Annotated in this window: 53 protein-coding genes (2 of these 53 only partly in view); 33 read left to right on the forward strand and 20 right to left on the reverse strand. The window is 72.6% G+C overall.

The window, feature by feature from the left end; all coding sequences use genetic code 11:
• Positions 1–712, reverse strand: the 5' portion of a protein-coding gene (locus ABZ565_RS10525; RefSeq protein WP_361023196.1) for a hypothetical protein. Its footprint begins 8 nt before the window's first position; only the first 712 of its 720 coding nucleotides appear in the window; the start codon lies at positions 710–712; the stop codon falls past the left edge of the window.
• Positions 713–899: 187 nt separating this feature from the next.
• On the opposite strand from ABZ565_RS10525, the gene ABZ565_RS10530 reads away from it, so the two are divergent.
• Positions 900–2,405, forward strand: coding sequence for a collagen-binding domain-containing protein (locus ABZ565_RS10530; protein WP_361023199.1), 1,506 nt, complete (start codon positions 900–902; stop codon positions 2,403–2,405).
• Between the two features lie 13 nt (positions 2,406–2,418).
• On the opposite strand, the gene ABZ565_RS10535 is transcribed toward ABZ565_RS10530, so the two are convergent.
• Positions 2,419–2,910 (reverse strand): hypothetical protein, encoded by a 492-nt coding sequence (locus tag ABZ565_RS10535; RefSeq protein ID WP_361023202.1) that lies wholly within the window; start codon positions 2,908–2,910, stop codon positions 2,419–2,421.
• Between the two features lie 65 nt (positions 2,911–2,975).
• Here ABZ565_RS10535 and pip point away from each other — a divergent pair, with 65 nt between their 5' ends.
• Together pip and ABZ565_RS10545 are read left to right on the forward strand one after the other, a co-directional pair.
• Positions 2,976–3,944, forward strand: a complete 969-nt coding sequence (gene pip, locus ABZ565_RS10540; RefSeq protein ID WP_361023205.1) for a prolyl aminopeptidase — start codon at positions 2,976–2,978, stop codon at positions 3,942–3,944.
• Positions 3,945–3,990: 46 nt separating this feature from the next.
• Complete coding sequence (locus ABZ565_RS10545; RefSeq protein WP_361023208.1) at positions 3,991–4,986, forward strand: aldo/keto reductase; 996 nt, start codon at positions 3,991–3,993, stop codon at positions 4,984–4,986.
• Between the two features lie 194 nt (positions 4,987–5,180).
• Here ABZ565_RS10545 and ABZ565_RS10550 read toward each other — a convergent pair whose 3' ends face one another.
• Both ABZ565_RS10550 and ABZ565_RS10555 read right to left on the reverse strand, forming a co-directional pair.
• Positions 5,181–6,515: an MFS transporter gene (locus ABZ565_RS10550; RefSeq protein ID WP_361023211.1), complete on the reverse strand. Its 1,335-nt coding sequence runs from the start codon at positions 6,513–6,515 to the stop codon at positions 5,181–5,183.
• A 59-nt stretch (positions 6,516–6,574) separates the two neighbouring features.
• Positions 6,575–7,015: a MarR family transcriptional regulator gene (locus tag ABZ565_RS10555; protein ID WP_018101514.1), complete on the reverse strand. Its 441-nt coding sequence runs from the start codon at positions 7,013–7,015 to the stop codon at positions 6,575–6,577.
• 189 nt (positions 7,016–7,204) lie between these two features.
• On the opposite strand from ABZ565_RS10555, the gene ABZ565_RS10560 reads away from it, so the two are divergent.
• Entirely contained in the window at positions 7,205–7,429 is a 225-nt protein-coding gene (locus ABZ565_RS10560) for a hypothetical protein (protein ID WP_185992975.1), read from the forward strand.
• A gap of 27 nt (positions 7,430–7,456) precedes the next feature.
• Here the strand turns inward: ABZ565_RS10560 and ABZ565_RS10565 are convergent, their stop codons facing one another.
• Positions 7,457–8,911: an NCS2 family permease gene (locus ABZ565_RS10565; RefSeq protein ID WP_361023216.1), complete on the reverse strand. Its 1,455-nt coding sequence runs from the start codon at positions 8,909–8,911 to the stop codon at positions 7,457–7,459.
• A gap of 187 nt (positions 8,912–9,098) precedes the next feature.
• Here ABZ565_RS10565 and ABZ565_RS10570 point away from each other — a divergent pair, with 187 nt between their 5' ends.
• Together ABZ565_RS10570 and ABZ565_RS10575 are read left to right on the forward strand one after the other, a co-directional pair.
• Positions 9,099–9,362: a DUF2530 domain-containing protein gene (locus ABZ565_RS10570; protein ID WP_361023219.1), complete on the forward strand. Its 264-nt coding sequence runs from the start codon at positions 9,099–9,101 to the stop codon at positions 9,360–9,362.
• A gap of 98 nt (positions 9,363–9,460) precedes the next feature.
• Positions 9,461–11,854, forward strand: a complete 2,394-nt coding sequence (locus ABZ565_RS10575; RefSeq protein ID WP_361023222.1) for a cation-translocating P-type ATPase — start codon at positions 9,461–9,463, stop codon at positions 11,852–11,854.
• A gap of 19 nt (positions 11,855–11,873) precedes the next feature.
• On the opposite strand, the gene ABZ565_RS10580 is transcribed toward ABZ565_RS10575, so the two are convergent.
• The 3 genes from ABZ565_RS10580 to ABZ565_RS10590 form a co-directional block, all read right to left on the reverse strand.
• On the reverse strand, positions 11,874–12,614 hold the full coding sequence (locus ABZ565_RS10580; protein WP_361023225.1) for a calcium-binding protein: 741 nt from the start codon (positions 12,612–12,614) through the stop codon (positions 11,874–11,876).
• 212 nt (positions 12,615–12,826) lie between these two features.
• Positions 12,827–16,012: a molecular chaperone Hsp90 gene (locus ABZ565_RS10585; RefSeq protein WP_361023228.1), complete on the reverse strand. Its 3,186-nt coding sequence runs from the start codon at positions 16,010–16,012 to the stop codon at positions 12,827–12,829.
• Between the two features lie 365 nt (positions 16,013–16,377).
• Entirely contained in the window at positions 16,378–17,286 is a 909-nt protein-coding gene (locus tag ABZ565_RS10590; protein WP_361023230.1) for a DUF3027 domain-containing protein, read from the reverse strand.
• A 411-nt stretch (positions 17,287–17,697) separates the two neighbouring features.
• Between ABZ565_RS10590 and ABZ565_RS10595 the strand changes: the two genes are divergently transcribed.
• The 5 genes from ABZ565_RS10595 (at position 17,698) to ABZ565_RS10615 (ending at position 21,550) form a co-directional block, all read left to right on the forward strand.
• Complete coding sequence (locus ABZ565_RS10595; protein ID WP_361023233.1) at positions 17,698–19,119, forward strand: MFS transporter; 1,422 nt, start codon at positions 17,698–17,700, stop codon at positions 19,117–19,119.
• Positions 19,120–19,146: 27 nt separating this feature from the next.
• Positions 19,147–19,641 carry a DUF2771 domain-containing protein gene (locus tag ABZ565_RS10600; protein WP_361023236.1) on the forward strand — a complete coding sequence of 165 codons (495 nt, stop codon included), beginning with the start codon at positions 19,147–19,149 and terminating at the stop codon, positions 19,639–19,641.
• A 1-nt stretch (position 19,642) separates the two neighbouring features.
• Positions 19,643–20,347 carry a futalosine hydrolase gene (locus tag ABZ565_RS10605; RefSeq protein WP_361023239.1) on the forward strand — a complete coding sequence of 235 codons (705 nt, stop codon included), beginning with the start codon at positions 19,643–19,645 and terminating at the stop codon, positions 20,345–20,347.
• Entirely contained in the window at positions 20,322–21,185 is an 864-nt protein-coding gene (locus tag ABZ565_RS10610) for a 1,4-dihydroxy-6-naphthoate synthase (RefSeq protein ID WP_361023242.1), read from the forward strand. Before ABZ565_RS10605 ends, ABZ565_RS10610 begins: the two co-directional genes overlap by 26 nt.
• Before the next feature lie 104 nt (positions 21,186–21,289).
• Positions 21,290–21,550: a hypothetical protein gene (locus ABZ565_RS10615; protein ID WP_361023245.1), complete on the forward strand. Its 261-nt coding sequence runs from the start codon at positions 21,290–21,292 to the stop codon at positions 21,548–21,550.
• 51 nt (positions 21,551–21,601) lie between these two features.
• Here the strand turns inward: ABZ565_RS10615 and ABZ565_RS10620 are convergent, their stop codons facing one another.
• Complete coding sequence (locus ABZ565_RS10620) at positions 21,602–21,985, reverse strand: cold-shock protein (RefSeq protein WP_018101528.1); 384 nt, start codon at positions 21,983–21,985, stop codon at positions 21,602–21,604.
• A gap of 201 nt (positions 21,986–22,186) precedes the next feature.
• On the opposite strand from ABZ565_RS10620, the gene ABZ565_RS10625 reads away from it, so the two are divergent.
• The 7 genes from ABZ565_RS10625 to ABZ565_RS10655 all read left to right on the forward strand — a co-directional run bounded on the left by ABZ565_RS10625 (position 22,187) and on the right by ABZ565_RS10655 (position 26,985).
• Positions 22,187–22,414, forward strand: coding sequence for a hypothetical protein (locus tag ABZ565_RS10625; protein WP_361023249.1), 228 nt, complete (start codon positions 22,187–22,189; stop codon positions 22,412–22,414).
• A gap of 101 nt (positions 22,415–22,515) precedes the next feature.
• The gene (locus ABZ565_RS10630) at positions 22,516–22,914 is read left to right on the forward strand and encodes a DUF6507 family protein (RefSeq protein ID WP_361023252.1); all 399 of its coding nucleotides are present in this window, start codon (positions 22,516–22,518) and stop codon (positions 22,912–22,914) included.
• Positions 22,915–22,919: 5 nt separating this feature from the next.
• On the forward strand, positions 22,920–23,576 hold the full coding sequence (locus ABZ565_RS10635; RefSeq protein WP_361023255.1) for a hypothetical protein: 657 nt from the start codon (positions 22,920–22,922) through the stop codon (positions 23,574–23,576).
• Positions 23,564–24,226: a hypothetical protein gene (locus ABZ565_RS10640; protein ID WP_361023258.1), complete on the forward strand. Its 663-nt coding sequence runs from the start codon at positions 23,564–23,566 to the stop codon at positions 24,224–24,226. The genes ABZ565_RS10635 and ABZ565_RS10640 overlap by 13 nt, the downstream gene beginning before the upstream one ends.
• A 101-nt stretch (positions 24,227–24,327) precedes the next feature.
• On the forward strand, positions 24,328–24,666 hold the full coding sequence (locus ABZ565_RS10645) for a hypothetical protein (RefSeq protein WP_361023261.1): 339 nt from the start codon (positions 24,328–24,330) through the stop codon (positions 24,664–24,666).
• Between the two features lie 36 nt (positions 24,667–24,702).
• Positions 24,703–26,133 carry a DUF6177 family protein gene (locus ABZ565_RS10650; RefSeq protein ID WP_361023264.1) on the forward strand — a complete coding sequence of 477 codons (1,431 nt, stop codon included), beginning with the start codon at positions 24,703–24,705 and terminating at the stop codon, positions 26,131–26,133.
• Between the two features lie 63 nt (positions 26,134–26,196).
• On the forward strand, positions 26,197–26,985 hold the full coding sequence (locus ABZ565_RS10655) for a glycosyltransferase (RefSeq protein WP_361023267.1): 789 nt from the start codon (positions 26,197–26,199) through the stop codon (positions 26,983–26,985).
• Here ABZ565_RS10655 and ABZ565_RS10660 read toward each other — a convergent pair.
• Both ABZ565_RS10660 and ABZ565_RS10665 read right to left on the reverse strand, forming a co-directional pair.
• A complete protein-coding gene (locus ABZ565_RS10660) occupies positions 26,933–27,559 on the reverse strand; it encodes an HAD family hydrolase (protein WP_361023270.1) in 627 nt (208 codons plus the stop codon). The genes ABZ565_RS10655 and ABZ565_RS10660 overlap by 53 nt on opposite strands.
• A 238-nt stretch (positions 27,560–27,797) precedes the next feature.
• Entirely contained in the window at positions 27,798–28,904 is a 1,107-nt protein-coding gene (locus ABZ565_RS10665) for a hypothetical protein (RefSeq protein WP_361023273.1), read from the reverse strand.
• An 85-nt stretch (positions 28,905–28,989) separates the two neighbouring features.
• On the opposite strand from ABZ565_RS10665, the gene ABZ565_RS10670 reads away from it, so the two are divergent.
• From ABZ565_RS10670 to ABZ565_RS10680, 3 genes are all read left to right on the forward strand, one after another.
• Entirely contained in the window at positions 28,990–31,434 is a 2,445-nt protein-coding gene (locus ABZ565_RS10670) for a helicase C-terminal domain-containing protein (protein ID WP_361023276.1), read from the forward strand.
• A gap of 140 nt (positions 31,435–31,574) precedes the next feature.
• Complete coding sequence (locus tag ABZ565_RS10675) at positions 31,575–32,159, forward strand: TetR/AcrR family transcriptional regulator (RefSeq protein ID WP_361023279.1); 585 nt, start codon at positions 31,575–31,577, stop codon at positions 32,157–32,159.
• Positions 32,160–32,435: 276 nt separating this feature from the next.
• Positions 32,436–33,194 (forward strand): SDR family oxidoreductase, encoded by a 759-nt coding sequence (locus tag ABZ565_RS10680; RefSeq protein WP_361023282.1) that lies wholly within the window; start codon positions 32,436–32,438, stop codon positions 33,192–33,194.
• A 61-nt stretch (positions 33,195–33,255) separates the two neighbouring features.
• Here the strand turns inward: ABZ565_RS10680 and ABZ565_RS10685 are convergent, their stop codons facing one another.
• Both ABZ565_RS10685 and ABZ565_RS10690 read right to left on the reverse strand, forming a co-directional pair.
• Entirely contained in the window at positions 33,256–34,128 is an 873-nt protein-coding gene (locus ABZ565_RS10685) for a hypothetical protein (RefSeq protein ID WP_361023285.1), read from the reverse strand.
• A 4-nt stretch (positions 34,129–34,132) separates the two neighbouring features.
• Positions 34,133–34,552, reverse strand: a complete 420-nt coding sequence (locus tag ABZ565_RS10690; protein ID WP_361023288.1) for a hypothetical protein — start codon at positions 34,550–34,552, stop codon at positions 34,133–34,135.
• A gap of 175 nt (positions 34,553–34,727) precedes the next feature.
• Between ABZ565_RS10690 and ABZ565_RS10695 the strand changes: the two genes are divergently transcribed.
• Entirely contained in the window at positions 34,728–36,371 is a 1,644-nt protein-coding gene (locus ABZ565_RS10695; protein WP_361023291.1) for a DNA repair helicase XPB, read from the forward strand.
• A 19-nt stretch (positions 36,372–36,390) separates the two neighbouring features.
• Here ABZ565_RS10695 and ABZ565_RS10700 read toward each other — a convergent pair whose 3' ends face one another.
• Entirely contained in the window at positions 36,391–36,561 is a 171-nt protein-coding gene (locus ABZ565_RS10700) for a hypothetical protein (protein WP_203600378.1), read from the reverse strand.
• 402 nt (positions 36,562–36,963) lie between these two features.
• Between ABZ565_RS10700 and ABZ565_RS10705 the strand changes: the two genes are divergently transcribed.
• Positions 36,964–39,036 carry a UvrD-helicase domain-containing protein gene (locus tag ABZ565_RS10705; RefSeq protein WP_361023295.1) on the forward strand — a complete coding sequence of 691 codons (2,073 nt, stop codon included), beginning with the start codon at positions 36,964–36,966 and terminating at the stop codon, positions 39,034–39,036.
• Between the two features lie 53 nt (positions 39,037–39,089).
• Here the strand turns inward: ABZ565_RS10705 and ABZ565_RS10710 are convergent, their stop codons facing one another.
• Both ABZ565_RS10710 and ABZ565_RS10715 read right to left on the reverse strand, forming a co-directional pair.
• Complete coding sequence (locus ABZ565_RS10710; RefSeq protein ID WP_361023298.1) at positions 39,090–41,726, reverse strand: glycoside hydrolase family 9 protein; 2,637 nt, start codon at positions 41,724–41,726, stop codon at positions 39,090–39,092.
• A 615-nt stretch (positions 41,727–42,341) separates the two neighbouring features.
• The gene (locus tag ABZ565_RS10715; RefSeq protein WP_361023301.1) at positions 42,342–43,031 is read right to left on the reverse strand and encodes a copper homeostasis protein CutC; all 690 of its coding nucleotides are present in this window, start codon (positions 43,029–43,031) and stop codon (positions 42,342–42,344) included.
• A 259-nt stretch (positions 43,032–43,290) separates the two neighbouring features.
• Between ABZ565_RS10715 and ABZ565_RS10720 the strand changes: the two genes are divergently transcribed.
• Positions 43,291–45,582 carry a heavy metal translocating P-type ATPase gene (locus ABZ565_RS10720; RefSeq protein ID WP_361023305.1) on the forward strand — a complete coding sequence of 764 codons (2,292 nt, stop codon included), beginning with the start codon at positions 43,291–43,293 and terminating at the stop codon, positions 45,580–45,582.
• 57 nt (positions 45,583–45,639) lie between these two features.
• Here the strand turns inward: ABZ565_RS10720 and ABZ565_RS10725 are convergent, their stop codons facing one another.
• Positions 45,640–46,266: a GNAT family protein gene (locus tag ABZ565_RS10725; RefSeq protein ID WP_361023308.1), complete on the reverse strand. Its 627-nt coding sequence runs from the start codon at positions 46,264–46,266 to the stop codon at positions 45,640–45,642.
• 212 nt (positions 46,267–46,478) lie between these two features.
• On the opposite strand from ABZ565_RS10725, the gene ABZ565_RS10730 reads away from it, so the two are divergent.
• The 5 genes from ABZ565_RS10730 (at position 46,479) to ABZ565_RS10750 (ending at position 50,076) form a co-directional block, all read left to right on the forward strand.
• Positions 46,479–46,928 carry a hypothetical protein gene (locus tag ABZ565_RS10730; protein WP_361023311.1) on the forward strand — a complete coding sequence of 150 codons (450 nt, stop codon included), beginning with the start codon at positions 46,479–46,481 and terminating at the stop codon, positions 46,926–46,928.
• Between the two features lie 72 nt (positions 46,929–47,000).
• Positions 47,001–47,552, forward strand: coding sequence for a hypothetical protein (locus tag ABZ565_RS10735; RefSeq protein ID WP_361023314.1), 552 nt, complete (start codon positions 47,001–47,003; stop codon positions 47,550–47,552).
• Positions 47,549–48,097, forward strand: a complete 549-nt coding sequence (locus tag ABZ565_RS10740) for a hypothetical protein (protein WP_361023317.1) — start codon at positions 47,549–47,551, stop codon at positions 48,095–48,097. The genes ABZ565_RS10735 and ABZ565_RS10740 overlap by 4 nt, the downstream gene beginning before the upstream one ends.
• Positions 48,094–48,753 (forward strand): hypothetical protein, encoded by a 660-nt coding sequence (locus ABZ565_RS10745; RefSeq protein ID WP_361023320.1) that lies wholly within the window; start codon positions 48,094–48,096, stop codon positions 48,751–48,753. Before ABZ565_RS10740 ends, ABZ565_RS10745 begins: the two co-directional genes overlap by 4 nt.
• A 90-nt stretch (positions 48,754–48,843) precedes the next feature.
• Positions 48,844–50,076: a Cmx/CmrA family chloramphenicol efflux MFS transporter gene (locus ABZ565_RS10750; RefSeq protein WP_361023425.1), complete on the forward strand. Its 1,233-nt coding sequence runs from the start codon at positions 48,844–48,846 to the stop codon at positions 50,074–50,076.
• 10 nt (positions 50,077–50,086) lie between these two features.
• On the opposite strand, the gene ABZ565_RS10755 is transcribed toward ABZ565_RS10750, so the two are convergent.
• Together ABZ565_RS10755 and ABZ565_RS10760 are read right to left on the reverse strand one after the other, a co-directional pair.
• Positions 50,087–50,356 (reverse strand): DUF4031 domain-containing protein, encoded by a 270-nt coding sequence (locus ABZ565_RS10755; protein WP_073964706.1) that lies wholly within the window; start codon positions 50,354–50,356, stop codon positions 50,087–50,089.
• A gap of 4 nt (positions 50,357–50,360) precedes the next feature.
• Complete coding sequence (locus tag ABZ565_RS10760; protein WP_164629784.1) at positions 50,361–50,753, reverse strand: hypothetical protein; 393 nt, start codon at positions 50,751–50,753, stop codon at positions 50,361–50,363.
• A gap of 109 nt (positions 50,754–50,862) precedes the next feature.
• On the opposite strand from ABZ565_RS10760, the gene ABZ565_RS10765 reads away from it, so the two are divergent.
• The 4 genes from ABZ565_RS10765 to ABZ565_RS10780 all read left to right on the forward strand — a co-directional run bounded on the left by ABZ565_RS10765 (position 50,863) and on the right by ABZ565_RS10780 (position 56,283).
• The gene (locus tag ABZ565_RS10765; RefSeq protein ID WP_328901468.1) at positions 50,863–51,780 is read left to right on the forward strand and encodes a MurR/RpiR family transcriptional regulator; all 918 of its coding nucleotides are present in this window, start codon (positions 50,863–50,865) and stop codon (positions 51,778–51,780) included.
• An 80-nt stretch (positions 51,781–51,860) separates the two neighbouring features.
• A complete protein-coding gene (gene murQ / locus ABZ565_RS10770) occupies positions 51,861–52,817 on the forward strand; it encodes an N-acetylmuramic acid 6-phosphate etherase (protein WP_361023325.1) in 957 nt (318 codons plus the stop codon).
• Between the two features lie 44 nt (positions 52,818–52,861).
• Entirely contained in the window at positions 52,862–54,382 is a 1,521-nt protein-coding gene (locus tag ABZ565_RS10775) for a PTS transporter subunit EIIC (protein WP_361023328.1), read from the forward strand.
• Between the two features lie 329 nt (positions 54,383–54,711).
• Entirely contained in the window at positions 54,712–56,283 is a 1,572-nt protein-coding gene (locus ABZ565_RS10780; protein WP_361023333.1) for a VCBS repeat-containing protein, read from the forward strand.
• 185 nt (positions 56,284–56,468) lie between these two features.
• On the opposite strand, the gene ABZ565_RS10785 is transcribed toward ABZ565_RS10780, so the two are convergent.
• A protein-coding gene (locus ABZ565_RS10785; protein ID WP_361023336.1) for an inositol monophosphatase family protein crosses the window boundary here: on the reverse strand, positions 56,469–56,770 show its 3' portion. Its footprint extends 517 nt past the window's final position; only the last 302 of its 819 coding nucleotides appear in the window; its start codon lies off the right edge, out of view; it ends in the stop codon at positions 56,469–56,471.

The following is a 56,770-nucleotide window of genomic DNA, read 5'->3' on the forward strand; positions in this document are numbered from 1 at the left end:
GCTCCAAACGGTCGAGCAGGGCGGGCGGTGCGGCGGCGGAGGCGGCGGAAGGGCCGCGTCCCGGCGGGCGGCGCAGGCAGCGGCGGGCCGCCGGGGTGCCGGGCAGCGGCGGCAGGAGGACGGCGGCGAGGAGCACCGGTACGGCGGCCGGCAGTGCGGCCCAGGCCGCGGCGAGCACGACGAGCAGCCGGGCCGCCACCTCCCCCAGCCCCCGCCACAGCGCCCGCTCCGGGGTGATCCCGCGCTCGCACCACAGCCGCAACCGGTCGAACGACCAGGCGGTCGCCCAGCCCATCAACGGCCGGAAGAGGAGGCGGTCCGCGAGCCGGCCCGGACGGCCCCAGCGCGGCTCGTAGTCGTACCCCGTGAGGAAACGGAGGCCGTCCTCCGCGCAGGGCACGTAACGCCAGTAGCCCCGGCCCTCGGTCAGGAACGACAGCGGATGCGCGCAGGCGAACCGCAGGGCCGACGTCCGCGTCCCGTCCGGGCGGTGGCGCTCGCCGGCGGAGATCCCGGTGCCGGAGACGAGGAACCCGGGCAGCACCCGTACGCCGTACGTGAAGCGCTGCGGCTCCCCCTCCGCGCCCGGCAGGTACGCGATCCGCGTGAACCGCAGGTCCCAGCGCTGGTGCTGGGCCGGGTCCTGGCTGCGTTCCCAGAGCAGGTCCAGATCAACCCTTATCCGGGCCTCTACGTACAGGCCACCACTCACGATCCCCCACCCCCGAGCCGATTGAGCAGTCGCTCAAATCGCGATGGTGCAGACAGTAGAGGAGTTTGAGCGACTGCTCAAGTGGCGGTCCGGATGGCCGCCAGTGGGGGGACTTCGGCGGGCGCGCGGGTGGTCCACGGCCTCGCCGCCCGGGGACCGCCGGGCACGCGGGCTTACGTTCCCCGGCATGAAACGCACCGCTGCCTTCGCCGCGACCGCCTGCCTCCTGTGCCTGGCCGCCGCCACCGCCGCCACCGCCCCCGCCTCGGCCGACTACTCCGGCAACCCGCTGGCCGGGGACAACGGCTTCGGGGTGCTCGTCCAGGACGACGCCGTCCTGGGCAGCACGGAGACCGAGGGGTCCGTGGCCATCGGCGGAAACCTCACCTACGGGCCGGGGTACAACGTCGCGCTGCACACCCCCGGCACGTTCACCGCGCCCGGCGACGACCACCCGACCGCCCTGCTCGTCGGCGGCAGAATCGATCATGCGGCCAGCTCGCCGCAGGGCGTGCTCCAGGTCCTCAACGACGGCTACGTGAAGGTCGGCGACCCGACCGGCTCATCGGTCCTGGACGAGGACTCCAACGGCGCCGAGGTGAACACCCACATCGTCGCCGCGGGGTCCGGGTACGACTCGACGCCCCGCGTGCAGCAGACGGTGCACCAGCCGGTCGAATCCGTCACCGACACCACGGGCCTGCCGGACCTCGACGCCCTCTTCGCGGACTTCCGCGACCGCTCGGACGCCATCGACACCTGCGAGACCAACGTCGTCCTGCGCGACGCCTCCGGTACCCCGCTGCCCGACCAGACGGGCTTCCCCGCCGGGACGAGCGCGCACATCACCCTCACCGAGGGCGAGACGAACGTGCTCCGGCTGACCGGCGAGCAGCTGAACAACCTGTCCGAGATCACCTTCGACAACCAGCCGAACGCGGACACCCCGTTCGTGGTCGACGTCGACACGACCGGCACGGACGGCACGTACGTCTGGCACATCCCGAACCTCGCGGGCGTCTCCGGCGACCAGGCCCCGTACATGCTGTGGAACTTCCCCGACGCCACCGACATCACGATCGCCGACGGCGACTCGCTGGAGGGCACGATCTACGCGCCCCGCGCCCACCTCACGGACCTCGACCCCTCCAACATCGAGGGCTCGATCGTCGTACGGGAGCTGACGGCCGGGCCGCTCAACGCCGACGGCTCCTCGGTGAACGCCGGTGAGATCCACGAGTTCCCGTTCGCCACCGACATCGACTGCGACGGCACGGAACCCTCCCCGTCCCCGAGCCCGACGGGCTCCACGGAAAGCCCGACGCCCACCCCGTCCCCGACGGACTCCACGGAAAGCCCGACGCCCACCCCGTCCCCGACGGACTCCACGGAAAGCCCCACGCCCACCCCGTCCCCGACGGGCTCCACGGAAGGCCCCACGCCCACCCCGTCCCCGACGGACTCCACGGAAAGCCCCACGCCGACGCCCACGGACACCGCCCCCGGCCCGCACCCGACGCACAGCCACCCCACGACGCACCCGGGCCACGGCGGCGGGCACCACCACCGGCCGCCCGGCGGCTGGCTCGCCGACACCGGCACGTCCTCGACCCTCTACGCGGTGGCCGGCGCCTTCGCCCTGGCCACGGCCGGGATCTTCCTGATGGGCCGCAGGCGCAGGCCGCAGCACTGACGCGGACCGGGGCTCACCGCCCCGGGAACCGCTCCCCGCACGCACTGCAGAACACCGGCGCCGACTCCGGGGACATCCGCCCGCACTCCGGGCACACCCGGTCCAGCGCGCAGGGCGCCTCGCCGCCCTCCTGCGCGTACACCGTCGGCCTCAGCGTCAGGCCGGGGCGGCGGCGGTGGACCGTCAGGTAGGCGAGCCCGTCCGGGCCCGCCGCCAGGGAGCGGCGGGAGGTGCGGGGCAGCCAGGTCGCCGTCGTCGGGGTCAGGGCCAGGGGCTCCGCACCGTCGCCCGGGGTCAGCCGGCCGCTGCCCGCGAGGACGACCAGCAGCACGTCGAGCACGTCCTCCTGGTGCTCGCCGACCTCCGCGCCCGGGGGCAGCCGCACGAGGTTCGCGTCCAGCTCCCTCCCCCGCCGGTCGAGCTGCCACAGGGCGCCCCGGTCGTCGGGGGAGGCGGCGGCGAGCAGGTCGTCCAGTACGGCGAGTACCTCGGGAGTCGCGTTCACGCCGCCCAGGCTACGACCGTGCGGGTCTAGGCTGTACCGCCGCCGAGCGAGGGAGACGCAGCGTCATGCGCGACGAGAAGTACCCGCCGATCGAGCCCTACGAGCACGGCATGCTCGACGTCGGCGACGGCAACCGCGTGTACTGGGAGGTCTGCGGCAACCCGGCCGGGAAGCCCGCCCTCGTCGTCCACGGCGGCCCCGGCTCCGGCTGCACCGAGCGGCCCCGGCAGTACTTCGACCCGGAGCGCTACCGCGTCGTCCTCTTCGACCAGCGCAACTGCGGGCGCTCCACCCCGCACGCGAGCGACCCGGACGCCGACCTGCGGCACAACACCACGGACCACCTGATCGCCGACATGGAACGCCTCCGCGCCCGTCTCGGCGTCGACCGCTGGCTGCTGTACGGGGGTTCCTGGGGCTCCACGCTGATCCTGGCGTACGCCCAGCGGCACCCGGAGCGGGTGAGCGAGACCGTGATACCGGCGGTGACCACGACCCGGCGCTCCGAGATCGACTGGCTGTACCGGGGCGCCGGTCTCTTCTACCCGGAGGCGTGGGACCGCTTCCGGGCCCACGTCCCGGAGGCCGCGAGCGACGCGACCCCGGACGTGCTCGCCGCGTACGCCCGGCGCACCGCGGACCCCGATCCGGCGGTCCGGGCGGAGGCGACGGCGGAATGGTGCGCCTGGGAGGACGCGGTGCTCTCCGGGGAGGCGTACGCGGGGCCTCCCCCGTACAGCGGGCGGCCGGGGCGGGCCCGGGAGGCGCTGGTGCGGATCTGCTCGCACTACTTCTCGCACGGGGCCTGGCTGGAGGAGGGGCAGCTGATCCGGGACGCGGGGCGGCTGGCCGGAATTCCCGGGGTGCTGATCCACGGGCGGCGCGACATGGGCGGGCCCCTCGGCACGGCGTGGGAGCTGGCCAAGGCGTGGCCGGACGCGGAGCTGACGGTGATCGAGGACGCGGGGCACCTGGGCGGGACGGCGACGAGCCGGGCGGTCCTCGCGGCGCTGGACCGGTTCGCCCGCGCGTGAAGACACGCTTGCTTAGAGCGCGCTCGAAGGAGTTGGCTTGGGGTTCATGAAGTACACGCAGCTCGGACGCACCGGACTCAAGGTAAGCCGTCTCGTCCTGGGGACGATGAACTTCGGCCCCCAGACCAACGAGAGCGACAGTCACGACCTCATGGACGCCGCGCTGGACGCGGGCGTCAACTTCTTCGACACCGCGAACGTCTACGGCTGGGGCGAGAACAAGGGCCGCACCGAGGAGATCCTCGGCACCTGGTTCGCCAAGGGAGGCGACCGCCGCGACAAGGTCGTGCTCGCCACCAAGGTCTACGGCAACATGGGCGCCGACGGCGAGGCGTGGCCGAACCACGACAAACTGTCCGCCGTCAACATCCGCCGGGCCGTCGACGCCAGCCTGAAGCGGCTCCAGACGGACCACATCGACCTCTACCAGTTCCACCACGTCGACCGGGACACCCCGATCGAGGAGATCTGGCAGGCCATCGACGTACTGATCCAGCAGGGCAAGATCCTGTACGCCGGTTCCTCGAACTTCTCCGGCTACAAGATCGCCCAGGCCAACGAGCGCGCCCGGCAGCGGGGCAGCTACGGCCTGGTCAGCGAGCAGTGCATCTACAACCTGATGCAGCGCGGCGCCGAGATGGAGGTCATCCCGGCCTCCCAGGAGTACGGCCTCGGCGTCATCCCGTGGTCCCCGCTGCACGGCGGCCTGCTCGGCGGCGCCCTCCGCAAGGAGCGCGAGGGCGGCGGCGCCCGCTCCACCTCCGGCCGCTCCGGTGAGGCGCTGGCCGACCCGAAGGTGCGGGCGCAGGTGCAGGCGTACGAGGACCTGCTCGACAAGCACGGCCTGGAGCCCGGTGAGGTGGGCCTCGCCTGGCTGCTGACGCGGCCCGGGATCACCGGCCCGATCTCCGGCCCTCGCACGCGGGAGCAGCTCGACTCGGCGCTGCGCGCGGTGGAGCTGGAGCTGTCGGCGGAGGTGCTGGACGCGCTGGACGAGATCTTCCCGGGCCCGGGCCCGTCGCCGGAGAACTTCGCCTGGTAGCAGCGCCCGTCAGCCGAGGGCGGCTGCCACGGCTACAACGGCGAACATCAGTACGAGCACGGCCGCCATGATGCGGTTTCTGGTCTTCGGGTCCACCCGACGAGCGTAACCGACCCGGCATTCGTGAACGCGACGCGGCCCCGCCCCGGAGAACCGGGAGCGGGGCCGCGTCGTCCGCGTACGGGCGTGAACCGTTACGCCGCCGTGGCCAGCTGCTCGCGCTGCACGAAGCGGACGTGCGGGCGGCCCTGGCGCAGGTCCACCTTGAGGCGCAGACCGCCGAGGCGGGCCAGGATCACGCCGATGACGACCGCCGCCGCGAGGGACAGCGCACCGCCGACCACCATGCCGGTGCGGGCGCCGTACGTGTCGCTGATCCAGCCGACGATCGGGGCGCCCACCGGCGTACCCCCGGCGAAGACCATCATGTAGAGGCTCATCACGCGGCCGCGCATGGCCGGGTCGGACGCCATCTGGACGCTGGTGTTGGCGCTGATGTTGGTCGTCAGGCCGATCATGCCGATCGGCACCAGCAGGATCGCGAACATCCAGACCGACGGCGCGAGCGCCGCGATGATCTCCAGCAGGCCGAACGCCGTACCGGCGGCGACCAGCATCCGCAGCCGCGAGGAGCGGCGGCGGGCGGCGAGCAGGGCACCGGCCAGCGAGCCGGCGGCCATGAGGATGTTGAAGAACGAGTACATCCCGGCGCCGCCGTGGAAGATCTCGTCAGCGAAGGCCGTCAGCCAGATCGGGAAGTTGAAGCCGAAGGTGCCGACGAAGCCGACCAGGACGATCGGCCAGATCAGCTCGGGGCGCCCGGAGACGTACCGCAGCCCCTCGCGGAGCTGCCCCTTGGCGCGCGGCACGACGAAGGACTTGTGGAGCTCACTCGTCCGCATCATCATCAGGCCGACGAGCGGGGCGAGGAACGACAGGCCGTTGAACATGAAGGCCCAGCCGCTGCCGACCGTGGTGATCAGCACACCCGCGACGGCGGGGCCGATGAGCCGGGCCGACTGGAAGTTCGCCGAGTTCAGGCTGACCGCGTTGCGCAGCTGCGCGGGGCCGACCATCTCGGACACGAACGCCTGCCGGGCCGGGTTGTCGACCACGGTGACCATGCCGAGCAGGAACGCGATGAGATAGACGTGCCACACCTGGACCACGCCGGAGAGCGTGAGCACGGCGAGCACGACACCGCAGGCGCCCAGGGCGGCCTGGCTGACGAGCAGGAGCTTGCGCTTGGGCAGCCGGTCGGCGATGACGCCGCCGTACAGGCCGAACAGCAGCATGGGGAGGAACTGGAGTGCCGTGGTGATGCCTACCGCGGCGGCGGACCCGGTGAGGCTCAGGACGAGCCAGTCCTGCGTGATGCGGGACATCCAGGTACCGGTGTTGGAGATCACGGCGCCCGTGGCGAACAGGCGGTAGTTGCGGATCTTCAGCGACGAGAAGGTCCCGCCGGTCTTGCTCTCGTGGGTGGAAGTCGGTGCGGGGGCGGAGTCTGCTCCGGATCCCGTACTCAAAAGGGTTCGCCTCCTCGGCGTGGACATCTTGCTGGTCGACGGGGACGGAGATGTCTCTCCTACAGGTGGGCCAGCTTCTCCAGCACGGGCGCCGCGTTGCGCAGCGTCTCCCACTCGTCCTCGTCCAGGCCCTCGGCGAGCGTGGTCAGCCAGGCGTTCCGCTTCTTGCGGCTCTCGGCGAGCATGGCCTCGGCCTGCTCGGTCTGGCTGACCATCTTCTGACGACGGTCATCGGGGTGCGGTTCCAGCCTGACCAGCCCCTTCGATTCCAGCAACGCGACGATGCGGGTCATCGACGGCGGCTGCACATGCTCCTTGCGGGCCAGCTCACCCGGAGTGGCGGAACCACAACGGGCGAGCGTCCCGAGCACCGACATCTCGGTCGGGCTCAGCGACTCGTCGACGCGCTGGTGCTTCAGGCGCCGGCCGAGCAGCATGACGGCGGAACGGAGGGAGCTCACGGCGGCGGCACTGTCGCTGTCGTGGATCAGGTCAGGCATGTTTGTTAGCGTAACTCATTACCTACTCTAAATACCACTTGTGGTACACGCGCGAGAGCGAGATCACTCCACCCGTCCGGATCGGCACGGGGCGTGAGAGTGACGGGTTTACCAATCGATCACCCAAACGAGTGAGCCGATGGGGGAAAATCTCGCGCGCCGGGCCGGTGGGGCGTAACCCTGCTTGCCATGGGATCGACAGTGCTCAGCCTGCGCATAGACGGTGAGCTGCTCGACCGGCTCAAGCAGCACGCCGCGAAACGCGGAATGAGCGTCCAGGACTATGTGGTCCGGACGCTCATTCGCGACGACTTCGACGAGCGCTTCCAGGCGGCCGTAGAGGAGACGGAGAAGTTCTACGGGCCGGAGAAGCTCTGCCCGGCGGACGGCGTGCCGGCCGAGGAGGTCAACTGACCCCCGGGGCCGGACCGCGCCCCGCCCCTACGTGAGGCCGAGCGCCGGCATCATGTAGTAGAAGACGAAGACCGCCGACACCGCGTACATCGCCGCGGGCACCTCGCGACCGCGGCCGGAGGCCAGGCGCAGCACGGTGAAGGCGATGAAGCCGATGCCGATGCCGTTGGTGATCGAGTACGTGAACGGCATCATGACCATCGCGAGAAACGCCGGGATGGCGAGTGTGAAGTCGCTCCAGTCGATGTCCCGCACCGAGCCCGCGATGATCAGGAAGCCCACCGCCAGCAGGGCGGGGGTCGCCGCCTGCGAGGGGACCATGGTCGCCAGCGGCGTGAGGAACAGCGCCACCGTGAACAGCAGGCCCGTGACGATGCTGGCCAGACCCGTGCGGGCGCCCTCGCCGACGCCCGCCGTGGACTCCACGAAGCAGGTCGAGGCGGAGGAGGAGCTCGCGCCGCCCGCGGCGACCGCGACACCGTCCACGAAGAGCACCCGGTTGATGCCCGGGAAGTTGCCGTTGGCGTCCGTCAGCTTGGCCTCGTCGCCGACGCCGAGGATGGTGCCCATCGCGTCGAAGAAGCAGGACAGCAGCACGGTGAAGACGAACAGGATGCCGGTCAGGACGCCGACCTTGCCGAAGCCGCCGAACAGGCTGAAGTGACCCAGCAGCCCGAAGTCCGGGGTGGCCACGGGATTGCCCGGCCACTCCGGCACGGTCAGCCCCCACGCCTCGCCCGGCAGGTCCGCGACCGCGTCGATGATCAGCGCGACGACGGTCATCGCCACGATGGAGATCAGGATCGCGCCCGGCACCTTGCGGACGATGAGGATCAGGGTGAGCAGCGCGCCCAGGACGAAGACCAGGACCGGCCAGCCGTTGAGGTGGCCGTCGGAGCCGAGCTGAAGCGGCACGGTGGTGTGCGCGACGTCCGGCATGCGGGAGACGAAGCCCGAGTCGACCAGGCCGATGAGCAGGATGAACAGGCCGATACCGATCGCGATGCCCTTGCGCAGCGAGCCCGGTACGGCGTTCATCACGCGTTCCCGCAGCCCGGTCGCGACCAGCAGCATGACCACGATGCCCGCGAGGACGACCATGCCCATGGCGTCGGCCCAGCTCATCCGGGGGGCGAGCTGGAGGGCGACGACGGTGTTGACGCCGAGGCCCGCGGCCAGCGCGATCGGCACGTTGCCGATGACGCCCATGAGCAGCGTGGAGAACGCGGCGGTGAGCACGGTCGCGGTGACCAGCTGGCCGCCGTCGAGCTGGTGGCCGTACATGTCCTTCGCGCTGCCCAGGATGATCGGGTTCAGCACGATGATGTAGGCCATCGCGAAGAAGGTCGCGAATCCGCCACGGATCTCGCGGGCTACCGACGACCCCCGCTCGGAGATCTTGAAGAAGCTGTCCAGGCCGCCGGAGGGCGGGGAGGGCGGAGGCGGCGTGGCGTCGACCTTAGCGGGGGCCGAGGGGGACATGTATGACCTCAGTACGTGCGTAGAGGGGATCAAAAGTGGTCAGCTTTGGACTTTCACACGAATAATTCGAGCCAGCCGTAAGCAGATTCAGTATGAATACATAAGGCGAAGATCGCTATCTCCGCGCGTAGACCCTTGGGCCGACTGGCCCGATGGCGCATATATACGCGCCGCATAGACTGGCCGCATGGCGAAGTGGACACCCAAGCACGAGGCGCCGGAGCCCCTGGAGGGCCCGGTCGTCGCGACCATCACCGGCGGCACGATCCTCTGGTTCGTCCTCTTCCTCGTCCAGATCCCGTTCTACGGCTGGTACGACGACCACGGCCATCTGTGGTGGGTGTGGACCTGCCTGGCCGGCGCGGGCCTCGGCCTGATCGGCATCTGGTACGTACGCGGCCGCGACGCGGCCATCAAGCGCGCGGCGGCCGGCGCGGCGCAGGGCGACTGAGCCCCCGTACGACCACGGGACGATTCCCGTCCTCCCCCGGTACGGTCTTCGTCCGCTCCGGCGGGTGCCCCGGACCATCCGCCCGTACCGTCGGAACCATGACGCAGCGGGCATCCGAACTTTCCGGGGAGCAGCGTGCCGGCGCTCCCGGACGCGGGCTGACGGCGGCCGAGGTCGCCGAGCGGATATCGCGGGGCGAGGTCAACGACGTTCCGGTGCGGTCCTCGCGGTCGCTGACCGAGATCGTCCGGGCCAACGTCTTCACCCGGTTCAACCTGATCATCGGCGTGCTCTGGGTGATCATGCTGTCCGTGGCGCCGATCCAGGACAGCCTGTTCGGCTTCGTGATCATCGCCAACACCGGCATCGGCATCGTGCAGGAGTGGCGGGCCAAGAAGACGCTGGACAGCCTCGCGGTCATCGGCGAGGCGAAACCCGTCGTCCGGCGCGACGGCGCGGCCACCGAGATCCACACCTCCGAGATCGTCCTCGGCGACCTGGTCGAGCTGGGCCCCGGGGACAAGGTGGTCGTGGACGGCACGGTCGCCGAGGCGGACGGCCTGGAGGTGGACGAGTCCCTGCTCACCGGCGAGGCGGACCCGGTCCTCAAGAAGACCGGCGACACGGTGATGTCCGGCAGCTTCGTCGTCGCCGGCGGCGGCGCCTTCACCGCGACGAAGGTCGGACGCGAGGCGTACGCGGCGCAGCTCGCCGAGGAGGCGTCCCGCTTCACGCTCGTCCGGTCCGAGCTGCGCAGCGGCATCTCGACCATCCTGAAGTACATCACCTGGATGATGGTGCCGACGGCGACCGCCCTGGTGATCAGCCAGCTGGTGGTGAAGGAGCACAACGTCAAGGACTCCGTCGCCCGCACGGTCGGCGGGATCGTCCCGATGATCCCGGAGGGCCTGGTCCTGCTGACCTCGGTGGCCTTCGCGATCGGGGTCGTACGCCTGGGCCGCAAGCAGTGCCTGGTGCAGGAGCTGCCCGCCATCGAGGGCCTGGCCCGGGTCGACGTCGTCTGCCTGGACAAGACCGGCACGCTCACCGAGGGCGGCATGGACGTCACGGAGCTGCGTGCGCTGGGCGGCTCGGAGGAAGCGCATCTGCGCCGCGTCCTGGGGGCCTTCGGCGCGTCCGAGCCCCGTCCCAACGCCAGCCTCCAGGCCATCATCGACGCCTGCCCGGCCCCGGCGGACGGCGGCTGGACGACCACCGGCACCCTGCCGTTCTCCTCCGCCCGCAAGTACAGCGGCGCCGCGTTCACCGAGGACGGCGGCGCCTCCTCCGCCTGGCTGCTCGGCGCGCCCGACGTGCTGCTGTCCGAGGACGACCCGGCGCTCGCGGAGATCGGGCACCTCAACGAACAGGGCCTCCGGGTGCTGCTGCTCGCCCGGGCGCGGGGCGAGCTGGACGCGCCGGACGCGGCCGAGGGGGCGGAGCCGGCCGCGCTCGTCGTCCTGGAACAGCGGCTGCGGCCCGACGCGGGGCGGACCCTCGCGTACTTCGGCGAGCAGCGGGTCGCCACGAAGGTGATCTCCGGCGACAACGCGGTCTCGGTCGGCGCGGTGGCCGCGAAGCTCGGGATGGAGGGCGCGGACCACCCGCTGGACGCGCGCCGGATGCCGGAGGACGCGGACGAGATGGCCACCGCGATGGAGCGGAACGCGGTGTTCGGCCGGGTCACCCCGCAGCAGAAGCGGGAGATGGTCGCCGCCCTCCAGTCGCGCGGGCACACGGTCGCTATGACCGGTGACGGCGTCAACGACGTCCTCGCGCTGAAGGACGCCGACATCGGCGTCTCCATGGGCTCGGGCTCGGAGGCGACGCGCGCGGTCGCCCAGATCGTGCTGCTGGACAACAGCTTCGCGACCCTGCCGTCCGTGGTCGCCGAGGGCCGCCGCGTGATCGGCAACATCACCCGGGTCGCCACCCTGTTCCTGACGAAGACCGTCTACTCGGTGCTGCTCGCCGTCCTGGTGGTCTGCTTCCAGGTCGAGTACCCGTTCCTGCCGCGTCATCTGACCCTGCTGTCCACGCTGACGATCGGCGTCCCGGCGTTCTTCCTGGCGCTCGCCCCGAACAAGGAGCGCGCCCATCCGCACTTCGTACGGCGCGTCATGCGGTACGCGATCCCCTCGGGCGTCATCGCCGCCGCCGCGACCTTCGTGATGTACCTGATCGCCCGGCACCACTACTCCGGTACGGGAGCGCTGGACGCGGAGACGAGCGCGGCCACGCTCACGCTGTTCCTGGTCTCGATGTGGGTCCTGGCGATCATCGCCCGCCCGTACACCTGGTGGCGGATCTGCCTGGTGGCCGCGATGGGCCTGGCGTTCCTGGTGGTGCTCGCGGTGCCGTGGCTCCAGGACTTCTTCGCGCTGAAGCTGGTGGGCACCCTGATGCCGTGGACGGCGGTCGGTATCGCGGTGGTGGCGTCGGCGGCGCTGGAGTACGCGTGGCGGCTGGTGGGCCGCCGCTTCGGAGGGTGAAACGGCGGCCCTGGCCGGGCTACTTCACGTCGACGTAGTCACCCGTGGCGGTGGCGGCCGGGGTGGTGGACGTACCGGCGAAGCTGTAGCGCCAGTAGCCGTCGGCCGACGCCTTGACGGTGGTCTTCGCGTCGCCCTTGTTGTTCGTCTTGACGGTCTTCACCGTGGTGTAGGTGCTGCTGCCCTTCTTGCGGAACTGCAGCTTCACGGACTGGCCGGTGTAGCCGTGGTACTTGAAGTCGTCCCAGTTGGCCCGCGAGAGCCAGCCGGTGACGGTGATGGTCTTGCCCTTCTTGACCGGCTCGGGCGAGGCGTTGACGGTCTGCCGCGAGGCACGCTGGAACTTGAAGGAGGCGGCCTTCTCCTTCCAGACGTAGTCGCCGTCCCCGGCGTCCACCCACGCGTCGACGTACCAGGTGCCGGCGTAGTCGTTGGAGTACAGCAGGTCGGCCTTCGGGTCGACGGCGAACGTCGCCGAGCAGGTGCTGCCGGAGCACTTGGTCGTGCTGGACATGTAGCCGAAGCCCGGCCCGTGGACGCTGATGTCGGCGCCCGCGATGCCGGAGTTGTCCTTGGCGGTCACGGAGACCGTGAACTTCTTGACCTCGCTGACACCGAGGACCACGTTCTTGCCGCCGTTGACCGTGACCTTGGTGATGGCGGTGTCGCCGTAACCGCCGTCGGCCTGTGCGGCCGGCACGGCGAGGGCGGTCAGGGCCAGGGTGCCGACGGCGACGGCGGCGGTTGTGCGCATGCGCATGTGTGTTTCCCCGCGGGAAAGGGCCCGGTCCGCACGCGGACCGTACGGGCCGTTGGTCGGTCGAGTCGGGACGACTCAACAGACCAGACGGGTGAACGATGTGAAGGGTTGTGCAGGATTTGAAGATTCTGCAAAGACCGCCCATATCGGTGTAGGTGCCACGGGCATGGACCACGGGTGTACGGCCCCGGCCCGGCGGCCGGAGCCACCGCTCAGTCGAACCAGCGGTCCCGGGCCAGTTCCTCCGTACGGGAGGGGTCCTCCAGGAGCGCCGCGACCTCGAAGCGGCGGGGCCACTGGCCGGAGGCCCAGGCCAGGCCCGCCGCGACGCCCTCCAGTGTCGAGGCGTGCACCACGCCGTCGGGGGTGCGGCGCCAGTCCAGTTCCACGCCGCCCGCGCGGAGTTCGCCGTGTTCGATGTACGTGGCCGGCGTGGCGGGCCCCAGCAGGACGCGCACGGACTCGGGCACCTCGTGCTCCTCGCCGTCGCTCGTGACCTCGGCCTCCACGCTCTCGCCGAGCCGCCGCACCTGGAACAGCTCGGCCAGCTCCGCCGCGTGCGCCGGGGCGACGGGCAGCAGCGGCAGCCCTCCGGCGAGCGGAAGCAGGTCCGGCGCGTCCGCGATCACCGCGTCCGCCGCGTCGACCACCCGCACCTCGCCGTCCACGACCGCCCGCAGCTCGTCCGGCAGCGTGACCTGGTCCGGGTCGAGCGCGGACAGCGCCGTGTACAGCGCGTGCAGGTGGACGGCGGTGACCGGGCGGTCCTCGTCGGCGAGCCGGCCCAGGAGCTCGGCGGCCCCGCCCGGCTCGTCCAGGAGGGCGGCGACCGAGGTCCGTACGCCCAGGGCGCGCAGCACCTCGGCGTCCTCGAAGCCGGTCGCGTCGGCGGAGTCGTACAGCCCCGCGAGCCGGGGGTCGCCGCCGTGGACGCGCAGGCCCGCCGGGCGGCGGCCGCCGAGCACCGGGTGGCCGCGCAGCCACCACGCGGTGTACGGGCGGACGGACTCCGTGGTGCCGTCCGGGAGCAGCACCCGGACCGGCTGGGTGAGCGCGTCCCGCAGCGGCGGCCGGGCGAGCAGCGCGAGGGCCTGCGGCCAGGCGTCGTCGTCCACCAGGTCCAGATCGCGTACGGCGACCAGCTCGGTGGCGACCGGCGGCACCGGGCCGTCCGGGAGCTGGTCGAGGATGTCCTCGCACCACACGTCCACCGCGTCCAGCAGCCCGGCGTCGTCCGGCTCCGCGAAGTCGCTGTCGCGGGGCTCCAGTTCGTCCGGGTCGAGGACGACATCGGTGGCCCGTACGAGGGCGAAGGTGGCGAGCACCCCGCAGGCGGTGAGCGGCTGTTCGCCCCAGCGCTCGGCGAGTTCCAGGTCGCACAGGGCGAGTTCACCCTCGCGCATGACCCCGGCGAACAGGCTGTCCGGCAGCACGAGTTCCCCGGCGGGGGCGAGTTCGCCGTCCTCGTCGGGCAGCGCGAGCGCGCCGAGCCAGGGCTCCTCGCCCGGTTCCAGGGCGGCGTCGCGGACCAGGGTGAGCACGGTCTCCGCCAGCTCGTCGCCGTCGAGCGCGTCCTCGTCCCAGACCTCGCCCGCGTCCAGCGAACCGGCGACGGCCGCCCGCACCTGCGGGGTCGTCAGCACGGCGCGCGGCGTGGCGGGCAGGGCGCCCAGCTTCTCCAGGAGCGGGTGCGCGGCGTCCGGGTGCGCGACCTTGAGCCCGAGCCGGCCGAGGCGGTCGAGAACGGTCCCGGACAGGGCGTCCGGCAGGGGGAGGAGGACCTGGCGGGGGCCGATGGTGGTGCGGGGAGGCGCGTCCGGGGTGGCGCCCGCCAGGGGCACCGGGAGCCCCGACAGCCGGTCCGGGTCCACCCCGGCCAGGCTGTCGTAGAGCCGGCGCCACCAGGCGGGTTCGCGTTCCAGGCCGGCCAGGCGGTCGATCGCCTCGGTCAGCGGGACGCGGGCGACGCCGAGCGTGCGCAGCTCGACGCGCCGTTCGAGACCCGCCGGCAGCAGGCACGGCAGCACCTCGGCCAGTACGGCGACCGTCAGCGCTCCGGCGCCCTCCACCACCTCGGCCTCGACCGGGCGCAGCCCGACGGTGTCCTTGCGGACGCCCTCGTCCCCGTCCCAGCCGTCCCAGCGCTCCGGCTCGGCGGCCGGGTCGCGCGGGGCGGCGGGCGCCAGGAACGCCACGCGCGGCAGCCGCTCCAGGATCGCGCCGCGCAGCGCGCCGTCGAGGCCGCCCTGCCCGAGGGGGCCCGGCACCAGGCCGATCGTCGCGACGGACACCGGCTCCCAGTCGCCGAGCAGCTCCGCGTACGCGTCGGCGGCGCGGTGCACCAGGAAGTCGGTGAGCGGTCCGGGGGCGGGGTGCCTGCGGGTGGTGTCCAGCGGCAGCGAGGCGATGAGCAGCGCGGGCAGCCCGAGCGGTTCGTCGGTGGGCGTCGGCGCGTGCACGACGGGTGCGGTACGGGGGCGGACCGGGGCGCCGTCCTCGTCCACCGGAACGGCCCAGGTCACCGACCAGTGCGGGCGGAGGCGTTCCTCCAGCGGCCGGTCGGCGAGCAGGGCGGGCTCGACCGGGCCGTGGTGGACGGCGGTGCGCCAGCGGTTCGTGCCGTGCGCGGAGTCCTCGATGTGCGTGTACGGGCCGTGCTGGGAGCGGCGGAGGGTGCGTACGCCCTCCGGGGTCTCCACGGTCACCTCTTCCAGGCCGGTGAGCGTGAGCAGCAGGGCGTCGTCCACGGCGGCCAGCAGCCGTTGGACCAGGTCCTCGGCGACGCCGTCGCGCAGGGGGAGCACGACGACGGTGTCGTAGCCGTCGGGCGCGGTGCCCTCGGCGGGGAGCGGGAGGCGCAGCAGCGGTACGTGGCCGTCGCGGCGGCGCAGCTCGTCGCCCAGGCCGGGGCTGCCGACGGCGGCCTCCCGGGCGAGTTCGCGGGCCTCCGCGAGGGACCAGCGGACGCCGCCGTGCCGGCCGGTGACCGCCGGCTCGTCGCTCACCGCGAGCACGGCGGCGAACCCGACGCCGAACCGGCCCACGGCACCCTCGTGCCCCTCGCGCTTCGCGGACGCGCGCAGCGTGGACAGCGACTCGACGCCGGTGGCGTCCAGGGGTGCGCCGGTGTTCGCGGCGGCGAGGACGGCGGGGGTGCCGTGCCCTGCCGGGTGCAGGGTGAGCCTCAGGCGGCCGGGGACTCCGGCGCGGGCGGCGGCGTCGGCGGCGTTCTGGGCCAGCTCGACCACGAGGCGGTCGCGGTAGCCGCCGAGCGCGAGGTCCTCCTCGGCGTTGGCGTCCTCCCGGAACCGGGCCGGACCCGCGCCCCAGGCGGCGAGCACGCCACGCCGCAGCCGCGCGGTGCCGAACGGGTCGCCCTCCGTCGCGATAGTGCTCACGCGCGTACTCCCTCTGCCGGTTGCCGGTAACGCGTACCCCGCGAAGCTACCGGGTACTGCCCGGGCCCTCCGACTCCCCGCCCCCCGGGGTGCGCGTCCCCCACCGCAAGGGTTCCGTCCTCAATCGCCGGACGGGCTGGATTCCCGCGACGCGCGGGCCCTCCACGTACAGGGTTCCGTCCTCAATCGCCGGACGGGCTGGGTTGGCCGCGGGGCTCCGGCCGGCGGTGCCCAGCCGCACCCGAAGGGGGTGCCCAGCCGCACCCGAAGGGCGGCACCGGCCACACCAAGCCCGTCCGGCGATTGGGGACGGAACCGGTTCGCCGGGGCACCCCGGGCCCGCGTGGGCCCGGGCGCCCGCCCGGCTACGCGTCGCCCGGGTCCGAGGACCGCTCACCGTGCAACGGATACTCATCCACCCGCACCGTGTCCAACGCATGCGGCACCGCCGCAGGCGGCTTCGGCATCACCGCCGCCTCCGAGTGCCCCCCGCACCCGTACGACAGCGACACCACATGCCCGTCCGCCGGACCGAACTCGTTCGCGCACACGCCGAACGCCTGCCGCAGCGACCCCGCCAGCGGCATCAGGAAGGCGCACGACGCGCACGACGCCGGCGCGGCCTGCGCCATCGGAGTCTTCGCGCCGAACTCCTCGTCCCAGCGGTCCGCCGCCGTCTGCAGCCCGTACCGGGACAGCACCCGCGCCCGCCGCATGCCCAGCTCTTCCGCCACCGCCGCGATCGACCCGCGCCGCGGCGGCCCCGGGCGCGTCGTCAGCTCCGCGTCCTCCACGTCGACGACGTCGGCCAGCTCACCGGTGACCGCGGCGACCGCCGAGTTCGGCGGGGCCTCGTCCGCGCCGGTGTACCCGGGCTCGAGCCGCAGGTCGTCCGCCTCGGTCGGCAGCAGGTCGCCCGGCCCCATGTCGCCCGGCCGCAGCCGCTCGCTCCACGGCACCCACTCCGGCGCGAGCAGCGCGTCGCTGCCCGGCAGCAGCACGGTCTCGTCCAGCGTGACGTTCTTCGCGCGGGAGGCCCGGGCGACCGTCACGGCCCAGCGCCAGCCCCGGTAGCCGGGGTCCTCGCACTCGAAGTAGTGCGTGACGACCCGGTCCCCCTCGGAGACCACCGCCACATGCTCACCCACGATCCCCGGCGCGGCCGCCTCCTCCGCCGCCGCGCGGGCGAGGTCTACCGCCTCGGCGCACAGACGGTCGGGAGCGGGGGTACGGGCGGTACGGGCCGTACGGCCTCGCGTCGTCGCAGCACTCACAGGTCTCGCTTCTCTCCTACGCCAGTCTCACGAGCGCGCCAGCACATCGACCATCGATTCGGCCATACGGTCGCGGACGGAGCGGACCTGGGGGCCGCGTCGACGTCCACGCCCGTTGAGCCGAGCTCGGGCACGCCTTCCACGATCCATTCTGCGGGATCGCCGAGAGGCGCGCGGCCGAGAACAACCGCCGGTGGCGCGCTACGCACGCTACCCTCTCCGCCGCTCCCCGCCCACCTGCCGTCCGAAACGCCGCCGTATCCGCACCCCGGACCGGCGCCCGCGCACGACCGTTCCCCGCCCCGCACCGCACCCCGCGACCCGGCCCGGCGCTGACCCGACGGGGCGGTCCCGACCGCGTCCCGCCAGGATGCCGGTTCGCATCACCCGGTCCTGGGGCACTATGACCAAGTGGCTTCTGCCAGGTCGCACGACGGACCCGGCCCGCTCCGCAGTGCGGGCCGGTCGATCGGTCATGCCCTGCGCGTCCCCTTCACCGGCACCGCCCGGGGCATCCGCAGGGCGACCCACGCGCACGGCGCCGGCGAGAGCGGCCTCGGCAAGCTGATCGAACTGCACGCGGTGAACGGCGCGGGCGATGTGATGATCACCGTCGCGCTCGCGTCCACCGTCTTCTTCTCCGTACCGACGGACCAGGCGCGCGGCCGGGTCGCGCTGTACCTCGCGGTGACGATGGCGCCGTTCATCCTGCTGGCCCCGGTCATCGGCCCGCTCCTGGACCGCCTGCCGCACGGGCGCCGGGCCGCGATGGCCGGTTCGATGCTGGCGCGGGCGGTGCTGGCGCTGACCATGTCCGGCGCGGTCGCGACCGGCGACCTGGAGCTGTACCCGGCGGCGCTCGGCGTCCTGGTCTGCTCGAAGGCGTACGGAGTGGTGCGCAGCGCCGTCGTACCGCGCCTGCTGCCACCGAAGTTCTCGCTGGTGAAGGCCAACTCGCGGGTGACCCTCGCCGGGCTGCTGGCCACCGGGGCCGCCGCGCCGGTCGGGGCGGGGCTCCAGACGATCGGCCCGCAGTGGCCGCTGTACGGCGCGTGCGCGATCTTCGTCGGTGGCGGGATCCTGGCGTTCACGCTGCCGCCGAAGGTGGACTCGGCGAAGGGGGAGAGCCGGGCGCAGCTCGTACCGCCGCACGGCGGGAGCGAGCCGCGGCCGTCCCCCGCGAAGCCCGGAAACAGGACCGGAAAGACCGGGACCAAGTCCGGCCGCGAGCGGCGGCCGGGGCTGCGGTCGGTCGGCCCGTCCGTGCTGCACGGCCTCCAGGCCAACGCGGCGCACCGGGCGCTCTCCGGGTTCCTGATCTTCTTCCTGGCGTTCCTGCTGCGCGAGCACCCCCTTTCCGGGCAGAGCGCCGCGATCTCGCTGGGCATCGTCGGTGTGGCGGCGGGCGTGGGCAACGCGCTGGGCACGGCGGTGGGCTCCTGGCTGCGGGCGCGCGGCCCGGAGATCATCGTCGCGTCGGTGCTGGGCCTGGCCCTGGGCGTGGCGGTCCTGGCGGCCGTGTTCTTCTCCACGGTCATGGTCGCCGCGCTCGCCGCGACGGCGGGCCTGACGCAGGCGCTGTCGAAGCTGTCGCTGGACGCGATGATCCAGCGGGATGTGCCGGAGGAGGTGCGGACGTCGGCGTTCGCCCGCTCCGAGACGGCGCTCCAGATGGCCTGGGTGGTGGGCGGCGCGATCGGCATCGCCCTCCCCCTCAACGGCGTACTGGGCATGTCCGTCGCCGCCGGGCTCCTGGCACTGGGCGCCTCCGCCTCCGTACGGGGGCTGCTGGGCGCCGCGCGGCGCGGCTCGCCGCACCCCCGCGTGGCGTGAGCGGGAGCGACCGATAGCCTTCGGCCCATGACCGTTGCGTTCTTCTCCGGTAAGGGCCGTCGAATCGGCGTCGCTCTTGGTGCCGTGTCCGCGGGACTCCTCGTCCTCTCCGCCTGCGACAAGCCGACGCCGCTCGCCACCGTGACGGTCGGCGACGACTCGGTGAGCGCCGAGGCCGCCTGCTACAACGACGGCAAGGGCCTCAAGAACTCCGAGGCCGAGAAGTGCCTCAACAAGAAGGCGGAGAAGACCATCGAGGTCTCGACCACCGACACGGTCCACTTCGGCGTCGACCCGGAGATCGCGGACAACGGCTGGACCCTCTTCGTCGAGGGCCAGCGCGGCGAGCCGGAGCCGTCCAAGAAGACCTACCGGTCCTTCCCGGGCGCCGCCTTCTTCTCCAGCCAGAGCAGCCAGACCGGCGAGGCCGCCGCCCCGAAGAACACGCAGATCAGCATCGTGGAGACCAAGGGCGCGAAGGTGATCGGCATCTGGCACTTCAAGCTGGAGAAGACCGACTGACGTGCGTGTACTCGTCGTGACCGCGGTCCCGGTGGAACGGGACGCGGTCACGCGTGCGTACGGGGACGAGCCGGCGGTCCACCGGATCCGCGGCGCGGAGATCCACCGCGCCGGCCCGCTGGACGTGCTCGCCGGGGGCGCGGGCCCGGCCGCCGCGGCGGCGTCGACGGCGTTCGCGCTGGCGGCCGACCGCTACGGCCTGGTGATCTCGGCGGGCATCGGGGGCGGATTCGCGCCGGGAGCGCCGCTGGGCTCGCTGGTCGTGGCCGACGCGATCGTGGCCGCCGATCTGGGCGCGGACACGCCGGACGGCTTCCTGCCGGTGACGGCGCTCGGTTTCGGCCGCGACCGGTTCGTGCCGCCGCCCGCGCTGGTCCGGGAAGCCACTGCCGCGACGGGCGCCCGCTCCGGCGGCATCCTCACCGTCTCCACCGTCACCGGCACGGCGGACCGCACCGCCGCACTGCTGGCCGCCCACCCGGACGCCGTCGCCGAGGCCATGGAGGGCTTCGGGGTCGCGGAGGCGGCGAACCTGGCCGGCGCGCCGGTCCTGGAGATCAGGGCCGTGTCGAACACCGTCGGCCCGCGCGACCGCGACGCCTGGCGCATCGGCGACGCGCTGACCGCGCTGACCGAGGCGTTCGGGAAGCTCATACCCGTACTGGAAGGCTGGACCCGCCATGACCGAGACGACTCCGCGGACTGACACGCTGCGCATCGCCTTCTCGCCCTGCCCGAACGACACGTTCGTCTTCGACGCCTGGGCACACGGCAGGGTCCCCGGCGCGCCGGCGCTGGACGTCACGTTCGCGGACATCGACATCACCAACGGCATGGCCGAGCGCGGCGAGCTGGACGTGCTCAAGGTGTCGTACGCGGTGCTGCCCTGGGTCCTGGAGGAGTACGCCCTGCTGCCGTGCGGCGGCGCGCTGGGCCGGGGCTGCGGCCCGCTCGTCCTCACCCGCGAGGCGGGCACCGACCTGACCGGGAAGACCGTCGCCGTACCGAGCGAGCGCTCGACGGCGTACCTCCTCTTCCGCCTCTGGGCGGCCGACGTGGTGCCGGGCGGGGTGGGCGAGATCGTCGTCATGCCGTTCGACGAGATCATGCCCGCCGTCCGGGACGGCAAGGTGGACGCCGGTCTGGTCATCCACGAGGCGCGCTTCACGTACCAGAACTACGGCCTGCACAACCTGGCCGACATGGGCCGGCACTGGGAGGACACCACCGGCCTGCCGATCCCGCTCGGCGCGATCATCGCCAAGCGCTCGCTGGGCGCGGACACGCTGAAGCTGCTTGCCGAGTCGGCCCGTGCCTCGGTCCGGATGGCGTGGGACGACCCGGAGACCTCCCGCCCGTACGTCCTCGCCCACGCCCAGGAAATGGACCCGTCCGTCGCGGACCAGCACATCGGCCTGTACGTGAACGAGTTCACCGCGGACCTGGGCGAGGACGGCTACGCGGCGGTCCGCGGCCTCCTGACCCGCGCGGCGGCCGAGGGCCTGGTCCCGCCGCTGGCCCCGGACGCGCTGTCCTTCGTCTGAGAGGGCGCTTCCTTCACATTCCCCACGCCACAAAGGGGATGCGCGGTGACATGGTTGACCGGCCGGCGAGTCCGCCGCCGGTACATGCACCCTGGGGGGTTTCCATGCGTACCCGCACCGCCGCGGCCTTCGCGGCCGTCGTCCTGCTCACGCTGCTGGGCTCGACCGCCTGCTCGGCCTCTTCGGACGGCCCGCCGTCCTCGGAGACCGGGCAGGCGACCCGGAGCAAGCCCGCGATCGACCCGTCGGAGTGCGCGGTCCCTGCCGACAAGACCCCGGAGGAGTGCGAGGTCGACGCGTCCTTCGCCGTCATCGAGGAGGGGGTCCCGGCCGAGGGAATGCCGCCGACAGCGCCCGGCAACTAGTGCGCTGGGGGCGTCCCCGGCCGGGGACGCCCACCGCACGCTGCGTCGCGGCTACACGTCGAGCTGGTCCGCGACCGCTCTCAGCAGGCCGGCGATCTTGGCGCCCGCCGCCTTGTCGGGGTAGCGGCCGCGCTCCAGCATCGGGGTGATGTTCTCCAGGACGGTCGTCAGGTCCTGGACGATCGACGCCAGCTCGTCCGGCTTGCGGCGCTGGGCGGCCGCGACGGACGGGGTCGGGTCGAGGATCGACACGGAGAGCGCCTGGTCACCGCGCTGGCCGGCGACCACACCGAATTCGACGCGCTGACCGGGCTTGAGAGCGTCGACCCCGGCCGGGAGCACGGACGAGTGCACGAAGACGTCGCTGCCGTCGTCGCGGGAGAGGAAGCCGAAGCCCTTCTCGCTGTTGAACCACTTGACCTTGCCAGTCGGCAAAGCACGCACCCCATCTCAACCCGTATGCCGGAACGAATGCCCTCAGCAGGTCAGGCCGTCCTGTGGTCGTGCTCCCCTGCTGGCTGAAGCCTCCACAGGGGAAGTACCCCTCGTCAAGCCTGGTCATCCGGACTGTGTCCGGAAACGGCACCTGCTTCACCCGGACACGGTTCCGCGGCGTCCGGGAACTACCCTGAGGGGGTGAGTACCTCATCTTCCGGCGCGGGCGACCGGCTGGTCCGGATCGGCGCGATCGTCTTCTTCATCGGCGCCCTCTCCACCCTCGCCACCATGGCCCCGCTCTTCCTCGGCACCCATCCGCTGCCGTCCATCGCCTGGTCCCTCTGCATGCTGATGGGCATCGGCTTCCTGATCGCCGCGGCGGGCGTCATCCGCTCGGCGCGGGCGGGGTCGCGGACAGAGCGGTAGCACCGGGACCGTAGGCCGGCCTTTGGCCAGAAATGCGTTGCACTTGCAACGTTCCCCTTGGTAGAGATGAAGCTCCTTACAGAGCCGTGCCGGGGGGCGACATGACGGGATGGGACATCGATCCGGGCGGGGTGGAGTCGATCCTGTCCCTGGTCGGACGTGCAGCCAAGGACTTGAGCAAAGACGTCCGGGGCTACGGCAGGAGCGTCGAGGACGCGGCGGTGTCCGCGGGGACGATCAGCGGGCCCTACTGCGGTGAGGCGCCCTCGGGTCCGGTGGGCGCCGCCGTCGTCAACTTCGTGTCCGACACCCAGCACAAGATCACGTTCATGGCGGCCCGCGCCAAGAAGTCGATGGACGGCACGGTCAAGGCGACCACCGAGTACATCGAGGGCGACCTCGCCATGGCGGCCCGGGCCCAGCGCGAGGCGGCCAAGGCCCCCACTCCCGCCGAGCTCAGGGCGGCCGGGAAACCGTCCGGCGAGCGGGACGGGAAGTAGCCGCCGTGATCCAGCCCGGCGGCATCCCGCAGTGCACCGGCGACTTCGCCCAGTTGGAGAAGGCCGCGTCCAGTCTCCGTACGCACGCCGTCGGCATCCGTACCAGCGGCAAGGACGTCCACTCCCGCTTCCAGGCGACGGCCGGTTACTACAAGGCGCCCGAGGCAGACCGGCTGTTCTCCTCCACCCAGCCGGTGATGGACACGGCGGAGGAGTTCGCCACGGACATCGAGTCGCTGGCCGACGCCCTGGACACCTTCATCCACGAGGCCAAGCCGCACGCGGACCGGCTCAAGCAGCTGAAGCTGGACGCGATCGACTTCGTCCACGGCGTCGAGGGCGACGACGACTGGACCGAGGACCAGAAGAAGCTCGACGAGCACCAGGCCCTCATGGACGACGTGGCCACGGCACAGGACGGCTTCCACGAGGCCGAACGCAAAGCCGCGAACACGATCGAGGCGATCAGCCCGGCCATGTCCAGGCCCCGCTGGACCGCCGACGACGGCTCCCACGGCCCCCGTACGTACGGCCCGTCCGAGGACCTGCTCGCACGGATGCCGAGTTCGACGACAAGGACCACAACGATGTGGGTCTGGCGAAGATCTCGACGCCGCCCGATGGGTCGATCTTCCCGTAAGGAATGCGCATGTCCACCCTGAAGCGGGCCCCCAAACACGTCGGCGCCTGGTATTGGGATCTCGAAGAGATCACGCCGGACGGAGCGGAGCGCGATGTGATCGCCGCGACGCTGACCGCCGCGGAGAGGTGCGCCGAGATCCTCCGTGCCCACGCGTTGCTGGAGGCGACGTCAGTAGAGCAGGCGTGGTACGCCCCAGGTTCGGGGCCCACGGGGCTGACAAGCAAACTGTCCGTACCCGTGACGCCCCTCGGGGACCCCGAGGTCACGGAGCGAGTGCTCGGGAGCCGTCCGTCCGGATTCCCGGACGCCTTCATCGGAAACATGTACATCAGGGGGCCTGGGACGTGGTTCGACGCTGAAGGAAACGCACGCAGAGAACCCGAACTCGTCACTATCTGGCTGACACCCGACAGCGCCGGCATCTCTGTCGAAGTGTCCGTCCACCACGACATCTGGTGCTGGTTCGACTTCTCCGGACGCCCTCACCCCCAGGTGCACAGGCGCAACGCTCCCCGACTGGCGGGCGCGCTGCAGGAGATCACATCGCATTTCGGCGTGAAGCCCGAGACAGGCGAGCCAACGTATTTCGGCCATGCCGTCGGCTATGGCATCTCCACCGATGACGCGGATGAGAACGGCATGGGCCTCGACGTGACCGACAAGCTCTGACAGACCCCGGGAAGGACAGCCGGCATGATCACCTCTGCTCCAGTCGGCGAGTGGGTACGGGAACTCTCCGCGAGCAGTGCGACGCATACGGCGGCGGGATTGTGAAGCCGACTTGCGGGTCTGGACCGCAGATCGCCGAAGGCCCGGTCCGGTACCTCACGGTGCGGCGGGACGGCCGGACCCTGGGCTTCGTCCGGGCGGCCGTCGACGATTCCGCCGCCGGGTACGTGCCCCGTACCGCAGCCGGCGAAGCGGCATTCGACGCCGGGGCAGCGTGGCTGACGGCCCTCAGGGAGGCCCGTCGGAACGGGCTCACCCCGCTCGCGGCTCTGCATGGGATCCGGCGCCCGGGACGGCCGGAGGCCGGTGTCATCGCCCAGGACGCTCCCGCGGAAGCGTCGTCCCTGGACGCCCTGGAGGAGTTGTCCGGCCGGTACTGACCCGCATCGCTCACCATCCTCACCTGACGGAGCAGCATGACCCAGGACGTCATTGCCCTCACCCCCCGGATGCCCGGCCCGAAGGCGCTGCTGGCCGGGCTGCACGCGGGCGGCCCCGATCTGCGGGTGGACGAGGCCGGGGACGGGGCCGTCGTGCGACTGTGCGCGGACTCCGGGCAGACGCTGGTCTCGCTCGAAGCGCCCCGGTATCTCCAAGTCCCCGGCGAAGTGCAGAGGTCGCTCGGCAAGGGTGTCTGGGACGAGTCGCCCGTGTGGTGGACGGAGGCGCGGGCGTCCAGTGCGGCAATGGAGGCCGCGCGGCTCACGGAGTCCGTCGCGGGGCGGCTGGCCGCGGTGCTCGGGGGCTCCGTCTGGCCGCCGGGGGCCGGTCGCACCGAGGTGGTCCCCGGCCTCGCGGGGCTCAGCGGTGATACGGCTCCCCCAGGCGTCGACGTGCTCACCGCGAGGGCGGCCGTCGTCATCCAGGGACGCCCCGTCGTGGCCGCGACCACATGGCTGACCGACGTCGCCCGTAACGCCGTACGCACCGGGCGTGAACTGCAGCTCGTCACTCCGCCCGGCACCCGGCTCACCTTCCCCGTCCACACCCTGCTCGATGGGGTGCCCTCGCGCTGGGTCGTCCGGGACCCGGAGTGCGGCTACTACGACGGCCTCTCCGGGGCTGTACTCGACTGGCACGACGGGCGCTTCGCCCCCGCCACCACCGACAACGGCACGCCCCGGATCGCGGACGCGTTCCGGCAGCCTGCCGGGCCCGAGGGGGAGCGGCAGCTGATCCTCTCCCTCCGTACGATTCACCCGCCCGACGACCGTCTCACCCTCGGCGGCGCCCTGGAACGGGCCTGGCGCACGCTCACAGGTGCGCCGCCCGCCGGGTGGTCCACCGCCGAGCCTGTCAACGTGCCCTGGTCGCCTCGGCAACTGACCGAACTGGCCCGCGGGCGCGCCCGGCAGGCCTTGCCGACCTGGGTGGTCGCAGTCGGCGGCTCCGACTGCCCCTCGATCGCTGCCGTGCGGGTGTCGCACACCGCTGCCGGCATCGAGGAGCGCACGACGATCGTCCTCGGCTACGGGCCCGGCCACGACGTGCCGCTGGATCTCGTGCCGGACCTCGCGGCGTCCCTGTGCACCGGGCACGGTCTCGCGTCCATGGTCGTCCAACTGCGGTCCGCCCGGGCCGACCTGAGCACTCCGGCCCGCTACCAACCACCTTCGGCGCCCGTCTCCTTCACACTGGGGCCCGATGCCGTCGCCGGCCTCGACCTCATGGGCACGGCCCTCGCCGGCACCGTGCCGATGCGCCTCGGACCGGCCGCCGGGCCGGGTCTGCACTACGCGCTGGGGGACGGCTGCGACCCGTCCGGCTGGGAACGGCTGCGGGAGATGCAGGTACGCCTGAGACGCGTCGCCCGGCCCACCGAGTCAGGTCTGGCGGAAGGCTTTTGACGGGGTGTCGGGGCTGTGCTTCGCTGCCGTGGGCATGTTGTTCCTCTGCCCGGAAGGCCGCTCATGACCAAGCTCCTGTCCATCATCACCCCCGTCCACCGGGCCGGGCTCGGGTATCTGCGGGAGACCTACGACTCCCTCGTGGCGCAGGTGCTTCCCGGCGGGTGGGAGTGGGAGTGGCTGATACAGGAGGACGGGGCGGGGGTCGGGGCGGAGGAGTTCCTGCCGGACGATCCCCGGATCAGGATCTCCTCCTCCCGGCAGGGTGGGCCCCACGTCTCGCGGACCGTGGCACTCGGACGGTCGTACGGGGAACTGATCAAGACGCTGGACGCCGACGATCTGCTGACCGACGGGGCCCTGGCCCGGGACATCCGGGTGCTGGCCGAGCGGCCCGAGGCCGGGTGGGTCACCTCGGCCGTGCTGGACCTCATGCCGGACGGCAGCCGGGTCGGCTTCCCGGACCCGGCGGAGGGGCCGGTCGAGCCCGGCGACGTCCTCGCGCACTGGGAGCAGCACCACCGGCCGCAGGTCCACCCGGCCACGCTGTGCGTACGCCGGCAGCTCATCGTCGCCCTCGGCGGGTGGACCGCGCTGCCGGCCTCGGGCGACACCGGGCTGCTGCTCGGGCTCGACGCCTTCAGCCCGGGCTGGTTCACCGCCGAGGTGGGGCTCCTCTACCGGAAGCACGACGGCCAGATCACCACCGATCCCGCCCACGCGCGGGGCCCGAGTGAGACGCGCGCATGCGGATCATCGGGGAGCGGGCCAGGGCGTTCCGGGAGCTGTTCGGGGCGCGTTAGCGCGCGGTGCGCTTCGTGTACGCGTCGAGCCAGGCGGGGAGTTCGGTGAGCGAGGCGAGGACGGTGTCCGCTCCGGCCGTACGCAGTTCCTCCGCATCGCAGGGGCCCGTCGCGACGCCCACCGGGACGGCGTTCGCGGCCTGGGCGCCGCGGACGTCGCCGATGTGGTCGCCGACGTAGACCGTGGCGCCGTGCTCCTTCAGCGCGACCGCCTTCTGCTCCGCCCAGAGGTTGCCCACGAGGACGTCCGGCTCGATGCCGAGGTGGGCCAGGTGCAGCTTGGCGTTCGGCTCGTACTTGGCGGTGACGACCATCGTGCGGCCGCCGCGCTCCCGTATCGCCTCGATCGCCTCCAGGGCGCCGGGCATGGCGAGGGTCGGCTCGATGGCGTACGTGGGGTACATGGCCCGGTAACGGTTCGCCACGGCGGGCACGTCGGCGGCGGGAAACCAGTTCGCGAGCTCGTCCTCCAACGGGGGGCCGAGGCGGCTCACCACCAGATCGGTGTCGATCGGGGTGCCCGTCTCGGCGACGAGGGCCTCGTAGACGGCCTTGATGCCGGGGCGGGAGTCGATGAGCGTCATGTCCAGGTCGAAGCCGACCGTGAGGGGTGAGGGGGTCATACCGTCCATTGTGCCGGGCAGGCCTCCGGCCGGGCGTGGGGCTTCGGGCGCGCCGGGGCGACCGGTGTTCGTGTGCGCCGGGGGCCGGGCGCGGGGTCCGCCCTCGATCGCCGGTCCGGCTTGGGTGGGCGCGGGGCGTCCAGGAAGCGCGCGGTTCCGTCCTCGATCGCCGGACGGGCTCGAGCGGCGCGCCCGGCTGGGTGGCGCGGGGCGCCCGTGGTGGGGGCAAAGCCGCTGGTCACCGTCGCCTCGCGCGCCACACCAGGAACAGGGCTGACGCCACCGCCGCCGTGCGTACCGTGACCGGCCATACGTCGCCCAGCGCGTCCTTCATGCCGTGTTCCGGGATCGGCGTGCCCCAGCGGCCGTCCATCCGGCCCCAGAGCCAGACGAGGGCGGCCGCCGCGACCGCGCCGGGGAGGCCCATCGCGGCCCACTTCGCCTCCGCGCGGGACAGTTTGCGGGAGCTGTACGCGAGCAGCCAGCCGCCCGCGAGGGCGAGCAGGGAGCCCATCACCGCGCCCACCACGAGGAGCGCCGCCGCCAGCAGCAGCACGGGGTGGCCGAAGCCCCGGCGGGGGGCCGCCTCGGCGGCCGCCGGGACCGGGCGGGCTCGGCGGAACCGGCGGCGCGGCGGTTCCGGAGTCGCTTCGGGCTCCTCCTCCTCTTCCGCTGCCTCGTCCTCCGCCTCCTCGTCCGGCTCCTCCTCCGCCTCCGGCGGCCGCAGCAGCGCCGGAATCTCGACGCCGCCCCGGAACCCCGGCACCTCCGTCCCCGGCCCGAACTCCCCGAACGCCCCGGGCCCGGTCTCACCGAACGGCCCGGGTTCGTCCCGCCACCAGTCGCCGTCACCGGCGTCCGGGCCGAGCTCGTCCATCCCCAACCGATGCGGGGCGGAGGCGTCCGGGGCCTCGGCGTCCCGGTCCGCCCGGCGCCGGGAGAAGGCACCCTTGCCCGCTCGCCGCGAGGCCGAAGCGTCCCCGTCCGCCCGACGCGCCGTCGACGCGTCCCCGCGCGGCCCCGCCGCATCCGCGTCCGCCCCCCGCCGCCCCCCGCCGGGAAGACTCGCGCGGCGCGGTTCGGGGATTTCCGGGGGGTCCGGCGTCTCCGACGCCCCCGACCGGGCCGCTGCCGCGACCAGTTCGTCGGGGGAGCCCAGGGTGCCGATGATGCGGCGCACCTGGCCGGGGGTGTGCGCCCGCTGGGCCGTGCGCCGGCGGTCGATCTCCGTCCGGAGCTCCGCCACCAGCCTCATCCGGGCGCCGGACGGCAACTGCTGCTGCTGGGCCAGGTCGCCGACCCGGCTCAGGTAGTCGTAGACGAGCTGGTCGCTCTCGATCCCCACGCGTCGCTTCCCCTCGGTTCCCCGCCACCGGCCTGCACCGACGGTAGCGCCCTCAGGGCTGTCCGGAGCGGCTACCGTGGGGCGGATGGGGACGACCACACCACCGCGGACGCTCGCCGAGGCCCTGCGCGCCCGGGACGACGAGTCACTGGCCGGGCTGCTGCGGGCACGGCCCGATCTCCTCTCCCCCGTGCCGGGCGACATCACGCAGCTCGCCACGCGCGCGGGCACCCGTGCGTCCGTCGTGCGCGCCCTGGAACACCTGGACCGGTTCGCCCTCCAGGCCGCCGAGGCCCTGGCGGTCGCGCCGGACCCGGCACCGTACGAGACGCTGCTCGGACTGCTGACCGGTGACGGGCAGGACGACGGCGAGCAGCGCGACGACGTGGGCGCCGCGATCGTCGCGGCGCTGCCCGGCGCGGTCGGGACCCTCCGCGAGCAGGCACTCGTGTGGGGCGAGGACGACCGGCTCCGGCTCGTCCGCACGGCGCGGGAGCTGTTGTCGCCGTCGCCGCAGCACCCCTCCCCCACCGGTCTCGGGCCGACCGTCGCCGAGGCCACCGCGGGGATGTCCCCCGGCCGGCTCCAGGAGATCCTGGCCGCCGCCGGGCTGCCCGCCACGCACGACCCGGTGTCCGCGGTGGCCGCCCTGACCGGGCTGTTCACCGACCGCGCCCGGATGGGCGAGCTGCTGGACACCGCGCCCATGGAGGCCCTGGCGGTCCTGGACCGGCTCGTGTGGGGGCCGCCGTACGGGGAGGTCACACCCAACCCGACGCCGCCCGTGAGGTGGCTGCGCGACCGGGGGCTGCTGCTGCCCGTCTCGACCCGGACCGTCGTGCTGCCGCGCGAGGCGGCGCTGCATCTGCGGGCCGGGCGCGCCCACCGGACGCCGGAGCCCCGGCCGCCGGTCGTGACCGCCGTCGCCGAACGCGATCCACAGGCTGTGGACAGCGCGGCGGCCGGCCAGGCGTTCCTGGCGGTGTCCACCGTCGAGGAGCTGCTGAAGCACTGGAACGGCGGCGGCCCGGCCGTGCTGCGCTCCGGCGGGCTGAGCGTCCGGGAGCTGCGGAAGACGGCCGCCGCGCTGGACGTCCAGGAACCGGTCGCCGCGTTCTGGGTGGAGCTCGCGTACGCGGCCGGGCTGCTGGCCTCCGACGGCGAGGCCGACGAGCGGTACGCGCCGACGCCGGCGTCCGACGAGTGGCTGGAGCTCCCCGCGCAGGAGCGCTGGGTCTCCCTCGCGACGGCCTGGCTCACCGCCACCCGGACCTCCGGCCTGGTCGGCGGCCAGGACGCGAAGGGGCGGGCGCTGTCCGCGCTCGGCCCGGACCTGGACCGTTCCGCCGCGCCCGAGGTACGCCACCGGGTCCTCGCCCTGCTCGACGCGCTGCCGGCCGGCACCGCGCCCGACCCCGAGTCCGTGCTCGCCCGGCTCCGCTGGGAGCGCCCGCTGCGCGGGGCCGCCGCCACCGAGGGGACCACGGATCTGCGGTCCCGGATCGCCCTGTGGACGCTGAACGAGTCGGAGCTCTTGGGCATCACCGGGCGCGGCGCGCTCGCCGCCCAGACCCGCGCCCTGCTCGGCGAGGGGCCCGCCAAGGCCGCCGGCCTGCTCGCCCCGCTGCTGCCGGAGCCCTTGGACCACGTCCTGCTCCAGGCCGACCTGACGGCCGTCGCGCCCGGCCCGCTGGAACGCCCGCTGGCCGACATGCTCGGCACGCTCGCCGACGTCGAGTCCAAGGGCGGGGCGACGGTGTACCGCTTCACGCCCGGGTCGGTCCGCCGCGCCCTGGACGCCGGGCAGACCGCCGCCGACCTGCACGCCTTCCTCGCCACGCACAGCCGGACGCCGGTGCCGCAGCCGCTGAGCTACCTCATCGACGACGTGGCCCGCCGCCACGGGCACCTCCGGATCGGCGCCGCGTCCTCGTACGTGCGCTGCGACGACGAGGCCGTGCTCGGCGAGATCCTGGCCGACAAGCGGTCCGCCGCGCTGCGGCTGCGCCGGATCGCGCCGACGGTGCTGGCGGCGCGGGCCGACCCGGCGTCCCTGCTCGACGGGCTGCGCGAGATGGGGTACGCCCCCGCCGCGGAGTCCGCCGACGGCGACGTCCTGATCACCCGGGCCGGCGCCCACCGCACCCCGCCCCGCTCCGCGCCCGCCCCCGTCCCCGAGGGCCCGCCCGTGCCGGACACCACGCTGCTCGGCGCGGCGGTCCGGGCGATCCGGGCCGGGGACAACGCGGCGACGGTGGTGAAGGCCCAGCCGGACACCGGGCTCGCCGCACCGCCCGGTGCCCTCCCGCGCACCACCGCGGCGGAGACCCTGGTCACCGTCCAGGCCGCCGCGATGACCGGCTCCGCGGTCTGGATCGGCTACGTCAACGCGGAGGGCACCGCCAGCCAGCGCGTGATCGCCCCGGTCCGCGTGGAGGGCGGCTACGTCACGGCGTACGACCACACGGCGGACGAGATCCGCACGTACCCGCTGCACCGCATCACGGGCGTGGCGGAGCTGGCGGAGTAGGGCGGCTGGGGCCCGCGAGGCATGGCCGTCGCCCGTTCTCGCCGAACGATTCCCCAGCTCTCCTGCGACGGCATGCCAGGTCCCGCCGCGATGCGCGATTTTTTTGACCGATCGTTCCAGAACGCCTTATGGTCTTCGATGTGGCCAGGACCAAGGAATTCGATCCGGACGCCGCGTTGCAGTCGGCCCTTGAGCTGTTCTGGCGGCGCGGCTACGAAGCGACGTCATTGACGGATCTCGTCGAGCACCTCGGCATCGGCCGCGCCAGCATCTACGCGACCTTCGGCAGCAAGCACGAGCTGTACCTGAAAGCCCTGGACCGGTACGCCGAGGCGCGCGACCCGGCGCTCCTGGCCGAGCTGTCCCAGCCGGGCCCCGCACTGCCCGCGGTGCGGGCGGTGGTGCGCCGCTTCGCCGCGGAGGCCATCTCCCCGGAGGGCCGGCTGAACGGCTGTTTCGTCACCAATACCGCGGCCGAGCTGGCGCCGCACGACCCGGCGGCGGCCCGCCGAGTGGAGATCAGCTGGGAGCACGTCGAGACCATGCTGCACTCCGCGCTCGTACGGGCCCGGGCCCAGGGCGAGCTGCCCGAGGAGCGCGATCCGCGTGCGCTGGCCCGCATGCTGCTCGTCCTGCTCCAGGGGGTACGGATCGTCGGCAAGGCGTCGATCGATCCCGACCGGGTACGGGACGCGGCCGAACAGGCCCTGACCCTCCTGGACTGACCCGCGCCCGCCGGATCCACCGGACCCGCTTCCGCATGCCCAAATAATGAACCGATCGGTCAAATATCAGGAGGAAGGCATGCCCGCCCCAGGCACTGCCCGCGTCGCCACCGCGCGGACGTGATCCTGCTCGGCGCCGCCTACGGACTGACCTTCGCGATCCTGCTCACGCTCGGCAGCGATGCCTGGTCCCTGGCCGCTACAGGGCGCTCTCGCAGCCGTCGCCCTTCTGCACCACCGCACCGGGTAATCCATCACCTCAAGGGAGTCACCGCGATGAACCGCTTCACCGGAAAGACCGTTCTCATCACCGGCGCAGGCTCCGGCCTCGGCCGCGCGATCGCGCTCGCCTTCGCCACCGAGGGCGCGTCCGTGGTCGCCGCGGGACGCACCGCGGCCGCCCTGGACGAGACGGTCGGTCTCATCGAGGCCGCCGGCGGCACGGCCACCGCCGTCACCGCCGACGTCACCGACTCCAGCCGGCTTCAGAACCTCGTACGCGAGAGCGTTGCCCGCTTCGGCGGACTGGACATCGCGGTCAACAACGCCGGGATACTCCGCGGCACCGTACCCGTCGGTGAGGTGAGCGAGGAGGACTGGGACGCGGTGCTGCGAACCAATGTCACCGGTGTCTGGCTGGCCATGAAGCACGAGATCGCGCACATGAAGGAAAACGGTGGCGGCGCCATCGTCAACATCTCCTCCAACCTGGGCGCACACCTGCGCGTCCCGAACCTTGCCGCGTACATCACCTCGAAGGCAGCGGTCTCCGCGCTCACCCGCGCAGCCGCTCTCGACCACATCCACCAGGGGATCCGCATCAACGCGGTCAGCCCCGGCGCCTCCGCCGCTCCCATGTCGCTGCGGCCCGGCGAGACCGAGGCCGACCGTGCCGAGCGGGTGAAGACGCAGAACCCGCTCGGCCGGGTCGCGGAAGCCGAAGAAGTAGCGGCCGCGGTCCTCTATCTCGCCTCACCTGCGGCCGGCGCGGTGGTCGGCGCCGACCTGGTCATCGACAGCGGATCCTCGGCCTGACGGTTCGTGGGCTCCGGCGTCACCCTTCCCCAGCAGGGAACGCGCCGCGGCGCGGGCACGCTCACTTCCGCACCACCATCGCGCACAACGTGCGGGAACCGCTGAAAACCGTCCAGCTGAGCGTCGTGCGGCCGGTGCGCTGAGGGCATGGGCCATCGCTCGACAACGCGGTGATGACCATGAGCGCGTTCTGGCCCTTCGGTACGTTCGTCCGGTCGCAGCCCCAGACGGTGAACAGCTGTCCGGTGCCCTTGATGCTCCCGTCCGCCTGCTTGGTCAGTGCGGCGGGAAAGCACTGGCCCGCGGCGAACCGCCGGTCCAGGCACAGGGCGAGGGAGGACCCGTCGGCGTTGACGTGTCCCCAGCCGTGCCGTCCGCCGCCCTCGGGGCAGTTGCCGGCGGACGTGGTCACCATGGTCACCTGCGTGAAGGCGAAGCTCGCCGCGCAGTCGACGGCCTCGGGCCGGTCGTGGTTCAGCTTGCCCCAGCCGGCGTCGAACACGCTGAGGCAGGTGCCGGCCCGGACGGACGCGAACGCCAGGTCCACGGGGCTCGGCGGGTCGGGCGTAGGGGTCGGCGTGGGAGTGGGGGTCGGGCTGGGCGTCGGCGTGGAAGTCGTCTCGTCCGCATCCGGCTCCTCCTCGTCGTCGCGGCTGTCCGGAGGCGGGTCCCGGTGCGGCCGGGACGACGGCTCCGACACCACGGAGGCGGGCTTGTCGTCGTCGCCCCCGCCCTGCTTCTGCCACGGCTGCCAGAGGGCCACCAGGACGACGATGCCCGCGAGGGCGAGTACGACCGCGGACGAGGCGCTGACGAAGTAGGTGCTGCTGATGTCCCGGCCGGCCATCGTGATCCGGGACCGCCCGGAGGCCTGGGCATCCATCCGGATGCCGCCGCCGTCGGCGTCGTCCGAGTCCCCTCCTGCGTAACTCAAGCGATCACCCCTTGCTGATGGTGACGTCCCGCCCGGCCATCGTGACGCGGGAGCGGCCGGACGCCTTCACCTCCATGGTGACCGTCCGCGGTGCCGCGTCCTCGGCCCCGGCCGGCCGCAGCTCGTCCAGCACGCGCCGGAGCTCGGGCACCAGCTCCGGATGGGCGGCCAACAGCCGCTCCAGCCGCGCCGCCCACTCGGCGACGAGGCCCTCCTCCAGCGCCTCGTTGCCGGTGCGCCGTGCCGTGAGCGCGTCCGCGCGGGCGTCCGTCAGATCGGCCGCCACCCGCTCCGCCCGGTCGGGCTGCACCCGGCTCCAGAGATCGGCCAGCGCCTGCTGGGCGCGCTCCCACCCGGCCGTCGCCAGGCCGTCCACCAGCGTCGACGCCGCCTGGCCCGCCAGCGCCGCCAGTTCGATCTCCATAGCCCGCTCCCTGCGTTCACTCGCCATCGGGAGAACGTGTATATCGCCCGTGGCACGGGGCCGCCGGGGATTTGAGGTGTTCCTGAGCATGCACACGCGTGACCCGGGCCCACGACACACCGCCCCCCGATGCGGCACACTGGAGGTTTCCCCCGAGCCGAAAGGGCCCACGCGCGTGAGCGGACCCCTCATCGTCCAGAGCGACAAAACGCTCCTCCTCGAAGTCGACCACGAGCAGGCCGACGCCTGCCGTCGGGCCATCGCGCCGTTCGCCGAGCTGGAGCGGGCGCCCGAGCACATCCACACGTACCGGCTGACCCCGCTCGGGCTGTGGAACGCCCGTGCGGCCGGGCACGACGCCGAGCAGGTCGTGGACGCGCTCGTGACGTACTCGCGCTACCCCGTACCGCACGCGCTGCTCGTCGACATCGCCGAGACGATGGACCGCTACGGCCGCCTCACCCTGTCCAAGCACCCCGTGCACGGGCTCGTCCTGACGACGACGGACCGGCCCGTCCTTGAGGAGATCCTCCGGTCGAAGAAGGTCCAGCCCCTGGTGGGGGCCCGGATCGACCCGGACACCGTCGCCGTGCACCCCTCCGAGCGCGGCCAGGTCAAGCAGACGCTGCTCAAGCTCGGCTGGCCCGCCGAGGACCTCGCGGGGTACGTGGACGGCGAGGCCCACGCCATCGAGCTGGACGAGGACGGCTGGTCGCTGCGCCCGTACCAGCAGCAGGCCGTCGACGGGTTCTGGCACGGCGGGTCCGGGGTCGTCGTGCTCCCCTGCGGCGCGGGCAAGACGCTCGTCGGGGCGGGCGCGATGGCGCAGGCCAAGGCGACGACCCTGATCCTGGTGACGAATACCGTCTCCGCCCGCCAGTGGAAGCACGAGCTGGTGAAGCGGACCTCGCTGACCGAGGACGAGATCGGCGAGTACAGCGGGACGCGGAAGGAGATCCGGCCGGTCACGATCGCCACCTACCAGGTGCTGACGACCCGCCGGAAGGGCGTCTACCCCCACCTGGAGCTGTTCGACTCCCGCGACTGGGGCCTCGTGATCTACGACGAGGTGCACCTGCTCCCGGCGCCCGTCTTCAAGTTCACCGCCGACCTCCAGGCCCGCCGCCGCCTCGGCCTGACCGCGACCCTGGTCCGCGAGGACGGCCGAGAGTCGGACGTCTTCTCGCTCATCGGCCCCAAGCGCTTCGACGCGCCGTGGAAGGAGATCGAGGCGCAGGGCTACATCGCCCCGGCGGACTGCGTCGAGGTCCGGGTCAATCTCACGGACTCGGAGCGGCTGGCGTACGCGACCGCCGAGGCCGAGGAGAAGTACCGGTTCTGCGCGACGACCGCGACGAAGCGGAAGGTCACCGAGGCGCTGGTGCGCAAGCACCGGGGCGAGCAGACACTCGTCATCGGGCAGTACATCGACCAGCTGGACGAGCTGGGCGAGCATCTGGACGCCCCGGTGATCAAGGGCGAGACGAGCAACGCGCAGCGCGAGAAGCTGTTCGAGGCGTTCCGGCAGGGCGAGCTGAACGTGCTGGTGGTGTCGAAGGTGGCGAACTTCTCCATCGACCTGCCGGAGGCGACGGTCGCCATCCAGGTGTCGGGGACGTTCGGTTCGCGCCAGGAGGAGGCGCAGCGCCTGGGCCGGGTGCTGCGGCCGAAGGCCGACGGGCACGAGGCGCGGTTCTACTCGGTCGTCGCGCGCGACACGATCGACCAGGACTTCGCGGCCCACCGCCAGCGGTTCCTGGCCGAGCAGGGCTACGCGTACCGCATCGTGGACGCGGACGAGCTGCTGTCGGAGAGCTGAGGGAGGCGCGGGGGTGCGGTCAGCGCCGCCGCACCCCCGCCTCCTCCGCGTACTCGCCGAGGACGACGACCCCGAAGGCGGCCTGCGCGAACACCTTCACGGCGCGCAGGGCGCCGGAGGCGCGGTTGTGGGGGTGACCGGGGGCCGCGGTGGCGCCGGTCCTGCTCGGGTCAAGGGTGACGGTGCTCATGTATCCATGGTGCTCCGGGCGGGTGCGCCGGGGCGTCGCCCCGCAGATGGAAGCGCGACGCCGCCCGCGTACGCCTCCGGTCGCACTGCATCCCCTACGGGAGGGACGGGCGCGGACCCTCGGAGCCGTAAGAACACCCGGCCCCGTCCACCGCGCCCCGTGAAAACCATTCGCGCGCACCCCCCGCCCGCCGGTACACTCCCCGGTCTGCCCGCCTCCCGCACCGTGGTACCGGCGGCCCCCGAGGGGCCCTGCCGGCAGCCGGGGGAGCGCCGCCGACCGGACGGAAACCGGCCGACAACCGTACGCACGATCGATCCCCGAGCGGACCCGCACACGCCCCGCAAGCGCCGGAGGCGAGCCGCGGTCCGCCGTCCTGCGTTGAATGCCGGAGGCAACACCGTGCCCGCGCACGAATTCGAGAGCGACACCACCACCGACCCCCTCGCCCATGAGCGCGCCCATCTCGCGGCGTCCCGCGCCGCGTTGCGCGCCATGCGGGAGGACGCCCAGAACCTGGACATCCGCGACGTCACCGCGAACTGGGTGAACGCGGCGGTCCTCCAGGCCCAGATCGACGAGCGGATCAAGTCGCTCGCGGACCTGGCCCACACCCCGCTGTTCTTCGGGCGCCTGGACTACCTGCACGTCGTCGGGGCGGAGGAGGCGGAAGGCGCGGAGGGCGAGCAGTTCTACATCGGGCGCCGCCATGTGCACGACGCCGTGGGCGACCCGATGGTGATCGACTGGCGCGCCCCGGTCTCCCAGCCGTTCTACCGGGCATCGCGCAAGGACCCGCTGGACGTCGGCCGCAGGCGCCGCTTCGGCTACACGGGCGGCGACCTCACCGCGTACGAGGACGAGCACCTCACCGACCCCGCCGAGGCCGAGCAGACGAGCAAGCTGCTCCAGGCGGAGATCGAGCGCCCCCGCGTCGGGCCGATGCGGGACATCGTCGCGACGATCCAGCCGGAGCAGGACGAGATCGTCCGCAGCGAGCTGGGCGGCACGGTCTGCGTGCAGGGAGGGCCCGGCACCGGGAAGACCGCCGTCGGCCTGCACCGGGTCGCGTATCTGCTGTACGCGCACCGCGAGCGCCTGGCCCGCACCGGCACCCTGGTCGTCGGGCCGAACCGCTCGTTCCTGCACTACATCGAGCAGGTGCTCCCGGCCCTCGGCGAGCTGGAGGTCAAGCAGGCGACCGTCGAGGACCTGGTCGCCGCGCAGATCGAGGTCCGGGGCACGGACGAGGCCCCGGCCGCCGTCGTGAAGGGCGACGCGCGCATGGCGGAGGTGCTGCGCCGGGCCCTCCGGTCGCACGTCACGCCGCCGGCCGAGCCGGTGATGGTGGTGCGCGGCTCGCGGCGCTGGCGCGTTCCGGCGTACGAGATCGAGGAGATGGTCCAGGAGCTGCTGGCCCGGGACATGCGGTACGGCGCCGCGCACGAGGCGCTGCCCCAGCGCATCGCGCACGCCGTCCTGGTGCGGATGGAGCAGGCGGGCGAGGCGCCCGACGACCGGGTGCAGAATTCGGTGGCCCGCAACCCCGCCGTGAAGGCGGCCGTCAAGGCGATCTGGCCGGCCGTCGACCCGGCGAAGCTGGTCCTGCGGCTGCTGTCCGACGCGGAGTTCCTGGCGGAGCACGCGGAGGGGCTGCTCTCCGAGGACGAGCAGAAGGCCATCCTGTGGATCAAGCCTGCCCGGAGCGTGAAGACCGCCAAGTGGTCGGCGGCGGACGCGGTGTTGATCGACGAGGCGGCCGACCTGGTGTCGCGCACGCACTCGCTCGGCCATGTCGTGATCGATGAGGCGCAGGACCTCTCCCCCATGCAGTACCGCGCGGTCGGCCGCCGCTGCTCGACCGGTTCGGCCACCGTCCTCGGCGACCTGGCGCAGGGCACGACGCCGTGGTCGACGCAGAGCTGGGAGCAGGCACTGCACCACCTGGGCAAGGCGGACGCGCTGGTGGAGGAGCTGACGGCCGGCTTCCGCGTGCCGCGCGATGTGATCGCGTACGCATCCCGGCTGCTCCCGGTGATCTCGCCGGGGCTCACGCCGGTGGAGTCGGTGCGTGAGTCGCCGGGGTCGCTGTCGGTACGGGAGGTGGCGGATGCGGCCGAACTGGACGCGGCCGTGGTCGCGGCCTGCGAGGAGTCCCTGACCCACGAGGGCTCGATCGGCCTGATCGCCGCCGACGCGCGCATCCCGGCCCTGGCCGACGCCCTGACGGCGGCCGGTCACACATATCTCTCCCCCGGCCAGGAGACGACCACCGAGACCCGGCTGACCCTGGTCCCGGCGTCGCTGGCGAAGGGCCTGGAGTACGACTACGTGGTGCTGGACGAACCGGCCGCCGTGGTCGACGGCGAGCCGGACGAACGCACGGGCCTGCGCCGCCTGTATGTGGCGCTGACCCGTGCGGTCTCCGGCCTGGCGGTGCTTCACGCCGCGCCGCTGCCGCAGGAGTTGGCGTGACGAAGTGAACGGGGGCGGGGGGACCATCGTCCACCCCCGCCCCCGCCCGGTCATCAACCGGCGGTGCAGGACCGCCCGTTCAGCTTCACCGTGCCCGGGTCGGCCGCCGGACCCGTGCGGCTGCTGTTGAACCCGAAGTCCACGGAGGCCCCGGGCGCGATGGTCCGGTTCCAGGACAGCGGCGCGGCCGTCACCGTCCGTCCGTACTGGCCGATCTCGGCGCTCCAGGTGTGGCTGAGCTTCTGGTCGCCGGGCAGCAGCCAGGTCAGCGACCACGGCGTGACGGGCTCGGTGCCGGTGTTCTTCACCGTGACCGTGGTGGTCGAGCCGGTGCTCCACGGGTGCGAGGAGTACGTCACCTTGCAGGTGCGGGCCGGGCCCGTGGCGTCGCCCGCGTCGTCCAGGTAGGAGGCGATGTAGGCCAGCGGGGCGTTCCAGTTGATGGCGACCTCGTTGGTGGCGTACGAGCCGTTGTCGTCCAGGTAGCACATCGCGGCCGCGCACCCCTTGAGCTTCGCGGCGGCCTCCGGGTCGCCCGAGGTGGGGGCGGTCAGGTTGGGCCCGCCCGCGAGGGACCCGGCCGGCGGGTGCGGCAGGGACGGGTCGGACTCGTGGGCCCAGAACCGGTGGTGCTGGTTCTGCGAGTACCGCTCGCCGTAGCCGGTGACGTACGACTGGTTGAGCGGGTTGCGCCCGAACAGGTAGTCCGCGCCGCGCAGGACGGCGTCCCGGTAACCGGCGTCACCGGTGAGGTCGGCGGCGGTCGCCAGCACGATCATGTTGTTCAGGACCTGGCTGTTCGAACCCCAGGCGTAGTTCTGGTCCTTGGGCGCGTACGGCACGCCGTACAGCTGGTCCTCGGTCTGCGCCCGGTAGCGGTCGGCGGCCGTCGTCACGATGTCCCGTACGTCCGCGAGCTGGGCGGCCGTCAGGTCGTTCGGGACCGTGGCCAGGGTGAGCACGCCGAGCCCGGCGGTGCCGCCCCACCAGATGCCGCCGTCGGCGGGGAAGGCCGCGTCCACGTCACCGTGCAGCGGCGAGCCGAGCAGCGCCTGCCGGTACGCGTCCTTGCCGGTCGTCGTGAACAGCTCGGCGGCGGCCCAGTAGAACTCGTCGCGCACGTCGTTGTCCTCGTACGTCCCGCCCCCGACGCCGTCCGCCGGGCTGGCGAGCACGTTCGGGTGCGCCTTCGCGGCGGCCCACGCCGTCTCGGCGGCGGTACGGCACGTGGCCGCGAACTCCGCGTCGAACGGGGCGTAGAGCCGGGCGCACTGGGCGGCCGTGGCGGCGAGGTTCAGGGTCGCGGCGGTGGTCGGCGGGTGCAGTTCGCGCTGCTCCGGGTCGAGTTCGGGCCGCATCGGGATACCGGTCCAGTTGGCGTCGTGCACCTTGTGGTGCGCCATGCCCGCCAGCGGCTCCCCGGCCGGGACCTGCATGCGCATCAGGAACTCCAGCTCCCAGCGCGCCTCGTCGAGGATGTCCGGCACGTCGTTGCCGTGCTCGGGCACCGCCAGCGCGCCGTCGCCCAGCTCGGCGGACTCGGCGCCGTCGGCCGTCAGGGTGCGCTCGTAGGTGTCCATCAGCTCGGCGACCGCGATGCCGCCGTTCACGACGTACTTGCCGTGGTCCCCGGCGTCGTACCAGCCGCCGCGCACATCGAGCCGGTAGTCGCAGACGCCCGCCTGGCACGGCACGTCCGTGTCGCCCTTGTTCGGCGCGACCCCGAGGTGCCCGGCCGGCCGCGCGTACTCCTCGCCGGCCAGGTCCGCGTCGATCGCGATGCCGCTGCGGTTCTGGTAGAAGTACGCGAGCGAGTCGGACCGGAGGCTGTCGTACAGGTCCGCCCGGATCGAGAAGGGCTCGCTGACCTGGCCGTCCGCCTCGACCGTGAAGCCGTCGCCGGTGGCGGTGGCGTCGCTGAAGTCGAAGGTGTGCACGTTCTGCCGCGAGGTCGGGTCCTCGCCGCCGGGGTTGGTCGTCCCGCTCGCGACGGTCGCCCCGTCGGCCGCCTTCAGCGTCCACGGGACCGGGTCGGTCGCGTCGGTGACCAGGGTGCCGGTCTTGGGACCCTTGGGCAGATAGCCGACCTGGTTGACGCGGACCCGCGACCCGGTGTCGGGCACGTACACGGGCGGCTCGGCGCCCCCGCGCAGCGACACGTCGTCCACGCAGAAGGTCGCCGCCTTCGCGCCCCCGCCGACCTGGAACGCGACCTGCGCGGCGTCCTGGTCGGCGGACGCGGTGAACACGTGCGTGTAGGCGGTCGCCCCGGCCCCGATCTGATCGGTCGCGGACAAATCGGCGGTGTACGGGTCGGTCGCCATCTGCACGTTGGTGTGAATGGACAGCGGTACGGTCGAACTCGCCGTGTACGACAGCGTGTACGCCTCACCCGCGACGAGCGGGATGTCGTTCTGCCCGATGATCGCGTCCCACGGGTTGGCGGTCCCGCCCGGCACGTCGGCACACAGCCGCCCGTCCACGACGGCGACGGGCGCGTTGGCCGTCGACCACCAGGGCGCGGTCCCCGCGGAGAAGTCACCGTTGGTGATCTGCTCCGGAGCGGGGTCGCCGTCGGCGGCGACGGCACCGGGGGCGGTGAGGATGCCGCCGCAGAGGGCTGCGACGGCCAGAACACCGAGCGCACGGCGTCTGCGCCGGACGGAGGACGGGGGCGGGGAGGCGTTCACCAGGGGCCTTTCGTCGTGGGGACGGAAGAGAGTGATGGGAGCGCTCCCACGACAGACGGGCATGCCGGGGAGGCGCGCCATGGGAGCGTTCCCATCACCGCGAGGCCATTGTGGGGCGAGGGGCGCCGGTTGCGCCAGGGTCATGACAGGGCGGCGTTCCGCCGCGGGTTTGCGCGGCGGAACGGACGCGGCACGGCCGGCGGGGCGAACGCGGCGGGCCGGCACACGAGGGCCGCCGGCACACCCCGCACCGCCGCGAAACCGGGGCCGCCACCACAACTAGCCCCTCCGGCGCTTGAGGAGCAGGGGCCCGGGGGCAGCACCCCCGAAACCACGACGCCACACGCACGAGCGAACCCCAGCGGCACCGCCGCGAAACCAGCACCGCCACCACAACTAGCCCCTCCGGCGCTTGAGGAGCAGGGGCCCGGGGGCAGCGCCCCCGAAACCACGACGCCACACGCACGAGCGAACCCCAACGGCACCGCCGCGAAACCAGCACCGCCACCACAACTAGCCCCTCCGGCGCTTGAGGAGCAGGGGCCCGGGGGCGGCGCCCCCGCGAGGGCGGCGCGCCACGGCGCACCCAGGGACGACACCGCACCGCCCCCGCGGCTAGCGGTCCAGCACCGCCCGCCACTCCCGCACCGCATCCGCGGAAACCGGCCCGGCCCAGCCGTCCGGGCGCGCGGCGCCACCGATGTGGACCGCGTCGATACCCGCATCCAGGAGCGCCGGCAGGTGCTCCAGCCGCAACCCGCCCCCCACAAGAATCCGCGGCTCGTACCCCGGCTCGCCCGCCCGCCCCGCCTCGGCCACCAACGTGGGTATCCCCGCGTCCACCCCGGCCGCCGCCCCGGCCGTCAGATACGTGTCAAGACCCGGCAGATCCGCGAGCGCCTTGCGGAGCGCGTCCCGGTCGCCCGCCCGGTCGATCGCCCGGTGGAACGTCCACCGGCAGCCGTCCAGCACGGCGACAAGCCGCTCGACCGCGACCAGGTCCGGGTTCCCGTCCGCGTCCAGGAAGCCGAGCACGAACTCGTCCGCCCCCTCGGCCCGCAGCTCACGGGCCTTGCGTACGAGTATCTCGATGTCACCGGCCGCGAAGCCGTCGGCGACCCTGAGCATCACCCGCAGCGGAATTTCCACCGCGGCGCGGATCGCCGCGAAGGTCGCACAGGACGGGGTGAGGCCGTCCGCCGCCATGTCGGTGACCAGCTCAAGCCGGTCCGCACCACCCGCCTGGGCGGCGACCGCGTCCTCCGCGTCGAGAGCGATCACCTCCAGGACTGCACGGTTGCTCATGGGAACCCAATCCTCCAGGAAGCAGCTATAGGTCTAGTCCAATGGCCAGCCTACGGGGCGGTAGGCCGAGGGCGCAGCCCTGACCGTGAACGTGAAGATACGCGAGGCCGAACGGAGGCCGGGCGACCGACCGGCGCGACCCACACACCCCACACAGGACCACCCTTGCTTCGCCATAGGGGGTGGGGGTATACATGACCGAAGCAGATACCCCCAGGGGGTACCCAGGACGGGTTGCCCGGGACCACGAGGAGGGCCCATGTCAGCGCACACAGCGCACACCGCGGAGGCCGAGGTAGAGCTGGCCATCGGGGGCATGACCTGCGCCTCCTGCGCGGCCCGTATCGAGAAGAAGCTGAACCGGATGGACGGCGTGACGGCCGGCGTCAACTACGCCACGGAGAAGGCCCACGTGACCTACGACGGCGCCGCCGTCTCCGTACAGGACCTCATCGCCACGGTCGAGAAGACCGGCTACACCGCGCACGAACCCGCACCCCCGGCGCGTACGACGGAAGAGGCGGCCGTACCCGCCGCGCGGGAGGCGGACACCCTGCGGCAGCGGCTGATCACGGCCGTGCTCCTCGCGGTGCCGGTGATCGCGATGTCGATGATCCCGGCGCTCCAGTTCGACAACTGGCAGTGGCTCGCCCTCACCCTCACCGCGCCCGTCGTCACGTACGCGGGCTGGCCGTTCCACCGGGTCGCGTGGACCAACGCCCGGCACGGCGCGGCGACGATGGACACACTGATCTCCGTCGGCACGTCGGCCGCGTTCCTCTGGTCGTTGTGGGCGCTGTTCTTCGGCACCGCCGGGATGACCGGCATGACGCACCCGTTCGAGCTGACCATCGGCCGCAGCGACGGCGCGGGAAACATCTATCTGGAGGCGGCGGCCGGCGTCACCGCGTTCATCCTCGCCGGGCGCTACTTCGAGGCCCGGTCGAAGCGGAAGGCGGGCGCCGCGCTCAAGGCGCTCCTCGAGCTGGGCGCCAAGGAGGTCACCGTCCTGCGTGACGGCCGCGAGGTGACCGTGGACACGGCGGACCTCCACGTCGGCGACCGCTTCCTCGTGCGCCCCGGCGAGAAGATCGCCACGGACGGCACGGTGGTCGAGGGCTCATCGGCGGTGGACGCGTCCATGCTCACCGGCGAGTCCGTCCCGGTCGAGGTCGGCGTCGGCGACACGGTCACCGGCGCGACGCTCAACGCGGGCGGGCGCCTCGTGGTCGAGGCGACCCGCGTCGGCGCGGACACCCAGCTCGCCCGGATGGCGAAGCTGGTCGAGGACGCCCAGAACGGCAAGGCGGCGGCACAGCGCCTCGCGGACCAGATCTCGGCGGTGTTCGTCCCCGTGGTCATCGCGCTCGCGCTGGGCACCCTGGGCTTCTGGCTGGCGGACGGCGCGGGGCTCACGGCCGCGTTCACGGCGGCGGTGGCGGTCCTGATCATCGCCTGCCCGTGCGCCCTCGGCCTCGCCACGCCCACCGCGCTCATGGTCGGCACCGGGCGCGGCGCCCAGCTCGGCATCCTGATCAAGGGCCCCGAGGTCCTGGAGTCCACCCGCCGGGTCGACACGATCGTCCTCGACAAGACGGGCACCGTCACCACGGGCCGGATGACCCTCCGGGCCGTCCACACCACCCCCGGAACCACCGAAAACGACGCCCTCCGCCTCGCCGGAGCCCTCGAACACGCCTCCGAACACCCCATCGCCCAAGCGGTCGCCACCGGAGCCGCCGAACGCACCGGCGCCCCCCTCCCCACCCCGGAGGACTTCGCCAACGTCCCCGGACTCGGCGTCCAGGGCGTGGTCGACGGCCACGCGGTCCTCGTCGGCCGCGAACAGCTCCTCGCGGAGTGGGAGATCCGCCTCCCGGCGGACCTGGCCGCCCGCAAGGCCGAGGCGGAGGCCGCCGGCCGCACGGCGATCACGGTCGCCTGGGACGGCGAGGCGCGCGCGGTGTTCGAGGTGGCCGACGCGGTGAAGGACACCAGCGCGGAGGCGATCACCCGCCTGCGCCGCCTGGGCCTGACGCCCATCCTGCTGACCGGCGACAACCGCGCGGTGGCGGAGTCGGTCGCGGCCGAGGTCGGGATCGACGAGGTGTACGCGGAGGTCATGCCGCAGGACAAGGTGGACGTCGTCAAGCGCCTCCAGGCGGAGGGCCGTTCGGTCGCGATGGTCGGCGACGGCGTGAACGACGCCGCCGCGCTGGCCCGGGCCGACCTGGGCCTGGCGATGGGCACGGGCACGGACGCGGCCATCGAGGCGGGCGACCTGACCCTGGTCCGCGGCGACCTGCGAGCGGCGGCGGACGCGATCCGCCTCGCGCGCCGGACGCTGAGCACGATCCGGACGAACCTGTTCTGGGCCTTCGCGTACAACGTGGCGGCGCTCCCGCTGGCCGCGGCGGGCCTGCTGAACCCGATGATCGCGGGCGCGGCGATGGCGTTCTCGTCGGTGTTCGTAGTGGGCAACTCGTTGCGCCTGCGGCGCTTCCGGGGCGCACCCGGCCCGTCCGACACCCCCAGCCCGTCCGGCGTGTGAGGACGCAACCGTTCACGAGGCGTCCCCGAACCCGCGGGGGCGCCCCGGGCGTCGTGCCTACGCGCCCGCCGCCCTCCTCATCCGCGCCTCCAGGCGTCCCCGTACGTCCGGCCACTCCTCCGCCGTGATGGAGAAGATCGCCGAATCCCGCAGCCGTCCCTCCTCACCGGGCGCCCACGACGGGGACCACTTGCGCAGGACGCCCTCGAAGCAGGCGCCCACCGACTCGATCGCGGCCCGCGAACGCTGGTTGCGCGCATCGGTCTTGAGGTCCACCCGCGAGACGCCCCACTCCTCGAACGCGTGCCGGAAGAGCAGGTACTTGGACTCGGTGTTCACCCCGGTGCCCTGCGCGGACGCGGCGAGCCAGGTGAAGCCGACCTCGATGGCGGTGAGGCTGTCGTCATCCAGCCAGCAGCGGGGCTCCCAGAAGGCGGTGGCCCCGACGACCCGCCCGGACCCCCGGTCCACCTGAACATAGGGAGCCAGCTTCCCCGCGGCGGCACGCCCCAACTGGGCGTCGATATACCCCTCGACCTCCCCGGGTCCGGGCACCCAGGTGTATCCGTACGAACTCCGGTCCTCCTGCCCCGCGAGCAACAGCCCCTCCGCATGCCGGTGTTCGAGCGGTTCGAGCCGCACCCGGGAACCTTCCAGAACCGGTCCTACCAGCACGAAAGTCATCGCTCACCCATCCAGTCGGCAGCAAGGGAACAACGGGCCCGGGCCCGTGCGCAGGGTTCCAGAGCCATCGCGCGCATGTCGCGCGAATATGTGCCCGCCGGCAACCGGATCACCGCTCGCACGCGTCGTAGCCTGCGCCCGGCCTGCGGAGAACCGCACCACCGCTCCCGGACCGGCACGTCAGTCCTGTACGACGAGCACGAAGAGGATCTATGCAGCGCACCACCGCGACCACCGTTGCAGGCAAGCGTTCCCGCCTGCGCCGCCGGAGCACCGCCGCTCTGCTCGGCGCGGCCGCCCTCGCCGCCCTGACCACGGTCACGGCCACACCCGCCAGTGCCGCCGGAGCGCCGACCGGCATCAACTGGGACCACACCTGGAACGGCAGGGGAGTCCGGGTCTATGTCGAGGAGTACGGCGACATCATCTCCGTGTGCGACACCGCGGCGAACGGTCACGCGGCCTTCGTCACGGTCGACGACTGGGACCTGAACATCAGTCACTACAAGGCCACCGTGAAGACGGGCAAGGGCACCTGCGTGACGCACCGCGCCAGCCAGGGCGGCAAGTACAACCTGCACGAGTACAGCAACATCGGGCTCACCTTCGAGGGTGAGGGCGGCCAGGGCTCCTACGCCGTGAACTTCGTCAACGACCACTGACGTCACGCTGAAGTGCCGGCAACGGGGCCGTCTCGCGGCCCTGTTGTCACTCCCCCCGTCTACGCTCGCCGCATGACGTGGATCGACAGTGTGTGCGAGTTCCCCGGACACGAGGTCAACCTCGTGTTCGCCCGGGGGCTGACCCGGCCCGCGCTCGTCGCGGGGCTGCGCGAGCAGCACCGTGAGGCGCTTGCCGAGGGGGAGGCGGGGGGTTGGGCATGGGCGGTGCATGACATGGCCAACTGGGAGATCGAGGACTACGACAACATCGACTACACCCGCCTCTGCGCGTCCGGGGGCGAGATCGTGGTCATCGTGACCGAGCCGTGCAGCGCCAAGGCTCACGGGCCGGACTTCACGTACCTGCGCGACGGGAAGTGGATCGTTCACTTCAGCTTCGAGGACGTGGAGCAGCGCGTCGGCGACAACCCCGACTACATGTCGGCCGAACTGCTCGCCGCGAACCTCATAGGCCCGGACGCGGAATGCCTCGCCTGGGAGACCGATCCGGCCCACGACTGCGACGAGCACGACGCCGACAAGGAGGACCGGATCGTGCGCGCGATAGCCGCCTGCTTCGGCCTTCCCTCGCCGCCGCTCGCCCGGGAGGTGACGGTGCTGTGACCGCACCCTTCATCGCCCCGGACACGTTCGTCACGTACGCGAGGGGCCTCGATCTTCCCACCCTGAGCGGGGTCTACACGGACCTGGGCCTCCCCTCCCGTACGCAGGGCGCGTCCGACGGCTGGGCCTGGCTGACGCACGACGCGGCCACGCACACCGGCGGCGACCTCGCGACCCAGGCGGGTTACCTCACCGGGTTCCGCTACGAGGAACGCTTCGGCCGCCCCAACCCCCTGGAAACCGTGTTCCTGGCCTCCACCCCGGCCTGCGAGTGCCCGCACGGGCAGAACTTCATGGTCCCGCACTGCGAGGCGCACCCGTTCCACTTCATCCACAGCAGGCGCGGCTTCTCGACCACGTACTTCAACATCGGCGCTCGTCGCGAGACCCGCCGCCACGGGGACCTGCTGGTACGCGAGCTGCTGGCGGCCGGAATCGTCGGCCGGGAGACCCCGCGTTACGAGGCGGAGCCCGGGTTCAACGCGGACGGCGCCGTGACCCTGCGGATCATCACCGGCCACTTCGGCCTACCCTCGTCCGCATGACGGACGACCGCGCGCAGTACGAGGAAGCGCTCCGCACCCGCTGGCACGACACCCTCGTCGCGGCCCGGGGCGGTGCGGACGGCCCCGATCCGCTTCCGTACGCGGAGAATCTGCTCGCCCGCTGGGCCGAGCCGCGGCGCAAGTACCACACGACCGCCCACCTCGCGGCGGTCCTGGACCGCGTCGACACGCTCGCCGGTCACGCCGCCGACGCGGACGCCGTACGCCTCGCGGCCTGGTTCCACGATGCGGTGTACCGGCCCGACCGGTCGGAGAACGAGGAGCGCAGCGCGGTGCTCGCCGAGCGGGCGCTGCCGGAGGCCGGGGTGCCGGACGCGGTGACCGAGGAGGTCGCGCGGCTCGTCCGGCTGACCGTCACGCACGACCCGGCCGCCGGCGACACCAACGGCGAGGTGCTGTGCGACGCGGACCTGGCGATCCTGGCGGCGGCGCCGAAGGAGTACGGGGAGTACGCGGCGCAGGTCCGCGAGGAGTACGGCTTCGTGCCGGAGGAGGCGTTCCGCGAGGGCCGGGCGGCGGTGCTGCGGCAGCTCCTGGGGTTGCCGCGGCTGTTCCGCACTCCGTACGGGACGAGGGAGTGGGAGCCGAGGGCGCGGCAGAACCTCCTGACGGAGCTGGAACTGCTCACGCGCTGACCGGGAGCGGCCGGCCGCCGGGGAATGTCAGGAACGTTTCCGCTGTTGCCACCTGTCATGCCTGACTCCGCCGTACGCGCCCCCTCCCGTATGCCCCTGGCCGTATACATCCTCGGCCTCTCGGTCTTCGCCCTGGGCACGAGCGAGTTCATGCTCTCCGGGCTGCTGCCGCCGATCGCCGACGACATGGACGTGTCGATTCCGCGCGCGGGACTCCTCATATCCGCGTTCGCGATCGGCATGGTGGTCGGCGCCCCGCTGCTCGCCGTGGCGACCCTGCGGCTGCCGCGCCGCACCACGCTCATCGCGCTGATCTCGGTCTTCGGCCTGGGCCAGGTCGCCGGCGCGCTCGCGCCGACGTACGAGGTGCTGTTCGCGTCCCGGGTGGTGAGCGCGTTCGCGTGCGCGGGATTCTGGGCGGTCGGGGCGGCCGTCGCCATCGCGATGGTGCCGGTGAACGCGCGGGCCCGCGCCATGGCCGTGATGATCGGCGGGCTGTCGATCGCCAACGTGCTGGGCGTGCCGCTCGGCGCGTTCCTCGGCGAGAACCTGGGCTGGCGGTCCGCGTTCTGGGCGGTCGGCGCGGCCTCGGCGGTGGCCCTGGCCGGCGTCGTGACGCTGATCCCGCGCATCCCGCTGCCGGCCGCGAAGGCGCAGCTCAAGCGGGAGATGGGGATCTACCGCGACCGCCAGGTGTGGCTGTCCATCGTGATCACCGCGCTCGCGGCGGGCGGGGTGTTCTGCGCGTTCAGCTACCTCGCGCCGCTGCTGACGGACGTCGCCGGGCTCGATTCCGGCTGGGTGCCGACCGTGCTGGCGCTGTTCGGTGTGGGCGCCCTGGTCGGTACGACGATCGGCGGCCGGGTCGCGGACGCGCACCTCTTCGGGGTGCTGCTGAGCGGAATCGCCGCCTCCACGGTCTTCCTGGCGGCGCTGGCGCTGTTCGCGTCGAACCAGGCGGCCGTGATCACGCTGTCGTTCCTGCTGGGCCTCTCGGCGTTCTACACCGCGCCCGCGCTCAACGCCCGGATGTTCAACGTGGCGGGCGCCGCCCCGACGCTGGCCGGTGCGACGACGACCGCCGCGTTCAACCTGGGCAACACGGGCGGGCCGTGGCTGGGCGGCGCGGTGATCGACGCGGACTTCGGCTTCGGGGCGACGGCCTGGGCCGGGGCGGCGATGACCGTCGCGGCGCTGGTGACCGTGGTGTTCTCGCTGCGGCTCCAGCGGGCGCGCGGCTCCGCGGCCTCCCGGCTGGTGGCGCAGGGGGCGGGGGCGCCCAAGGGCGCGCCGGTGGAGTCGACGGAGTGCGCGACGGGCTGAGGCGGGGTGCTCAGGGCGCCGGCCGCCCCTTCGGCCGCCGGAGCCCGGCCTCGGTCAGGCGCCGGACCAGCTCCTTCGACCCGATCTCCCGCGCCCCGGCCCGCACCGCGTCCTCGTAACTCGCGGCCGGGATGTCGTAGTGGTCGCGCTCGAACGCCCGCGCCGGGGCGCCGATGGACGCCGCGAAGGCGTGCAGCTCCTCGAACGACACATCGCTGACCAGGTGCGACCAGAGACGCCCGTGGCCGGGCCAGGTCGGCGGGTCGATGTAGAGCGTCATCGCCTCACCGCCGGAGTATCCCGCTGAGCGCGCCGACCGGGGCGACCGCGACGGCGGCCTTGGTGCAGACCCAGTGCGGGTGCGGCCCGAGCTCCGGCTCGACGTCCAGCGCGTGCGGGTCGCCCGCGTCGCAGACCGGGCAGAGCGGCCAGCGGCCGTACTGCTCGAGGAGCGCGTCCTGCACGTCCTGGGCGACGAGGCCGACGACGAACTCCGCGCCCTCCGGCCACTGCTCCACCCACCAGCGGCGGTGCGTCACGGCGTCCTCGACCATCGACACGATCTGTGCCTCGGCGACGTCTCCGGCGGCGAGGTCGGCCATGACGAGGGCGCGGGCGGTGTGCAGCGCCTGCTCCAGGCGGTCGGGCCGGTCGGACTCCGGCGGATTCTGCTCCATGCAGCCATTGTCCACCCGTCGACTGTCCGCCCGTCGGCGTCAACCGTTTCTTTCACAGGTCACACCAAAGAGGGTTGACGCCCTCTCGACTTGAAAATATCTTTCAAAGGTGACCAATGACCTGAAGGAAAGTTTCAGTACGGACTCGCCGCCGGCCCCGGCGGCCCTCGCCGCCAAGGTGCGGACGCTGGCGCCGTCCATGACCCGCTCCATGCAGCGCGTCGCCGAGGCCGTCGCCGGCGACCCGGCGGGCTGCGCCGCCCTGACGGTCACCGGTCTCGCCGAGCTGACGGGCACCAGCGAGGCGACGGTGGTCCGCACCGCCCGCCTCCTGGGGTATCCGGGCTATCGCGACCTGCGCCTCGCGCTCGCCGGTCTCGCCGCCCACCAGGAGTCCGGCCGCGCCCCCGCCGTCACCGCGGACATAGCGGTGGACGACCCCATCGCCGACGTGGTCGCCAAGCTGGCCTACGACGAGCAGCAGACCCTCGCCGACACGGCCGCCGGGCTCGACACGGTGCAGCTGGGCGCCGCGGTCGCCGCCGCCGCCACGGCCCGCCGGATCGACATCTACGGGGTGGGCGCGTCCTCCCTCGTCGGCCAGGACCTGGCCCAGAAGCTGTCCCGGATCGGCCTCATCGCCCACTCCCACACGGACCCGCACCTCGCGGTGACCAACGCCGTGCAGCTCCGCTCCGGCGACATGGCCATCGCGATCACGCACTCCGGCTCGACGGGCGACGTCATAGAGCCGCTGCGCGTCGCGTTCGACCGGGGCGCGACGACGGTCGCGATCACCGGCCGCCCCGACGGCCCCGTCACGCAGTACGCGGACCACGTGCTGACGACGTCCACGGCGCGCGAGAGCGAGCTGCGCCCGGCCGCCATGTCGAGCCGCACCAGCCAGCTCCTGGTGGTCGACTGCCTGTTCATAGGGGTCGCCCAGCGTACGTACGAGACGGCCGCCCCGGCCCTCGCCGCCTCCTACGAGGCGCTGGCCCACCGCCACACCCCGCGCACCCGCTGACCGTCACCCGGACGCCCTCCGGCAGCGCCCCGCACCCGCCCCGCAACCGCACGCCGTACGAGAAAGCAGAGCCGCCCTCCATGACCTCCCTCACCGACGCCACCCCCGACGGCTACGGCGAGCTGCGCGCCCAGCTCGCGACCCTCACCACCGAGGCGTTCCGCCCGGAGCTCGCCGAGATCGACCGGCTGGCCACCGCGGAGATCGCCCGGATCATGAACGGCGAGGACCGGACCGTCCCGGCCGCCGTCGCCGAGCGGCTTCCCGAGATCGCCGACGCGATCGACGCGACCGCCGAGCGCATGGCCCGCGGCGGCCGCCTGATCTACGCGGGCGCGGGCACCGCGGGCCGGCTGGGTGTGCTGGACGCCAGTGAGTGCCCGCCCACGTTCAATACGGACCCGGCCGACGTCATCGGCCTGATCGCGGGAGGCCCGTCCGCCATGGTCACCGCCGTCGAGGGCGCGGAGGACAGCAAGGAGCTGGCCGCCGCCGACCTGGAGGCGCTGGAGCTCACCGCCGACGACACGGTGGTCGGCATCTCGGCCTCGGGCCGTACGCCGTACGCGATCGGGGCCGTGGAGCACGCCCGCGCGAAGGGCGCCCTGACCCTCGGCCTGTCGTGCAACGCGGACTCCGCGCTGGGCGCCGCCGCCGAGCACCCGCTCGAAGTGGTCGTCGGCCCCGAGCTGCTGACCGGCTCCACCCGGCTCAAGGCGGGCACGGCGCAGAAGCTCGTGCTCAACATGATCTCCACCATCACGATGATCCGCCTCGGCAAGACGTACGGGAACCTCATGGTCGACGTGCGTGCCTCCAACGAGAAGCTGCGGGCCCGCTCCCGGCGCATCGTCGCGCTGGCCACCGGCGCGTCCGACGAGGAGATCGAGGCGGCGCTCGCCGCCACGGACGGCGAGGTGAAGAACGCCATCCTGACGATCCTCGGCCAGGTCGACGGCCCCACGGCCGCCACGCTCCTGTCCGAGTCGGACGGCCACCTCCGCGCCGCGCTCGCCGCCGCCCCCCGCACCACCTGACCTGCCGCACCACCTCTCCCCCGCACAGCAAGGCACCACGCACCATGGCTACAGAAGACAAGAACCGCGCCACTGCCGCCGCGATCCTTCCGCTCGTCGGTGGCGCCGCGAACGTCAGCTCCATCGCCCACTGCATGACCCGGCTCCGGCTCGGGCTGCACGACCGTTCACTCGTCCAGGACGACGCGCTGAAGGCCGTCCCCGCGGTCATGGGCGTGGTCGAGGACGACACGTACCAGATCGTCCTCGGTCCCGGTACGGTCGCCCGCGTCACGCCGGAGTTCGAGAAGCTGGTCGAGGAGGGCAAGGCCGAGGCCCCCGCCCCGGCCCCGGCCGACGCGACCCCGCTCACGGCGGAGGAACTGGCCGCGCAGGGCGCCGCGATGAAGGCGGCCCGCAAGGCGAAGAACGCGACACCGTTCAAGCTGTTCCTGCGCAGGATCGCCAACATCTTCGTGCCGCTGATCCCGGCCCTCATCGGCTGCGGCATCATCGCCGGGCTCAACGGCCTGCTGGTCAACCTCGAATGGCTGCCGTCGGTCACCCCGGCGCTCGCGGCGATGGCGTCCGGCTTCATGGCGCTCATCGCGGTCTTCGTCGGCTACAACACCGCGAAGGAGTTCGGCGGCACGCCGATCCTGGGCGGTGCGGTCGCGGCGATCATCGTCTTCCCGGGCGTCGCGAACATCGAGGCGTTCGGCCAGAAGCTCTCCCCCGGCCAGGGCGGCGTGCTCGGCGCCCTGGGCGCGGCGGTGCTCGCGGTGTACGTGGAGAAGTGGTGCCGCCGCTGGGTGCCGGAGGCGCTGGACGTGCTGGTCACACCGACGCTGACGGTCCTCATCTCCGGCCTGGTCACGATCTTCGGCCTGATGTACGTGGCGGGTGAGGTGTCCACCGCGATCGGCGACTTCGCCGACTGGCTGCTGTCCAACGGCGGCGCGGGCGCGGGGCTGATCCTGGGCGGCTTCTTCCTCCCGCTGGTCATGCTGGGCCTGCACCAGGCCCTGATCCCGATCCACACGACCCTGATCGAGCAGCAGGGCTACACGGTCCTGCTCCCGATCCTCGCCATGGCCGGTGCCGGCCAGGTCGGCGCGGCCATCGCCACGTACTTCCGCCTCCCGCGCAACGAGTCGATCCGCAAGACCATCAAGTCCGCCCTGCCCGCCGGCTTCCTGGGCGTCGGCGAGCCCCTGATCTACGGCGTCTCGCTGCCCCTGGGCCGCCCGTTCATCACGGCCTGCGTGGGCGGTGCCTTCGGCGGCGCGTTCGTCGGCTTCTTCAACCAGCTGGGCGACGCGGTCGGCTCCACCGCGATCGGCCCCTCCGGCTGGGCCCTGTTCCCCCTGCTCGACGGCAACCACGGCCTGGGTGCCACGATCGCGATCTACGCGGGCGGCCTGGTCGTCGGCTACCTCGCGGGCTTCCTGGCCACGTACTTCTTCGGCTTCAGCAAGGACCTCCTGGCGGAGTTCAACGTGAGCCAGGAGGAGGCCCCGGGCACGGCGGCGACCCCGGACCCGGCCACGCCTTCCGAAACGGCGAAGGCGCCGGCGGCGGTCTGAGACACACAGCGAACGGAGCGGCGGCACCCTTGACCAAGGGGTGCCGCCGCTTCGTCGTCACGGCTCAGTTCTTGCCGGCACCGAGAGAGATGGCCGAAAACTTGCACCAGGGATGGCTGGAAGTCGCCCCCTCCAATGAGGGTCGGCGCGGGTCGATGTGAACACCAGCTGATTCAAGCCTGAATCACTCCCGTCCCGCTGGTGACACCCATGCGCGGAGAATCCCTGGGGGGACATTGCCTTCCGCTACACCCGGCCGTTTCGGTCTCGCACGCGCGAAACGCGCGAGCCGGATCTCGGCCTGCACCACACTCGTTCTCGCCGCCGGCATGCTGCTGGCGGCTCCGGCCTCGGCCGACGACGCCTCCAAGGGCTCCGGCGGCCCCGAGACGCCGGCCACAGGCACGAAACCGCGCCTGGACCTGAACGGCAACGGCGACAACGACCTCCTCTACCGAGGCGTGGACGGCGTCCTGTACGTCAAGGCGGGGGGGTTCACCCCCGACTACCCGTTCCGGATCCCCGCCACCGACGAGCGGGAGATGCACAAGGACATCATCGCGCTGGGCGACCTCGACGCCAACGGCCCGCCCGAGATCGTCACGCTGTCCCAGACCGGCACACTCACGCTGTACCCGAGCGCGGGCGAGGAGAGGACCTCCCCCGCCACCTGGTCCGGTGAGGGCTGGCAGAAGTACAACAAGATCCTCTCCCCCGGCGACCTGACCGGTGACGGCCGCAACGACCTGCTCGCGCGCACGCCCTCCGGCGACGTCTACCTCCACGCCTCCACCGGCGCCATCAAGGGCGAGCCCTTCGCGCCCGCGGTCAAGGTGGCCTCCGGCTGGGAGACGTACGACCAGATCGTCGGCCTCAACGACAGCAACGGTGACGGGTTCGGCGATGTCGTCACCCGCACCACGGGCGGGGACCTGTACTTCTTCGCGGGCACCGGCGACGCGGCGAAGCCCTTCAAGACGCCGACCAAGAGAATTGGCTACGGCTTCGGCATCTACAACCAGCTCGTGGGTGTCGACGACCTCAACGGAGACGGCCACGGCGACCTCATGGGCCGCAAGCCGAACGGCGACACGTACATCTACCGGTCCACCGGTCAGGGCACCTTCCGCACGCGTGTCGCCGATGCCTTCGGCTGGCAGAAGGCCGCCCTGTTCGTCGGCCAGGGCGGCAACCCCGACTTCGGCAAGCACGAGGCCGTGGGCACCACCGACGACCACCGTTGGTGGTGGTACGACTCCAAGAACAACGGACAGTTCGCCCCCCGCGGGCTCCGCAACGTCGCCGAGGCCGGGCCGATGAGGCGGCTCGTCTCCTCCCTCGACGCCGACGGACGGCCCGAGGAACTCTGGGTCAAGGACGGCCGGCTGACCATCGGGGACCATTCCTTCGGCAGCGGCTGGGGCGCCTACGACGATCTCATCGGGCCGGGCGACCTGAGCGGTGACGGCAAGGGCGACCTGCTGGCCCGCGACGCCAAGGGCGACCTGTACCTGTATCCGGGCAACGGCCTCACCGCGTTCGGCGCCAAGGTCAAGGTCGGCTACGGCTACGGCACGTACCGCCACATCGTCGGTGCCGGTGACCTCACCGACGACGGCAGGACCGATGTGGTGGCCGTCGCCAAGGACGGCACGCTCTACCTGTACGCGGGCACGGGCCAGGCGTCCGCGCCGCTGAAGGCGCGCGTGAAGATCGGCTCCGGCTTCGACATCTACAACAAGTTCGCCGCGCCCGGCGACATCAACGGGGACGGCAGGGCCGACCTGATCGGCGTCAACGGCTACGGCGACCTGTACCGCTACACGTCCACCGGGACCGGCACGATCAGCAAGCGCGTACAGATCGGCTACGGCTTCAACATCTACAACGGCCTGTACTGATCACTGCGCCGTGACGCCCTCCTCGCGGATGCGCGGGAGGGCGCCTTCGACCGGAGCGGCGGCCCCCTTCACCAAGGGGGCCGCCGAGCCCGTCCGGGGCGCGTGGACTGGCGGTTTCGCGGCGTGAGGCCGCCTTTCTCAGCGTCCCGCGTTCGTGTGAGCGACGCACTGAGCGCCGCTCGCCTTCACGCCCCGGCGGCCGCCAGCTCCAACAGCGCCGCATGCGTCTCCCGGTCCGCCGCCACGACCAGCCCGCCCGCGCCCCGGTCCACCGGCAGCCCGTCGATCCCCGTCACCACGCAGCCCGCCGCCTCGCACAGCGCGATGCCCGCCGCGAAGTGGACGCTGTCCAGGCGGAGGCCCGGCCCACCGTCGGTGATGTACGCGGCCCGGCGCCCCGCCGCCACCCACGCGACGGCCACCGTGCTGGAGACGACGCGCGGCCGGAACCCGGCGACGAACTCCGGCGCGGCCATGAGCTCCACCG

Origin of the sequence: Streptomyces sp. NPDC016469, from assembly GCF_040632905.1 — a bacterium.
Classification (GTDB): Bacteria; Actinomycetota; Actinomycetes; order Streptomycetales; family Streptomycetaceae; genus Streptomyces.

Coding starts and splice junctions, on each gene's coding strand:
- ABZ565_RS10545 (WP_361023208.1), top strand. CDS start 3,991: ATGAAGTACACGCAGCTCGGACGCACCGGACTCAAGGTAAGCCGTCTC.
- ABZ565_RS10600 (WP_361023236.1), top strand. CDS start 19,147: ATGACCGTTGCGTTCTTCTCCGGTAAGGGCCGTCGAATCGGCGTCGCT.
- ABZ565_RS10530 (WP_361023199.1), top strand. CDS start 900: ATGAAACGCACCGCTGCCTTCGCCGCGACCGCCTGCCTCCTGTGCCTG.
- ABZ565_RS10575 (WP_361023222.1), top strand. CDS start 9,461: ATGACGCAGCGGGCATCCGAACTTTCCGGGGAGCAGCGTGCCGGCGCT.
- ABZ565_RS10750 (WP_361023425.1), top strand. CDS start 48,844: ATGCCCCTGGCCGTATACATCCTCGGCCTCTCGGTCTTCGCCCTGGGC.
- ABZ565_RS10655 (WP_361023267.1), top strand. CDS start 26,197: ATGACCAAGCTCCTGTCCATCATCACCCCCGTCCACCGGGCCGGGCTC.
- ABZ565_RS10660 (WP_361023270.1), bottom strand. CDS start 27,559: ATGACCCCCTCACCCCTCACGGTCGGCTTCGACCTGGACATGACGCTC.
- ABZ565_RS10565 (WP_361023216.1), bottom strand. CDS start 8,911: ATGTCCCCCTCGGCCCCCGCTAAGGTCGACGCCACGCCGCCTCCGCCC.
- ABZ565_RS10670 (WP_361023276.1), top strand. CDS start 28,990: ATGGGGACGACCACACCACCGCGGACGCTCGCCGAGGCCCTGCGCGCC.
- ABZ565_RS10775 (WP_361023328.1), top strand. CDS start 52,862: ATGGCTACAGAAGACAAGAACCGCGCCACTGCCGCCGCGATCCTTCCG.
- ABZ565_RS10780 (WP_361023333.1), top strand. CDS start 54,712: ATGCTGCTGGCGGCTCCGGCCTCGGCCGACGACGCCTCCAAGGGCTCC.
- ABZ565_RS10720 (WP_361023305.1), top strand. CDS start 43,291: ATGTCAGCGCACACAGCGCACACCGCGGAGGCCGAGGTAGAGCTGGCC.
- pip (WP_361023205.1), top strand. CDS start 2,976: ATGCGCGACGAGAAGTACCCGCCGATCGAGCCCTACGAGCACGGCATG.
- ABZ565_RS10745 (WP_361023320.1), top strand. CDS start 48,094: ATGACGGACGACCGCGCGCAGTACGAGGAAGCGCTCCGCACCCGCTGG.
- ABZ565_RS10560 (WP_185992975.1), top strand. CDS start 7,205: ATGGGATCGACAGTGCTCAGCCTGCGCATAGACGGTGAGCTGCTCGAC.
- ABZ565_RS10760 (WP_164629784.1), bottom strand. CDS start 50,753: ATGGAGCAGAATCCGCCGGAGTCCGACCGGCCCGACCGCCTGGAGCAG.
- ABZ565_RS10650 (WP_361023264.1), top strand. CDS start 24,703: ATGACCCAGGACGTCATTGCCCTCACCCCCCGGATGCCCGGCCCGAAG.
- ABZ565_RS10700 (WP_203600378.1), bottom strand. CDS start 36,561: ATGAGCACCGTCACCCTTGACCCGAGCAGGACCGGCGCCACCGCGGCC.
- ABZ565_RS10680 (WP_361023282.1), top strand. CDS start 32,436: ATGAACCGCTTCACCGGAAAGACCGTTCTCATCACCGGCGCAGGCTCC.
- ABZ565_RS10555 (WP_018101514.1), bottom strand. CDS start 7,015: ATGCCTGACCTGATCCACGACAGCGACAGTGCCGCCGCCGTGAGCTCC.
- murQ (WP_361023325.1), top strand. CDS start 51,861: ATGACCTCCCTCACCGACGCCACCCCCGACGGCTACGGCGAGCTGCGC.
- ABZ565_RS10730 (WP_361023311.1), top strand. CDS start 46,479: ATGCAGCGCACCACCGCGACCACCGTTGCAGGCAAGCGTTCCCGCCTG.
- ABZ565_RS10715 (WP_361023301.1), bottom strand. CDS start 43,031: ATGAGCAACCGTGCAGTCCTGGAGGTGATCGCTCTCGACGCGGAGGAC.
- ABZ565_RS10615 (WP_361023245.1), top strand. CDS start 21,290: ATGCGTACCCGCACCGCCGCGGCCTTCGCGGCCGTCGTCCTGCTCACG.
- ABZ565_RS10725 (WP_361023308.1), bottom strand. CDS start 46,266: ATGACTTTCGTGCTGGTAGGACCGGTTCTGGAAGGTTCCCGGGTGCGG.
- ABZ565_RS10735 (WP_361023314.1), top strand. CDS start 47,001: ATGACGTGGATCGACAGTGTGTGCGAGTTCCCCGGACACGAGGTCAAC.
- ABZ565_RS10580 (WP_361023225.1), bottom strand. CDS start 12,614: ATGCGCATGCGCACAACCGCCGCCGTCGCCGTCGGCACCCTGGCCCTG.
- ABZ565_RS10690 (WP_361023288.1), bottom strand. CDS start 34,552: ATGGAGATCGAACTGGCGGCGCTGGCGGGCCAGGCGGCGTCGACGCTG.
- ABZ565_RS10630 (WP_361023252.1), top strand. CDS start 22,516: ATGACGGGATGGGACATCGATCCGGGCGGGGTGGAGTCGATCCTGTCC.
- ABZ565_RS10570 (WP_361023219.1), top strand. CDS start 9,099: ATGGCGAAGTGGACACCCAAGCACGAGGCGCCGGAGCCCCTGGAGGGC.
- ABZ565_RS10610 (WP_361023242.1), top strand. CDS start 20,322: ATGACCGAGACGACTCCGCGGACTGACACGCTGCGCATCGCCTTCTCG.
- ABZ565_RS10755 (WP_073964706.1), bottom strand. CDS start 50,356: ATGACGCTCTACATCGACCCGCCGACCTGGCCCGGCCACGGGCGTCTC.
- ABZ565_RS10640 (WP_361023258.1), top strand. CDS start 23,564: ATGTCCACCCTGAAGCGGGCCCCCAAACACGTCGGCGCCTGGTATTGG.